We start from the raw sequence: 57,671 nt of genomic DNA on the forward strand, positions 1-57,671 counted from the left end.
TGTTGCTCCTGTTGCTCCTGTTGCTCCTGTTCCTGCCGGGCCTGTCGCTCCTGTTGCTCCTGTTGCTCCTGTTGCTCCTGTTGCTCCTGCTCCTCCTGCTCCTGTCGCTCCTGTTGGGCCTGTTGGGCCTGTTGCTCCGCCTCCTGGAGTAGCACCAATTAGTTGTGTTAATAAGTTTAATAGAAGTTGTAAACTCGCAGGATCAATAATTAAAGAGAAGAAGAATGGTGCAAGGGCACTGTAGAATTGTTGTAATAAAGAAAGTAATTCGCTTAAGTTTGGATTAGGGGATTGTAGTACATTGATAATACTTTGAATTAGTTGTTTTAAATAATTACCCTCTGGAGATGGTGCTAATCCATTTAGTAAATTTAATAGTTGAGTAAACAAATTGAGTAAATTTAATCTGTTTGCATCACTTGGATTTGCAAAAAACGCTGCAATAGCTGAAATTAAAGAATTTAGTAAAGTGATTAATTGTCCTAATTGAGTGCTAGTAATTGGAACTGTTTGTGGATTATTACAACATTCTGGAGTGAAAACTATCGGATTGCAGTTATTATGACCAAAACAATTGTTATGTGACATTTATTTCCTCCTGACTTGTCTTATAGTTGAGTGTTTTCCTATTATAAGAACCATAAAAGTGTACAAAGAGTTATGTTATATATTCACTTAAAATAGGAAACATGAATTATAATTAAACTTTAAAACGACATTTAATTATGTTCATGACTCACATATTAATTATATGTTTTTAATAATTGACTGCTTAGATTAAACACCTAAACTTAAGAGTTTATTTTATTTTTCCACGTTTATCTATTAGGTCCAAAAGCACATTTTCATTTAAAAATTAAAACATAAATAAATCATTAGCATATATTCCACAAGTAACAACATCATTCTTTCAAATAATTAAAAATGATACCTTTACTAATATTGTGTTCCTTCTATAATCATGAAGCCGTTTCTATTATAAAAAACTTTCATACAATATAGTGGACAAGTTTTTCTATACTTCGTTCAAAAAAATAATTAAAGGAGTGAAATTTAATTGCCAATCATTCAACCATTTATCGCTTCTAGGAGATTTACATCTACACTAGGAGCTGGAACAGGAACAGGTGCTGCTTTTGCAATTGCTGCAACAGCTTGTTTAAACGATGCCGGTACTACTGCAACTGCCTTTCCGACTTTTACGTATTACAACCTCTATGTAAACGGCATAATTCAACCTAGCGTGAACTCCAGTGTCACCACAGGTCCTACTGGTGCTATTACAATTCCTGGCGGAGATGCATTAGACGGTGGAATCCCAATAACAATTGAATTTATCGTCACTTAATTTTAACTAATGTAATTTAGAACAAAAAAGACAGATTCCTTTTTCCATTAAGAATCTGTCTTTTTTAATTTATAATAATAAATTGTAATATAATTGATGACCCTTGCGAAGGTGGTTGATTATCCAATAAAGTTAGTTTACCAGTACTAACTTCATAAAATGGTTGTGGTTGCAAAATTCCATTAATAAACAAATTTATATATGAAACCTCACTAGGTGATAATATATTCGTTGTCCCATATTGAGCTATCCCATCTGCGTCTGTATATATAAGTTTCTCTCCATCTGAAAAAGTATAATATAATAAATTGGTTGTTGTTATGGGGCCAATAACCCCAGGTTCTCCGGTTGGTCCTGTTAGGCCTGTTGGTCCCGTTAGACCTGTTGATCCCGTTGTACCGGTAGGACCTGATAAACCTGTTGATCCCGTTGTACCGGTTTGTCCTGTTAGACCTGTTGATCCCGTTGTACCGGTCGGCCCTGTTAAACCTGTTGATCCCGTTGTACCGGTTGGTCCTGTTAGACCTGTTAATCCTGTTGATCCTATTGTACCGGTTGGTCCTGTTAGACCTGTTGGTCCCGTTGTACCGGTCGGCCCTGTTAAACCTGTTGATCCCGTTAGACCTGTTGGTCCCGTTAGACCGGTCGGGCCTGTTACACCTGTTGGTCCCGTTAGACCGGTCGGGCCTGTTGGAATATAAATTGGGGGAAGAACTGGAAATGTAGGTCCAATATTTCCAGGTTCTATCATAGCTTTATTTATTGATAATTTATCATCTGGCTTCAATTTAATACCTCATTCCACATTTTTGTCTACTAATTTATATAATAATAACTCTATCATTTTAGAAAAATTCCATAACTAATCTTTTTTTCATTCTTAAATGATTTTTACATATATTAAACATTCACCTTTGCTATAACTACTATTGAACTCTTCCATTCCACTTCCTAGATCTATTTTTACTCCCGCAATATCAACTTCAAATTATAATAATAATTTAATTACCAATTTATTTGCTGGTAATACAATTTCACTTCAATTATTCGGCATATTATCCATCTTTAATTTAGTTGAAGGTGGTTCAACAGGTACCTTTCTAACAATTATACGAATCGATTAAAAAATGATTCATTCTTTTTTTAATAAACATTTTTAAATACTAAACAGTAACTATCACGACAGTGATTAAGCAACAAAAACACATTTCACTATATTCATAGTAGTAACTATCTTTACTAAATTTTCCGTATATATATTATCAATTTACACTGCGCCCATGCTGATGTTACATTAAATAAGAAGACAATTTCTCCTTTACGAACCATCTCAATACGTATTTGAGAAATATTCTCCAATCCTATACGCGAGAGCAATACTGTGTTGACACTCAAATGAGTGTCTTTTTTTGTAAATTGTAATAAATAAAACCATCTCTTATAGATGGTTTTATCAAAACATATCTCTTTATATTTTAAATAAAATAGCAAGTTTATGAAGCTGGATAATAAATGGTCATACTTAACCGAGTTAGCGTTCGTCCGGAATTATGATAAGAGTGCGGTCTATCCGCCTTAAAGCGAATTGAATCTCCGCTATTTAATGTATATTGACAATCATTTATTTCAATTGTCAATTCTCCCTCAAACACCGTTATAAATTCTTCGGTCCCTTCTTTATGGCCTTCCGAACTTAATTTTCCTTCCTTTTCAATTTCAACCGTATAGATTTCAAAGTTCCTATCATCTTGAAAAGGAAAAGAAGGATACACTTTATATCTCCCATTGTCTTCTGATAATACTTGAACATCGTTTCGTAAAACCACTTTCGTATCAGGCTGTGGATTATTAATTAAAGACGTAAAAGACACTTTTAAACCATTCGCAATTTTCCATATCGTTGTTAGTGTCGGGCTTGAATCTCCTCTTTCAATTTGTCCAATCATCGTTTTACTCACACCCGTTAATTGGGAAACCTTTTCTAAACTTAATTTTTCTTTCTCACGTATTGCCTTTATATTTTTCGCCAAAATAAGTTGAATTTCTTCCATAAAAAACACTCCTATACTATATACAACATAACGACCGTTATGTATAATAAAAAGCACACGTTATATTGTTCTTTTCGGTCATTATAACACACGAAAAATACTTAGGGGGTTTTGAAATGCCTTTATTTTCTTTTTTATTATTTGTTTTTATTAGTAGCTTCACACCCGGTCCTAACAATTTTTTAGCTATGACATACGCAAATCAACTTGGTTTGAAAAGGAGCATGCAATTTTGCTTTGGAGTAGCTTTCGGTTTTTTCCTCCTCACTTCTTTATGTAGTTTCTTTAATATCGTACTAATTAATATTTTACCCAAAATCGAATTACCTTTAAAAATTTTAGGAGTAGCATACATGCTATATCTAGCTATTAAAATACTCACTAGTAAAGGCAGTACAGATCCCGATGAAAAAGATAATAAAAACTTATTTACAGTGGGGATTTTTCTTCAGTTTGTTAACCCTAAAGGGATATTATTCGGACTGACTGTAGTTTCTACTTTTATTCTCCCTTACTACAATTCATATTCCAGTTTTCTACTTTTTTCATTATTTCTAGGTGTAATCGGTTTAATGAGTACATTTAGTTGGAGCCTGTTTGGTTCAATATTCCAAAAACTTTTATTACAACATACTCAATTATTTAACATCATTATGGCTGTTTTATTGGTTTTCAGCGCTATATCAATCGTTATAAACTAGCTCTATACTCATTCCGGTTACTTATAAACTACCTTTCTATATATTTTTAAAACTTAGATTGTTTTTAATAGTAATCTATTTCATAGTTCTAATTCATTCATGGGTTGAGGTGATACTCTATATACCATTTGTGACATATCGAAACGAACTAATTCCGATATGTCACAAATGCTTAAAGTTTTTACCTAGTCAGCTCAAATCTCCCACCTATTTATTGGACTCTGCTCTATTCACTCCTTAAGGCGGGAGTTTTCTGCAAAAAAATAGTAACGTATAGCTTTAATCGAAGCGGATTTTTGTTCATTTCCCACTAAATATAAGCTGAAACCAAACTGACTTGCCCCCCAACATAACAAAGCAACAAACACCGAATCAATCTTACTTCAAATTTACTCAACTTCATACCACCAGCCTTATGATCAAGCCAACCTCTTTTCACCTAGTCTGCAAAAGTACGCTGTTAAAACATTCAGTGAAAGACTATTCGGATAGCAATGTTTGCAAATATAAAAAATGAGGTTTCTCTTTTCTAGAGAAACCTCACCACATCAATATTTTTGTTAAATTTTAAACTGACTCGTATACAAATCAAAGTAGAATCCTTTCTCTTCCATAAGAGATTCGTGATTTCCTCTTTCAAAAATACTACCATCTTTAATTACAAGTATTTGATCTGCTTTTTCAATCGTTTTCAGCCGATGAGCGATTACAAAACTTGTTCGCCCTCTCATTAAATTATTTAATCCAGATTGAATTTGTAATTCTGTTCTCGTATCAATATTAGATGTTGCTTCGTCGAGAATTAATATATCTGCATCTGCTAAAATCGCTCGTGCAATCGCAAGGAGTTGTTTTTGTCCTTGACTTAAATTCGAACCTTCTGAAGCAATTTCCGTTTCATATTGATTTGGTAGATGTTTTATAAAAGAATGTGCTGATGCTGCTTTTGCTGCTGCAACTACTTCTTCATCACTTGCATCTAAACGTCCATATCGAATATTTTCCATAATCGTTCCTGCAAATAAATACGTATCCTGTAAAACAACCCCTATTTTACTCCGCAAAGAATTAATATCATAATCCTTTATATCTTTTTCATCAATGCTAATTTGCCCTTTTTGAATGTCATAAAAGCGAGTTAACAAATTAATAATTGTTGTTTTTCCTGATCCAGTTGGACCGACTAAAGCGATTGTCTCCCCAGGATTCGCCTTGAGACTCACATCTTTTAAAATCATGTTGTCCTGTGCGTATCCAAATGAAACTTTCTCAAGCCTAACATGTCCTTGTAAATTTTGTACAAGTACTGCATCTTTTTTATTTTGAATTTCTGGTACTTCATCCATAATTTCAAAGACACGTTCTCCTCCAGCAACTGCCGCTTGAATCGTATTCATTAAAGTTGCAAATTGACTAAGTGGCCTTGAAAATTGTCGAGAATAATTAATAAAAGCTGCAATGACACCTACTGTTGTCATTCCGTTTAATACCATTACCGATCCAGTTCCAATTACAAGCCCCATTCCTAAGTTATTAATAAAGTTCATACTTGGAAAAATAAATGCTGAAAACGTTTCAGCCTTCGTTGCTGAAATTCTTAGCTGTTCGTTAATTTTATTGAAGTTATGTACGGTTTCTTTTTCTTTTCCGTATAACGTAGTTACGTCTGCACCTGTAATGGCTTCCTCAATAAATCCATTTAATTCTCCTAAATCCTTTTGACGCTTCGCAAAGTTTTTCCCACTATAAGCAACTAGTTTTTTCGTAACGAAAAACATAATAGGTACTGTAATTAAAGTTACAATCGCTAAAATCCAATCTAATGAAAACATCGCAATTGTTACACCTATAAACGTTAACGCTGATGAAATGATTTGCACAACACTTTGTGTCAAAGCTTGATTTAAGTTATCAATATCATTTGTCACACGGCTCATTAAATCACCTTGAGAACGTACATCAAAGAATCGTAGAGAAAGTGTTTGGATTTTTTCAAAAATATCTTGTCGTATTTTTTGTATCGTCTTTAATGCAACATTAATCATTACAAATGTTTGTAACCATGTTAATAATACGGTTATCCCATATATCGCAATGAGTAGCATGCACATTCTCGCTGTCCCGCTTAAATCCTTCGGTACAATGTATTCATCAATGATGACCCCCATATAATATGGCCCAAGTAAACCTAGTAATGTCGTGATAAATACAAGAATAATAACGAACATAAGAGATGCTTTTTGATATCCCATATAGTTCCATACTCGCATTATAGTTCCTTTAGTATTCTTAGTTTTTCCCGTTTTCGGATTGTTACGTCCACCTTTATTTCCAAATTGTCCTTGAAAATTACGCATGCTCTTCCCCTCCTTCTTGCTGCAGGCTACCACCTTGGGAAAGATAAATTTCCTGATACACTTCACAAGTTGCCAATAAATCCTCATGCGTACCATTTCCAACTAATTCACCGTTATTCAAAACGAGGATTTTATCAGCATCTATAATAGAAGATATTTTTGATGCAATTAAAAATGTCGTTGTGCCACTATATCTTGTCCTTAACGCTTCCTGTATTACAGCTTCTGACTTCGCATCAACTGCCGATGTAGAATCGTCTAATACAAGAATAGATGGCTTTCTCACTAGGGCTCTTGCAATAGATATACGTTGTTTTTGACCACCAGATAGATTGGTTGCACCTTGTGTTAAGTTATATTCATAAGAGTCTTCCAGCTTATTGATAAACTCAGTCGCACAAGCAGATGAAGATGCTAATTCCAATTCATCATAAGTTGCATCTTCTTTGCCATAACGTAAATTCTCTTCTATACTGCCTGAAAAAAGAAGTGCCTTTTGTGGAACGAAGCCAATGGAAGCACGAAGTTTTTGCAAATCGTATGCTTTCACATTAACATCATCTATACATATTTCACCTTGATCAACATCGTAAAGTCGTGGCAATAGTTTCGCCAATGTAGATTTACCACTTCCGGTCGATCCAATAATCCCTATTTTTTCACCTTTACGTACAGTAAATGAAATATCTTTTAAAACATATTCATTATTTTTCGTATAACTATAGCTAACATTTTTAAACTCTACATTACCACCCACTTGTTTTGGTTCATATACGTCGCCTTCAGTTGTAATATCAACTTCAGTATGTAAGACTTGTTGTACACGATCAGCTGATGGAAAAGCACGGGCAATTTGAATAAATACCATACTAATAGACATAAGTGACATTAAAATGATATTTAAATAGTTAATAAAAGCTAAAATGGCCCCTACTTGGAGTGTACCGTTAAAAACTTTCTCGCCACCAATCCATAAAGTTGCTACAATTCCGCTATTTACAACTAGCATAATAATTGGCATCATCAATGAAATAATTTGTATTGCACGAATATTTATTTCAGTTAAACTTGTATTAACTTTCTCAAACTGTGCGATTTCATATTTTTGTCTTACATATGCTTTTATAACACGTACACCGGATAAATTTTCTTGTAGCTTTGTGTTTACTTTATCTAATGCTTCTTGTACTCGCTTAAATGAACCGCTCGATTGACCTGCAATCAATACAATTGCAACTAATAATACGGGTACCACAACAAGTAAAATTGGAAATAGGTCTCTCGCTGTTACAAAGACTATAATGATACTTCCAATAAATAATAACGGTCCACGGACAAGTACACGTAACGTCATCGTCATTGCCGATTGAATAGATGTAATATCATTTGTCACGATTGTTAATAATTTACCTGTTCCAAATGAATCACGATTTTTGCTAGAAAATGTTTCTATTTTCGCGAACACATCTTTTCGTATGTCTGTAGCGAAATTAACAGCAGCTTTTGTAGAATACATCATACAACCAAGTCCTCCAACTAAACCGATTGCTGCTGCTCCTATCATAAGAAGCCCCATTTTTATTACATAATTCAAATCCCGGTTTGCAATTCCAACATCAATAATATGTTGCATTATTGTCGGTTGAATTAAGTCCATCGCAACCTCAAGTACCATAAATAGCGGTCCAATAATAGCGAAGAACATGTATGGTTTTAAATACTGTAACAACTTGCGAAATGATTTCATACACAATCTCCTTTTTTCATGAAATTACCATCGAATAATTTATATTCCTCCTTATTTGAGCGATATAGTCTGTAATTTCTCCATTAGTCCTATTATATTAGGCAAATTAATATTTAACATTATTAAATGATAAGTTTTAAATCATTTTTAGTCAATAAAATGGAACTTTAATCTACCAGGCATTTTCACTGCCAGTTGATGTGAATACTCTTTAACTTAATAAAAACCGCATTCTCATTTAGTAAGAATGCGGTTTTCCCATCTATATTTGTTCAATTTTAAAATCGAAAACCTCGGTCTCGAATCCATTATTTTCAGAAGGACTACACGTATAAAAACCAATTTTAACAGGCTCATTACCTATGTCCTCCATCAAATGAGCGATTCTTATTTGTTCCCATCGCTGACTCGTTTTCACATATATTGTATAATCGCCAAGTTTTCGAATAATTCGAAAACGTAATTGTTGCTTAGCAAACTCATTTGGATAGTCTTGCGTTGACCAATCAGAATAGCCATTATTCGTTACGACAGCACCTAAATGTGATGGGCCCTCAGGAATATATTCTAAAGATGTTTTTAACCAACACTTCTCAGAAATCATAACAAATAAACCCGCTTGATCGTATGTCGCATTTGGATTCATGCGCAATTGAACCTCAGCCTGAAAATCTGTCATTATCTCATCATAAAATACATGGCCATTCATTACTTCAAAACCATAATGGGTTTTCAGCCAAAAATCTGTTTCTTCTTTCGAATGGACAATGAATGTATCATTGTCTTCAAGTTTGTAAAATTTAGGTGCGTTCATTACAGTAAGTTGCTCAATATGATTTGGTATATATGATGTTTTCATAATTCCTCCATAAAAAAGCATTTAAATTAATATTTAAAACTCAGTTAATACCGGGAATTTATAACCTTTAAAATCTAATTCTTTATTACTTCGAACCATTAAATACTTACTAGTCTGTAATTCTGTATATTGTACATCATCAATTCCTAATTGATCTGGGTAGAAATAAAATTCAATCTCCGTAAATTCCCCAGAGATTTCCTCACATAATTCATCTAAAATCGGAATTACCGGCGCAAATACTCCAAATAATTTTAGTTTTTGATTTTCTACTGTAAAAACAATCAGCGCATCTAATTTCTCTGAATAATAAAGGTTTTCATTCCATGTTGAATCATACATATTTAAATAAAACGAAGAGCGGTAATTTAACGTTGAAAATTTATTAGAAAGCCTTTGGCCATTTTCAATAATCTCATGTATTAATTGTCTATCCTCTTCATTATAAAAATCTAACTTTTTAAGTTGAGAATCTTTGTAACCTTTATTTTCGCATGATACTGTCATCAAATATTCTTGCACAATTTGAAAACCAAATGGTTTATATAGTTCCGGATTTTCAGTAAACAAGACCGCACACTCGCATTGCTCATCAATTTCCTCTATCATCTTACTAAACAATTGTTTCATTAATCCTCGTCTACGATAATTCGGATGTGTCATTACTGATTGAATACCCGTTGCATTTATTTTTTCACCATTAATTAAAAGCGGAAGTGAAAATGCCGCAACATTTGCAATCGCATTATCATCTTGTAAAAATGATAATGCTTTATATGTATAATCCCAATACCCTTTCTCTGAAAAATCCTGCAATGTTTGGCTCGTAATCCCAAACACTTCTTCAAATAAAGGAAATAACTGTTCTCTTCTCGGTTCTTCTAATAGAAAGTTTGCCATTTTTTTAACATTCCCCATGTTGTCCCTCCATACGTCGATTCCATTAATTTAGATATACTTATATGACCTACTCTCAAAAAATAGGCCTTTCAAATCAATATAGTATCATAAAACTTTTAAAAATGGTTTAATTTATTTTATGTTTTGATTATTAAAAAACAAGTCGAATAAACTAGTATTAAGATTTTTGAATAATATCATGTTTATTATATAGCAAATGGTGCTTCCTACTTATCTTTCCGATAATAGAAATACACCATTTTATGCAAATATAATTCACCTATTCTTTGGTTCCCTCAAGTCGCTCCTTCGTACTAATTTCTTCTCCCTTCACTCGCTTTTCAAACGTCTTTCTCCAACTAGTAGACAGTGCATTTACTTCTAAAATCCTTTTTAATCCTTCAGAGTTTTGTTTTTCTTTATGCATTATGCGATTCGCAAACAAAATTGACACACCTTTTGGATCAGGCTTCAACAATTTTAAAGTATCTACCGGTAATATCCACCCTTCTTTTAATACTCGAAAATAAAAACCTGTGTATCCTGTATCTTGAAAATATAATGGCAACTTTGGAATATTATATTTCTTCGCTAATTTAAAACAAGGTTGTCTTGGCTGCGTTACTTGTACAATCGCTTCTCCGAGTTGAAACGTGTCACCAATACAAACATCTTCTTCACGCATTCCGCTTACTGTTATATTTTCACCGAAAGCCCCATATACAAGTTCCTGATTCAACTCTTTTTCCCAGTAAGGATAGTGGTCACCAGTATAAACACAAACCGCTTTATCTACACCTCCATGATGAACTAAATCCGCCTGCCCATCTCCATTAAACTTTAAAAATGATAAAAAAACAGGTTCCTTTACTTGCTTTTTATTTATCCCTGTTTGAATTAACTTCCCACCATACATAACCTCTTTTGGCAATCCTAGATTTAAAGATAGGATTTCATATACTTTAGTCATTCAAATCCCTCCTCTTACTTGCGGCACAACTTTTCAAAAGACTCATTTATTATTTCAAATCCTCTATCTATTTCTTCGTTTGAGATAACTAGAGGTGGTAAAAAGCGTAGTACATTATCAAATATCCCCGCTCCAATACTTATAAGCCCATTCTTCCAAAAATCTTCAATTAGCTTTACTGTTAGTTCTTTTGCAGTTTCTTTCGTTATGCGATTCGTTACAAGTTCCATTGCAACCATCGCACCGATTCCACGAACATCACCAATCACTTCGTACTTTAATTGCATTTGATGTAGATGTAACATTATTCTATTTCCAATTTGCTGAGCCCTTTCAACTAGGTTTTCTTCTTCCATTATTTCAAATACAGCAAGACCAACTGCACAAGATAACGGACTACCTGCAAAAGTTCCACCAATTTGTCCTCTCCCAGGAATGTCCATCAACTCCGCACGACCGACAATAGCACTTAATGGTAAACCGCCAGCAATTGATTTTGACAAAGTCATTATGTCAGGCTCTATATGAAAATGTTCTGTTGCAAACCATTTCCCTGTTCGGCCAAATCCAGTTTGCACTTCATCCATTATCATTAAAATACCGTATTGATTACAAATTTCTCGTAATCGTTTTACAAATGTAATAGAAGGAACAATAAACCCACCTTCCCCTTGTACTGGTTCCATTACGATTGCTGCTACTTTTTCAGGTGATACTTCTTCTAAAAACTTTTCAAACTGATAGATGACTTGAGAATCCACTTCTTCAGTAGAAACTCCTTCTTCAGCTCTGTAATAGTACGGATACGGCAATATATGCATGTCTGAAACGAACGGACCAAATCCTGCTTTATATGGAGTTTCTTTGGTCGATAGAGACATTGTCATTAATGTTCTCCCATGAAATCCTCGTTCAAACGAAATTACTTTACTCCTCCCTGTTACTTTACGTGCGATCTTTACAGCATTTTCAATCGCTTCCGCACCACTATTGGCAAACATCGTTTTTTTCTTACTTGTACCTGGCACTTTCTCATTAATTTTCTCCGCTAAAGTAATATAATTTTCATATGGAGTTACATGAAAACAAGGATGTATAAATGATTCTGCTTGTTTTTGTACCGCTCTTACAACTTTCGGATGACAATGTCCAACATTTTGCATACCAATTCCACCAGCAAAATCAATAAACTGATTTCCATCTACATCTGTTATTATCGCTCCCCTTGCTTCTTTTACATATAAAGGCGTTAAATGATATATTCCTGTCGGTACAGCCTCCTCATACCTTTTTTGAAGTACTTGTGAATAACTGCCCGGTAATACACTAGATTTCAACAATTCTTCTTCACCTCATCTAATTTTTTAATCAATCCATTTCTGATAAAGTGATTATATATCCCACAAAACCATTGTTCAATTCAATTATTTATATAATAATGATAGGTATATCCTATGATTAAACTTGAGGTGATTTCAATCGAATTACGACAATTAGAATACTTTTTAGCTGTTTCGAAAGAATTACATTTCACAAGAGCAGCCGAGAAATTAAATATTTCACAACCTTCACTAAGCCAACAAATACGTGCATTAGAACATGAAGTAGGAATGCCACTTTTTGATCGAATTGGTAAAAAAATATCTTTAACTGAAGCAGGAAAAGTTTTATTATCGCACAGTAAAACAATCTTTCACGAAGTCGAACAAGCCCGCTCTGCCATTCAAGATTTAAACGGATTACAACATGGATCCTTAACAATCGGCTCATTGTTAACCGTCGTAAATTATCTACTACCACCAGCCATTTTAAATTTCAATAATTTATATCCGAATATTGAACTTTCTGTATTAGGTCTTCGTACAGGGAAAATTCGTGAAAAATTATTACAAAATGAATTAGATATTGGCATTACATTTCTTCCAGTGCAAGATAAAGAGATTGTTTCTATCCCACTATATAAAAGTGAACTTACATTAGTCGTGCCAACCGGTCATACTTTAACTGAACATGATCGTGTATCTATTGCAGAATTACAGAACTATCCTTTAATTCTTTTACCTAAAAATTTCTTTTTAACTGAATTAATTACATCTCTTTGTCAACACTTTAACTTTAAACCAAAGCCACTTTTAGAAATTAGTACGATGGAATCTTTAATCCAAATGGTCTCAAAAGGTATGGGAATTACAGTATTACCAAAACCGTATATAGATTTTTTGCAAAGTGAACACATTCAAGCTATTAAAATAGAAGATCCTACTCCGACAATAGATATAGGACTTATTTATAGGAAAGATAAATATATGTGCGCTGCTACCCGAGAATTTATTGAACAACTAAAGTTAACAGTACATTCTCTACAAAATTAAACATAAAAAGAGATTATCCTATGCAGCCGTTACACAACGACCTATTAGAATAATCTCTTTTAATAATGATATAATACATTACATTTTATGGTTTCTTTTCTAATAACCTATTATTCATTATAAGTGCTAAATTATTATCGTATTATTAAGCTACACATCAGCGATATTTTATGTCTATTTCGTATAGGTGTTAGCAAGTCCGTTTGCAAACTTGTTAGCACATTTTTATAAAAATTATATAATACTTCACAAAGTAGGAATCCGTTTCGATCAATCTTTTTTCAAAATGGATTCCTTTTTGTCTCTTATCAATATTCAAATGTTACAGTAGTACCATTAAAACCATCAAAACAATTAGAGCAATTAGAGCAATTAGAGCAACCACCACAACCAAAACAACTAAAGCAACCGAAGCAGCCAAAACAACGGAATCCACCACAACGACCACAACCGCCACAACCGCCACAACGACCACCGCCACCACAACGACCACAACCGCCACAGCGACGAGCATCATCTGTAATATAGTAATATGGATATTGGTTTTGCTGGTCCCAATACACAATATTTCCAGACTGATAATCATTAAGGCTTAACGCTTGTAGTTCTTGTTGAAACTTATTCATTTTCATGACCTCCGTTTATAAACTACAACCCAATCGATGCTTTCCTATATTTCTGTTCGTTAAATCTAAGTAGAGATAGCGCTATAAAGTGAAACTTTAATCAGTGGGGAGTGTTCATCCCCCACTGATTATTAGCCCGACTCCCACCTAACTTCTTTGCTCCAGTCGAATTTTGAGGTGGGAGTTTTACTGCCCACAAATAGCGGGTTAAACTAAGTTCAATACGTACACCTACAAAATATGACCTATCACTAGATGATGTACCTTGTTCATATGCCTATTTTTAGGTTGTTTTTACTATGGGCTCATTTTTACAAATGGAAATTATAAAATATGAATTTAAACAATAACATTTAGATTTATGTTATCATTTTCTAGTTCTATAGTCGTATATTCCATAATTTTGTTTGGTCATCTTCGTATTTCCAATATGCACTCCCATCTTTTTCTTCGCTTCAATAACTGCTATATCAGAGCTAATTTTATAAGTATTTATAATTAGTGCTTTCTGCTAAGAAAAGTCTATTTTTATGAATGGCAAATCAGCGATGTTTTATGTCTATTCCGCATACGTGTTAGCACTTTTTTATATTTCTTCTATTGCATACACCTTCATAATTTCAATATATTTCCCCTTACCACATGGACATGGTTGCTCTCTTCTATATGATTCTTCCCAGCTCATTTAAACACACCTCTTTAACTACTTAATTTATATTATTATATAAAAAAGCCCTGCCACAAGGCAGAGCGAGTAAGATGGATTACACGTATCATATAACAATTTATATCAGTAACACAAAAGATCATAATTTCATCTTCACTAAAATAAAACCACGTTCCTATAATCCCTAAAGCAGTAGCTATCAAACGGATAGCTATTTTTTTATTCTCATAAAAACTATCACGCCTCATAATCAATTCATTATAAACATAGGAATCTTTGACTTTCTCACTCCCAAAATACTTCAACTCAATTATCTGACGTTGATCATTATCAAGAGCATATTTCACTGTCCGTTCAATTTGTTTAAAACGTATCTCATGATTCTTATCGTCACCTTTCATTTTCCAACGATCGTACCCCACTTGCCAGCTACATTTACTCGCATACCCATGTAAGCAAAATGTAGATTTCGGTGGTTCTGCATTTTCTTGAAAGCTTTTCAGCGCTGTACATCTGCTTGATGTCAAAAACAACTTCGTTCTCGCACTTTACAAACTTCATGAATTCTGTCATTGACATTTGATATCTCTTTAACTTTAAGGGTATATTCTCATGTCTTACCCAATATGCAAGAAGATGCAGCGAAAACATTCGCGAAGAGTATATTTCGATATGTGTTTACAAAATGTTTGCAAACACATATCGAAATGCTCAAAAGCATTGATTTAAAGGCATCTATAGCACATTGAAATAAAACATTACATATAAACTCGTGTAATTTTAGTGCACCTTTTTTGAGATTGGAATATATTTTGTAAAATACGCCCCCACTAGCAACAATACGATTGAGACTAGCCAAGTAAAAATACCCCCAAAATGAAGCCAATATGCAAACAAATTTAAGATTGCAATTAAAAAGCAACAAATAGAAGTTAATGAACTTTTTAATCCTTTTATCCCCGCTTTTTTTCTTTTTTGATAAGTTATATACATCGAAGCGACTAAAAATAAGATAAGAACAAATGGTAACATGGCTTGTAGCAATATCAACCCCTCCTGTCTATTTTCACTCCCTTCATTTTACCATCTTATTCCTTTTTAATCTTTAGGAGTCATTTCATTTTTCTCTTCTCTCCAAAAGTCAGCATAAGTTTTATTTTTAAAGTTCACATTCACTTCGGAAAACGGAAGGCTTTCTCCGACTTTCAATGAGTACCACTCGTTTAAAAGTGGCGATCCGAAGCAAATATTCAATGTACGATCCTGTAAATCAATTAATACAGAATGCAAAGTCCCAAACCACTCTTCATAATTATGCACCGTCACCCCAATAGGATATTCTTCTTCTACCAATCCTTTTAAAGATTCCATGCTCACCTGTTCATTTCGATTTAAATGCTCATGTAAAATGTGATATCTTTTTGTAGATTGTTCTAATTTCCTATTATTTAATTTCTGAATAGGTGAACTGACTGCATGGTTTGTTGATACGGTAAAAGCTTGACTTTCCTCATTAATTGTTGTTATTGATTTATGCCCGTCAAATATTTCAATATGTGCTGCGTTTAAAGGATCCGCTACAATTATATTAATATTACTTGCTATAGGCATTTCTTTTATTAAAGATGTAGCTTCATGCGTATTTCTACATTTCTCCAATATTACTCGAATTACCGCAAAACATTGCAAACCATTTACCATCGGTTTTCTTAAACCTTCAATATTCCCTACAGGTTGACCACATGCTGAAAATGTAATAGATAACCCATGCTCATTAACTCCTTCTGTTCGGCCAAAATATTGAGTAGAAAAACCACTATGTGCATATGCACCTTCAACATGCGTCGAACAAAAACGCATATCATCTATTTTGGGTGATAAATCAAAATTTCTTAATACATATGTATGCTTTAAATCAGTTTTTTTAGGTAATACTGCACAATGACTACAACCTGCTTTTAATAGTGTCTGATAATAATACATCATATTCCTTGAAGGAATTTTCAATACTTCGCAAAAGCCTTCAATTTCTTCATTAATTCCTGGACAATATTGTTTTAGTACATTTCTAGATTCTGTCCAATGATTATCCCATATTAAATTTTCTTGCTGTATAAATTGTGGAATAAGATACGGATGTTTCTTTACGAATTCTCCTTGTTGCTTACCAATTTCATAATGATTTCCTTTTAGTGACGAAAAATACCCCTTTATTTGATACACATTAAATTCCCCCTCACATTGAATATATCCATATTATACTAAAATTTTCTTGTTCATTCTTGATGTTTTTCGCTCTTTTCCACATACATTAACGATCCTTTTTTCTTTTCAATCAGGTCAGTTAATAACTATTTGATACCTACTCAAAACATTGTTAAAATCACCACAAGAACAAGTGTTCGAGAGGTTATTAGGATAAGCACAGTATTTCGAAACCAGTTAAAATAATATCAAATGGAATAAACTCTACATTGAACCTGTTTATTGGCGTTCAACTAATTATGAAAACGCGAAAACTTGTATTTCAAAGGGATGCAAATGGCTATATTGTTCAGTTGAAGAAAGAATTTTTTTAATCATCCATTTATTATGATAAAGGGAGTAATTGTATATGAATAAAAGCAAACCAGTTGATGAATTGACTATTGAAGACTTGAAACAAAACCCGATATGGGAATGGGCAATAGATGAAGAGGAAAATGAAGAGTGCGATGAAACGTGGGTAAAACCAGTGGAAACTATAAATTTCACAGAAGAATTAAACGGTTCAATAGTACTGGGCGAATTAATAATACATAATGATGAGAAATTCCCTATGATGTGTAGTATTGATATTGAAAATAACGAGGTATTAATTAGTTCCATTGTTTTTTATAACGAAAAAGAAAATGAGTATATTGCTATAGAAGATGTAGTGAAAAAGGTTGAGATGCCAATCTCAATTAATATTTATCTCACAATTAATGGAGAGCCTAGATTTTTAAAATTCTCTGCAAATAAAATTGATATTTATAAAAACACTATAAAAACTAACTTAAATTAAATTCAAATTGAAGTTAGGAGAATACTCATTAAGTAAAAAATGGGAAACCATTATAATTAACGGTTTCCCATATATCCTCCTATTTTCAATGTTTATATAAATTTATACTAAATAATCCCCTTTTCCACCAATGTCTCTGCGATTTGAACTGAGTTCCAAGCCGCACCTTTTAATAAATTATCAGAAACAATCCAAAGATGGAATCCTTTTGGCGTATCCGGATCTTTGCGTATTCTACCTACAAATGTATCTCTTTTACCCTCTGCATATAATGGCGTTGGATAAATTTGTTCACTAGGATTATCTTGTAAAATAACACCTGGTGCATTCAGTAGTACTTCTTTAATTTCTGCAACGGTCGCTTCTTTTTCAAGTTCAATATAAACCGATTCAGAATGCCCCGATACAACTGGAACTCTGACGCAAGTAGCTGCCATTTTCAGATTTGGATCTTCTAAAATTTTCTTCGTCTCTTGAATCATCTTTACTTCTTCGAATGTGAAATCGTTGTCTGTAAATATATCCACTTGCGGCAATACATTAAATGCAATTGGATAATGTTTTTTATCTTTTTTCGCTGGTAATATAGTACTCTTCACTTCTTCACCTGTAAGCATTGACTTAGCCTGTTCTTTTAATTCATGAATCGCATGAATCCCTGATCCTGATACGGCTTGATACGTCGAAACAATAATTCGTTCTATACCAAATGATTTTCGAATTGGCTGAAGAGCTGTTACCATCTGTAGTGCTGAGCAATTCGGAACTGCAATGATCCCTTTATGTTCCCTTAAAGTATGTGCATTTACTTCTGGAACGACGAGTGGTACATCGTGTGCCATTCGGTATTCACTTGTGTTGTCAATTACGATTGCACCACTAGAAACTGCATGATTTACATATTGTCTAGAAACTTCTCCTCCAGCACTAAAAAATGCAATGTCTACACCTTCAAAACTAGTTGTTTTTGTCTCTTGTACAATTATCTCTCGTCCTTTAAATTGCACTACCTTACCAGCAGATCGTTTTGATGAAAGCAATATAACTTCAACTATATTAAATTTAGTTTCTTTCTCTAACAGTTCAATAATTTTCTGCCCAACTGCACCTGTAGCTCCAACAACAGCTACATGATAACCTTTTTTGATCATCTTTTCTCCTCCAATATCACTTGAATGAATATTTCTACAATTTCATTTTATAAAGAATTTAATCATTTGGAAAATTGAAATACATGATATAATCATTCACAAATCATGATAATAAAAGAGGGATTGCTTATGGAAATGAGACATGTTAAAACATTTTGTGCCATTGTTAAATATGGCAACTTTTCTAAAGCTGCTCATGCATTAGGTTATGCGCAATCTACAGTGACCGCCCATATTAAATCATTAGAGAGCGATTTAAACATTCCTCTATTCGATCGATTAGGAAAAAAAATACTTCTTACAAAAGCAGGTCATCAATTTCATCCTTATTCCCTAGAATTACTTGCTATTTATGAAAAAGCGCAAGAAATCCCTCAAAATAGTGATAATTTAGAGGGAACATTAACAATTACCTCTAACGAATCATTAGCAGTGTATCGTTTACCACAATTATTACGTACTTACAAACAGGAAAATCCGAAAGTAAATATCGTACTGGAAACAACTACAAACGAACAAGCAATGAATAAGCTGCGTGAAGGAGAAACAGATGTTATTTTCATAATTGGAGAAAGTATGGAACATAATGATTTTATTACACGTACTTTTTGTAATGAAACATTTGGATGGATTTTACCTACTCATTACTCAACACACTCTAATCCATTTTGTTTATTAAAGGATACCCAGTTTATCTTTACAGAACAAAGCTGTGGCTATAGACCGATGGTAGATCGTTTTTTACGTCAAAGCGGGACTATTCCAGCTAAAACATTTGAAACTTCCAATGTTGAAGTCATTAAACAATCCGTGATGTGTGAGTTAGGAATTTCAATTCTTCCTTACATCGTTGTACAAGAAAGTTGTCAAAAAGAACAACTCTGTTATCAGCCCATCGAAACTCCAGCAGTCATTCAAAGCCACGTAATCTATCATAAATCTAGATGGATATCACCAGTTTTACAATCGTTTCTTACATTGTTAGAGAGAATAGAATAGAAAAGTAAGCGAGTAATTACAAAAATGAGTAACTGCTCTAAAAAGCAATTACTCATTTTTATTAAAACATTTGTGTTCATAACAATACAGGTGTTTCAAAATCAATATGTACCTTATTTATTAGTTTGTCCCCCACCTGCAATTAATTTACTACCTGAATATGTACCTTTTTGTATAAAAACTTGATTAATTAATTCTTTTTGCTCCTTTTCTGACATTACTCCTTTCCCTTCTCCTAAATTCCCACTTTGTAATTTCCAAATCTTGTTGTGGTCCACATCAACCTTTTCATATTTTCCTTGTTTCCATCGTTCTAAAATATCCACATATGTACTTTTTTGTGCAACATCATTACTATTTATAATTTCAAGTAAACTTTCAATACGTTCTTGTGTAATAAAGATATATCCCCATTTTTGATCTGCTTTCGCTTTTTGATGTGCCATTTCATGTAATGCTGTCTGTATGTTCTCATCTGTCCATTTGAAATTTTTATTAAAACCACTATTCGGCAATGAATAATTCCCATTTTCTAACATCTTTGCATCTTCGGCTTTTACATTACTATCAGCTAGCACTTCTACTGCCGGAGCTGCTGGTGATTCCTTTTTCGCAGCTGGTTTACTATTATTCAGATAATACAGCATACCATACGTTACACCTACCCCGATTACCGCCATACCAGCTATAATTCCTATGATTTTAAATAATGTTTTCATCTTGCTTGTTTCCTCCCAAATATCTCTGTTCTTACTACCTCATTATTTCTTATATAAAGCAGTTCCTTCATTCAAAATAGTTCATCCCACCCCCTATCATATTATTTATATATATTTCCTTATATTGTATTTCTTTTTTTGTGAAATTGAAAGATTATTCTGTTAAAAAATAAAGATATTCTACAAAATTTCCCTTTATATTTATATGGAAACAAAAAAACAACGAGCGCCTTCTAAAACACTCGTTGTTTTTACTTTATGCTCGATTCTCTTTTAACCACTCCGTAATAGCATCTAACCTCGAAACATCAAAACGTCTTTCTTCACACACGTTTAAGCTGTTTAAACTTTTCACAATTTCTAATTCATTCGACTTTATACTTTTTGCTTCAATCAATTTACAGTACCCGTCTGTGACGTTATTTAAATTTTCATAATAACGCTGAAATGCTTTAGATATATGTAAATGTTTTTCAAAGTTTCTTCTTTTTTTCGTCCCATCAGACTCTTTCCGTTTTCTAAGCTCTTCATCACTTGTATATAAATAAAAATATTGATCTGGAAAACCAATTTCTTCGTTAATTATCTTTTCTTTATAAAAGTTTTCTATTAAAGATAACGGCTGATTAAATATATCAAAATGGAAACACCAATTATAACTAAGTGGCTGATAAATATCACCATCGAGTATTACTAACTCATATTGCTGCGACTTCTGCATTGCTATATTCCAGCGCTCTACTTGTTTTTCAAAATACCATGTTCTATGTTCATTTTTTGGTCTTTCAAATAATAGATTAACTTCAGGTATAATAAATGCACCGTAATTTTTTTCTAACTCACGACACGTACTGCTCTTACCAACAGCACTTGCTCCCTCAAACGCTATAATCCCCATAGTTTCTCCCACTTTCATTAACTTAAATCTCTTTGCTTCGCATTTTTCCCCCATAACTGTCTCCATAAAACAATTGAAGCGATAGAAAGCATTATTGTTGTAATGATACTACCTTCAATCCCAAATGAGCCTCCATGAAGGACTTCATTGCCATTTGTTACAGGTTTAAAAAGTGGTGTAGAATACATTGACATTCCACTTACTGCAAAACCGTAGATGTTATATTGCGCCCAATTCCAAATAGAATGCCACGCGCATATCCCCCAAAGACTACTGTCTTTTAATACGTAAAAAGCTGCAAATATACCAACTAATATTATATTCGATATTGAAAGAATTGTAATACCTGGATTAAGCAAATGAAGAAAACCAAATAAAAAGGACGTCACAACAATCCCAATCCATATACGGCTTCTAACAGAGAGAACTGGGAATAACCAACCTCGTACAACAATTTCTTCAGTTGCACCTTGTATTAAAAATGCAACTAAAGATCCTATAATACCGAATATAGCGGTTACCGTAATTTCTTGCATTTGTAGTTTTACATTGCCTGTTAATAAGAGTAAAATTACTGGTATTGAAATGAAAACAAACCCTATTAATGCACCTCTCAAATACTTTCTTATCCATTGATTCCCCCAAAAACCAATTGATGAAAATGATCTTTTCTCTACAAATCTAATCCATAAAAAAACAAAAAATATAGCCCCGCCAAACGTTAATACCATCTCAATATTGCTATAAATCGCCTTCATAAAGGTTGTTTCTGCTTTCGGTAAAAACAGCATAAATAATATGAAAAATTCACCTAAAGTTAAAAATACAATTGCAAGTATAACAGCGAAAACAGGATGAACTTTTCTTCTCCCTTCTTTTGCTGCTTCGATTATTTTAAATTGAGTATTTTGCAATATTTTATCCTCCTCCTAATTATTGTACTCATCAGTATTCTTAAAATATATATAGCCTTTCCTTTAAACTTACTTTTTAATATTAATGATCTTGGTTTGGAATAAATCCAGATTTGGAATAATATATACATAAAAGAGATGTCTTTGTACCTTTTACCAATTTCTCCTCATATTACTTATTGGCATTACCAGCACTTGCTATTTTCCGCCATTTGTTGTAAGATGGTAATTAAGGTCAATTTAACACTATATTTTCTTTGCATATTATCAAGTATCAATCAGGAACATTTTGTACTCCTTATGGATTTTTGATAATATGTGAACTTTTATTTTCAATCGAATAAGGCCGATCATATTGTAATCTTTTTAAATTTTAGGAGGCATTACCATGACATTAACAGGTAAAGTAAAATGGTTTAACAGCGAAAAAGGTTTCGGTTTCATCGAAGTTGCAGACGGTAGCGACGTATTCGTTCACTTCTCAGCTATCACTGGCGACGGCTTCAAGTCTCTTGACGAAGGTCAAGAAGTTAGCTTCGAAGTTGAAGACGGTAACCGTGGACCTCAAGCTAAAAACGTTGTAAAGCTATAATTCAATCAATAAAAAGGTTGTTACCAGCTCGGTTAACAACCTTTTTAATATATAACTAAAAATTTTTACATAAAAGGAGTGGTTACATGTATCGCAATCGAAAGAACGATGTAGCAGAAGTACCACCAGAACAAACCCCTGTTTGGGAATGTGAATCAGAGGATTGTTTAGGATGGATGAGAAAGAACTTTTCATTTGAAGAAGAGCCTAAATGCCCTTTATGTAAAAGTAGTATGAAAAGCGGAGAACGTTTATTACCTAAAATAGGTTGATTTTTACAAGCCCCTCTTATTTAAAATAAGAGGGGCTTTTTTATTAATAATGAATATCCTCTACATCTGTTCGTACAATAGAATACATTAATGCATCGTGTTGTTTATTTCCTTGATGAATGTATCCACGTAACAGCCCTTCTTGTTGAAAACCTAGTTTAGATAACATATTACACGAAGTTATATTTTCAGGATATGTAATAGCTCCAATTCTAAATAAACCTAAATCTCGAAATCCATAAGTAATAATTTCTCGAGCAGCTTCAGAAGCATAACCATTCCCCCAATAACGAGGATGCAAATCATATCCAATCTCTGAGCGTTTACTCCAAAGTTGTAAATTATTTAATCCAATTGTTCCTACTAAATTATTTGTGTCTTTTAATACAATCCCCCAACGCATTGCCTTTTTCTCAAAGTAATTTTTCGAAAAAGATTCAATCATACGTGAAGCTTGTCCAAACTCAGTAAAAGAATTCATACCGTAATAACACGTTACCTCATCTAATGAGAATATTTCATATATTTTTTGACAATAAGATTGTTCTATTTCAACTAAGCGCAAGCGTTCTGTTTCTAACATAGGAAATACCATAGGATCACTCCTTTCTCTCTACTCATTTATTATAGCAGAAAAAGTATTTATAATTAGGAAAGTCCTTAATGTCCCACAAATCAAATATTTCTAGCGATGTTTATCCTATTAATAATATATAACTTCGTTGTATTTATTAATTCCCCTCTAAAAACCACCCCTAATTTATACCCTCTCATGTTAAAATATAGAAAAAGAGTAAATACTTCTTACGGAGGTGCTTAAACTTTATGTATATTTTCATTGGCTTATCCCTCTTGCTCATTTTACTCATTTTTTTATTCGCAAAAAAATTCACACCAAACTCATTTATGATGACAAGTTTTAAAGGAAATAGCTTTAAGACATTTTCAGTTGGTATATTAATCGCTGCCACACTCTCTCTTTCATACGGAATGTATCACGCAGCAACATATCAACCTAGATATTTAGATATTAAATTGCAAAATCAAAATTTCACTGTTTTTGGTAATGTTGGTGAGTTTGGTTATTTCTCAGAAGAATTACTAAAAAAAAATGCAGAAGTTGAACTGTATTTTGTCTCTTGGGAAACAATACAATTAAATAATCCAGAAATAATAGTAGACTACCCTTCAGGCAAACAGGAAACATGGAAGCCTAATATAACATTAATTCCTACAAATAAATTAAAAGAAAAACATAGTATTAAAGAACTTTATCGGCTCTCACCGTATTCCTTTGAAGAATCTGGGAAAATAACATTAACTATTAAAGAGAATAAAGCCAATCATAAAAAGATTGCAATTAATGTGAAATAATTACAAATAAAATGTCCCTCCATTATGTTGGAGGGACATTTTATTTACATATGTATTCAATATTATTATTTTGACTGTTCATTCAATGTCGTAATTATTTCATTGGCAGTATTCTTTCCGTTTCCAATACAAGCACCAATTCCTACACCGTAATATGAAGCACCAGCTAAGTATACATTAGGATAAAGCACGGCCAATTTTTCTTGTAATGATTGAACAGCTTGATTATGTTCTAAATGATATTTCGGCATTAAATCTTTCCAATTTGTAACTTCAATTACTTCCGGTTCACCTTTAATTCCGAGGCTCTTTTCAATATCATATAAAGCAACTCGTACTAATTCTTCTTCACTATAACTTTTGATCGTTTCATATACTGGATTAGTGCTCTTATAAAACATTCTTACTAATAGCTTTTGTTTACCAGATGTATGTTTCCACTTCCTGCTTGTCCATGTGCAAGCATCACAATGTAAATCACTGTTTTCCGTTACGATAAAACCTGTGCCGTCAGCCGGTAGTTGTTCATCTAGTATGTCAAAACCTAAGTAAATACTTATAAGCGATGAATTTTTAAATTTATTAAAATGCTCATTTAACTCATTAGACTGTAATAACGTTTGTGCGATATCATGTGGAGCTGCTAAAACGACATAATCAGCTTGTATTGTCTCATGATTTGCAAAAGAAACCTCATACCGATCCCCTTTTTTACTTATCACTGTTGTTACAGCACCTTTATTAATGACAGTCTCCGTCAGCACTTCTTCTAAGCGATTAATAATTGTAGATAGTCCACTTTTAAATGATACAAACTTTTTATTTCCTGCTGACTGAAATTGTTTTTTATTCTCTTCAAAACCTTTAATAATACTTCCGTATTTATTTTTATACTCAAGTAAATATGGTAACGTAGATGCCATTGTAAGCTCATTCAATTTACCGGAATATACACCTGAAAGCACAGGTGCAATTTGTCTTTCCACTAACTCTTTCCCTAAAAAGCTTTCTAAAAATACAGCAAGTGATGTATCCTTTGTAAACTCCTTATTTTTCGTAATAAAATCTTTTAAAGCAACGATTTTCCCTTTTTTTGAGACTAGTGTACTGCTAAATAACGATTCAACACTCATAGGAATCCCAAATATAGTGTCAGCAGGAATTGGATGTAATATGTTATCAGAGTATATGTAAGAAATACCTGTTTCGTTATATACCATTTCATTTTCTAAATTTAAATCTTTTACAAGCGGCAAAACATGTTCATTACGAGCTACGATAGAATCTGCTCCAGATTCCATAATAAAATCATTTTCTTCCACACTGTGGATTTTACCACCTAAATACTCTTCTTTCTCAATAAGGATTAAATTTAAATCTATATTATAATCCTTCTTTAATTTTTCTAAATAAAACATAGTAGAAAGTCCAGTAATACCTCCACCGATGACAACGACTGTTTTCATATTTGCTGCGCCCCTAACCGATACAATTAATAATTCCTTTATTATTATAACCAAAAATTATCATAGTCGACTAGCGACTTGCGCATTCTGTAAGAAATTAGACAATATATATGAATAAAAAAGAACTATAACATATTCAACTCACGTCATAGTTCTTTCTATTTTAAAAACATAAACCAGTTTATTAATTTGTCAATTTCTTGGCTGAGTGCTATTACTTTTTCATGTTGAAGTCCATAATTTGAGACTAGGTTCAATAATTCTTCTTTTTTCAATTCAATTATTTTTTCTAACTTCACTAATTCCATGTCGTCTTTATTCGCTCCAATTTCAAAATATATGTATTTTAGTATAGCCTACTTACATAATAAGTAAAAGTCTCATGCTAATGTAAAATCTTACATATTTGAAAAAATAATATACTACTAACAAAAAAAGAGACTTAAACTAAGCCTATTATTACAGGTCATTATAATTTTCTACCATTTTTTATAAATATATTAGTTTATGAATGTGTACCATTTACTATTAATTTAAAGTTAGACACTTTTACTCATTAATAATACAACAGAATTTCTCAAATGTTTTATCTTTATATTCTGGAACCCTTGTTAAGTGATCAAAATAACTATATGAAAATTTAAATATGTGTCCAAAATCCCAATTAAATTCACTGTAGTCTTTAAGCCAGAATGCATTATCTAGCGGAAGTGTATCAACTTGTTTTGCTTTTGTGAGCGGTAAACGATCTACAGGAGAATTCAATATTATTTGGGCATTCAGCATTAAATTGCGACTTTTTCTAAGTACATAAACTAGCTTTAATAGTGGTTTTATTCCTCGTTGAAATAATTCTACATGCCCTAAGTCATATAATATATTAATCGCATGTGAGAAGGTAAGCATATGACCAATTAAATCGTGATGTGATTCTGCCTTATATATAACATTAAATTTAGATAACTCATTTAAAATAAATTCAGATAATTGCTTCGGGTTTTTAATTTCGCTTTGAATCTCATCATTATTTATAATTAGTTGCTTTACTTCTTTAGTTGTAAAACCAATCCAAGATCTACCGGGAATTGTTTTTTGAAACGATAATATAAGGTTTGCTATATTATTAATATCTTGCTCACTCCCCCAATGACTTAACTCCTTAATGGCTAGTAAACTTAAAGAAGCGTAAATTACATTATGACCAACCCAATGGAGTTCATCAATCGTTTGTTCCAAAGATTTGATTATCGTTTCTTCAGCACTTTGATAATCGACACCTTGTTTATTATCAATTGTTTCGCCTAACCTTTGCTTATGGAGCATCATTTTCGCTTGAGAATAAATGTTACAGGCAGTTTTTTCATCAATGTTATTGTTTTTCGTAAAAAAATAACTAGCAATGGCAGCTGCTCCGAAATGTGCATGCCAAATATCATTTGTTTCTTTTTTACATTGAGATATAATTGAGAGCCCATCTTTTAATACATTTATATTTTCCATTATTATCCGCTCTTACCCCCTAATAAAAATGACTTTTCAGCATCTACAAAGTCGGCAAAAAGCCAGGTGAAAACTCTTGAAAAGTTTCCTCCTTTACAGCTATAAATTTAAATTGCCCCTGTCGCTCAACAAGAATTAAATTTGCTTCTAATAATATTTTGAGATGATACTTATTCATCCCTAATGCAGTCTCAATCTTCCACAATTGTGTTTGTTTTGATTATGAAATAAATAACGAACAATCTCTCGTTTTACTCCTGCCAAAGCCTTAAAAATTTTCACTCTTTGTTTATCTGAATTATTTGGTTTGATAATCATGGAACTATCTTAATTTTTTGTCAAGTCTCTCATCTTCTTAAACATACAAAGTGAAAATCAAATGTGTATGTATTTATAGATAGTTGTTTTATTATACACGCGAATCTTTATGTAATTGATACTTTCTATTATGTTACCACTTAGTATGTATCCTTAAGCTACTTCCTTAGCTTAACGAAGGTGTTAATACAAATAAGATGTGATTCATTTCATCACTCTTATTCAAAAATCTATGTTTCACGTTCGGTGGAATACGCACAACATCTCCTTCTTCTAAAAAATATTCATTCCCTTCCAATTCCACATACACTTCCCCTTTCATTACAACTGCAATTTCTTCCTTATCTTCGTGGGAATAGTGACTTTCTGTTGTATTTGCATATCCGTTTAAATCCATCATTAACATTTCAATGCGAGCTTTCATAAAATCTGGTGTTAACACATCATAAACAATATGATCATTATTTTCTCGATATACTTTTTTCCGATCTTTCTTCTTAGAAATAAGTGAGTCTGTATCAATATCATTAATAAAAAGAGTAAACAGCGGTACATTTAATGCTTTCGCTATTAATTCCAATACATTTAAAGAAGGATTGGCATGTCCTCTTTCAATTTGACTAATAAGTGAAGTACTGATTCCTGCATAATCAGCAAATTCACGAATTGTCATATTATTTTTCTTACGATAACTTAAAACAGTTTGACCTAGTCGATAATGAATCATTGTTACAACTTCCTTTCGTCCATCATAATACATCTTTCGTTCCTTTTGTGCTGACATACTAAACAGTGGCAATTAATGCTTCCTTATTTCATCTTAGGCTTATATACTAACTTTTGTACATTATATTATATACAGTTCATTATAATAAACAATCAAACGGAGGGACAAACTTTGAAATCACCTATTCTTTCATATTTCATCTTATTTTTCGGCGTGTTCGCCTTATCTACTTCAGCAATCTTCGTAAAAATAGCAGATGCCCCTGCAGCAATCACTGCTTTTTATCGATTATTGTTTGCTACGGTAATTCTTTTACCGTTTCTAATATTTAATACAAACAATCGAAGCGAACTTTGCTCATTATCAAAAAAGCACTGGGGATTTGGACTCTTATCTGGATTATTTCTAGCAGCTCATTATGTACTATGGTTTGAATCATTACAGTATACTTCTGTAGCAAGTTCTACAGTTATTGTAACGTTGCAACCTTTATTTTCAATGGTCGGTGGTTATTTTTTATTTAAGGAACGGTTTACGAAAGGTGCAATTATAGGCTGCCTTATTGCAATTTCAGGAAGTATCGTGATTGGGTGGCAAGATTTTCAAATTAGTGGTGAGGCTTTATACGGCGATATTTTAGCTTTTATTGCTGCTGGCGTCATAACAGCTTACTTTTTCATTAGTCAACATGTTCGTAAAGACCTATCCCTAATACCGTACTCGGTAATTAGTTATGGCAGTAGTTCACTTTTTCTCGGTATATTTGCTTACACACAGCAGTCATCTTTCTTCAATTACACTACACAAACATGGTGGTCCTTTATAGGTCTTGCATTCATTGCAACGATTTTAGGACAAACAATTTTCAATTGGTTATTAAAATGGATGAGCGCTACTGTTATCTCGATGAGTATTTTAGGAGAGACAATTGGAACTTGTATTTTAGCCTATTTCATTTTAGATGAAACAATTTCTTTACAGCAAGGACTAGGAATTCTACTTATTTTCATTGGATTAGCAATATTTTTATTACAACCGAAACAATTGAATCACAATTTATAAAGTGAAACTTTAATCAGTGGGAGTTTTACTGCCCACAAATAGCGGGATAAACAAGAAAAGCATGACATTAGTTTGCCATGCTTTTCTTGTTTATTTATTATTGCGGAGATTGTTCCACTTGCTTTTGCTTTAGCCTTTGCTCCAATACATGAATCATAAAGAGGAAATGCTCTGCCTCTCTTGTAACATGATCAGCAAGCAATGGATTTATGACATTTCGGATTTGACATGTTTGAATTAACTCTAATCCTGCTTTTTTGAAATCCCTTAACTCAACAGTGGCATTTTCACTATCTTTATTCATTTTTCCTATAATCGGGTATGTCGGTTCTTTTTGATATAACATCGATTCAACATCTCTAGCTTGGTTAAGCAAAATTTCGAAATCATCACCGAATTTCAACGCTGTATGAACAAGATTTCTTTCCGATTGATCCAGTAATGATCCAATAAAACGTGAGTGTTCCATCATAATACGCAGCCAGAAAACATTCTCACTAATAATCGCATCTTGAATAGGATCCATTTTCCCTTCGTTAAACTTTTGAAGTGTCCGCATAAAATATTCTGCTTCTCGTGCAACATGATCCACTAAAAGTGGGAAATTAAACCCTTTCACTTTACAATTGATGATTAAAATTAGTAAGTTTCTTTTATAATTACGAAAAGCATACACTAACTGAATGCTCTCTTCATTTAATTGCCTTACCGCTTGAACAGTTTGTGGAATAGTAAATGCTTTTTGCAGCTGCCTATCAAACTGATTATAAAACTGTTCTACTTGCTGAATTAAATTTTTATCGTTACGATTAAACCCCTCACCAAGAAACAAAGCATGCTCTTTCATAATACGTAACCAAAATCTATTTTCAGTTATAGATCGTTCAATAAATAATTGTTCTGTTAATGATTCAGATGGAGCTGCTTTCAATTCCGGTGGCAACAGCATAGCTCGCTGTGGGTCCATAATAAAATGTCCAGGAATAGGTTGGTCTGTCGACATTACAATCACTCCTTGTTCCTTGAATGCTCAATTATACTGTGTATGAAAATAAATAAAATTCAAATATACTTATGCAATCGTTTTTTCAAGGTTTTTGAAATTTCCACATATGCATTCCCCTTGCACATAGAAATAGATTCTATTAAGTCATATGCTTTCCGGATTGAGATGATTCCTAATGCTTCATCCTTTAAAACATCCTTTAAATAAAAGTTGCTCTTTATTTTTAATAAACTAAAAAAAGTATGGCGTCCTTTTGCCATACTTTTTTCAAAACAAATCGATATTTCTGTTCAATTTACACCCCTATTTATTATGTACAATCAAACCATTTGGTCTAAAACGACTCATCATGATTTCGTTAACAAAATTTCCATGAGCCTTCAAATTCCCAACCTTTACACCCTCTTCGATAAATCCAAATTTTTCATATAATACTTTGGCTCTAGGATTCGTTTCTAATACACCAAGTTCCACTCGTTCTAACATTAGCCAATTATCAGCTAAATCAAGCATTTTTGTAAGAAGTACTTTTCCAATTCCTTTATTGTGATACTCACTATCTACTCCAATGAATAAATCACCCGAGTGAGATCTTCGCCCTGGACTTTGGGTTAAACCGACAAATCCAACAACTTCTCCATCATATTCTGCTACAAATTCAAATTGATTCCGTGCTAAATTTCGAATTCTATTCTCCATTGCATCTACACGCATACTAGGTAGGAAAACCATATATGGTAAAACATCATCTTGAATGCATATACGATGAATTGCTCTAGCATCTTGTGTTTCTACTGCTCTAACGTTAATCTCCATCTTTTTCCCCTCCATTCAAATATAATATTCTAATATCCCATATTAAAATCCTGCCACCCCTTATTTCTTTGTGTTATTTCCATATAATTATTTCAATATAATATTCGCTTTTTGAACATCATCTCTTATATTCCCTCTCGTTCAAAATGAAAAAATCACTTAGAATATGCTAAGTGATTTTTTATTTAATTATTTACCCTATTATACAACTCAAGCAGTTCTTCTACTGAAATACCATTTATTTTCATACCAGTAATATCACAATTTTCTATTTCAATATTTTTCAGATTACTACTACGTATTGTAGTACTTTCCAAATCACATCTATCAAATGAAATAGGATCTTTATCCTCTCCAAGGCTTGTATCTCTAAATTGAACTCCACCTAAAGTCACAAAATTAAATTTACTGCCAGAAATATTTAAATCTGCATATGAGGAATTTCTAAAATTAATATTCCTAAAGGTTGATTGACTCACATTACAATTACTCATATTTATATTCATTACATTACTACTAACATATGAACTATTTTTTAAATTCACTTGATAATACTCTGTATTTGCCAAATTACAGTTTTCCTATTGACCATTTTTCATATCTTTATTTTGAACTAAGTTTTCTTCGCTTAAAGCTATCTTTATTTTTTTCACATAACAATACTCATCTTCCGTTTCAAAAATTGTCTCATAGCCCATTTTTTTATAAAAATGATGATTATTAATCTGTCTACTAGACGTCTCAAGATCCCAAATTCTTACGCTTGGAAACTCTTCTTCTATAAAATCAATAACCTGTGCTCCAATTCCTATTCCTTGATGTTTAGGATCTACAAATATACGATCAATTCTACCGTAAGACTTACCAGAAATCGTAACTATAATTCCCCCGATAATTTCTTTATTCATTATCACTTTGAAAGATTCCAGTTCTTCAATCGAATATTTCATCATTTCAACTGATGGATATCCTGGTGGTTGAATATTATAATCAATTACACCATCTTGATCACACAACCATTGTTTTGCTTCTTCATCGAATGTTCTTTTCATTATTTCTGTCAACTTTTCAGCATCTAAAATTGTAGCTTTTTCAATAGATATTATCGTCATTTTGTTTTCCCCTTAAATGTTACAAACCAATAACTTATATGTACAACAAAGTTATTAATTCACTTTTGTTTTTAATACTTTTCCCATTATTACATAAGGAACATCCTCTTTACTTGGATGAAATGGTTCCAATACATTTACCCAATCTAATTTTCCATTCATTACTCCTATTTTTAGCGATTATATTTACTAGCATTTATAAAAAATTATAAAATAAAGAATATTAAAACGGAATATTTATCTTCTCATTCATTTGCTAAATACAATAAACCTGCACAATAAAAAGCTCTGGAGCATTTTTATAAAAAATTCATGCTTCAGAGCTTAAGAAAAATTTTAATACACTTAAAACTTCATCATACATTTCGTCTATATTTTTCATTGTATATTCCAAATGACCATTCTATATCAGACCAACAAAAAAGAAGGTGGCCTAAAAATCAGTTTTACTGACTTTTTCGGCCACCTTCTTTTTATAAAGTATCTTCTTTTCTTAATTGCTTTTCTTCTTTCCAAAGCTTTCCTGGCCAAAAAGCAAAACGTCCTAATACAACTGTAATTGCTGGTACTAATAATGGTCTTACAATAAACGTATCTAGTAATACACCGATTGCTGTTACTATACCGAATTGAACGAGAACTTGAATTGGTAACGTACCTAACACTGCAAAAGTTCCTGCTAAAATTAAACCAGCTGATGTAATTACACTTCCTGTTTGTATAACACCATTTTTTACTGCATCTACATGATTTTGTTTCTTTCTATTTTTCCATATTTCTGAAACCATGAAGATATTATAATCTTCCCCTAAGGCAACTAAAAATACGAATGCATATAACGGTATCGCACCTTGTATCGCGGGAGCTCCCATACCGAAATGCAGTAAAATCCAGCCTGCTCCTAATGCAGAGAAGAAAGATAAAACGACAGTTACAATTAAGTAAATCATCGCAACGATTGAACGTAAATACACGAGTAAAAGTACAGCGATGATACTAATCATAACCGGAATAATAACCGCTTCATCCCGTTCAGTAATTTGCTTTGTATCATATAAGGAAGCTGTTTCTCCGCCAATCCATAAATGATTCTCAGCTTTACTAATTCCTTCATCTTTTAATACCTTTTCTACACTATTTTTCAATTTAGGGATTTGATCTAACGCTTCAATGGAGTAAGGGTTTTCTGCTAAAGAAACTTCATACATTTGCAATTGATTATTTTCTTTTCCCTTCATTGGCTCTTTCACTTTATTAACAAAAGATAATTTCTCTATTTCTTGTTTAATAGGTAAATCTTTTCCCTTTGAATCAACTACAATCTTTACCGGTGCTAATTCTCCAGCTGAAAAATGATCAGTAATTAGTGTAAATCCTTCACGTGATGGCATATCTTTCGGGAATGATTCTAATAAATCGTACGTGTATTGAATACGTGGTACAAATGAAGCCAAGCCTCCTAATAAAAATACGGTTAGCATAATAATTGTCCACGGTTTACGTACAACAATATCACCAAGTTTTTTACTAAAGAACCCTTTAGTATTTTTTACTTTTACTACTTTCTTTTTCTTTCTTGCAAACTCTTCATTCATTGCAGCTGTTCTCGGTATGAACGGGAAAAATGCAACTCTACCGAAAATTAATAATAATGCTGGCAGAATCGTTAAAGCAGCGATTCCCATAATGAAAACAGCCACACTAAATGGAACTGCGAATCGATGAAAAGCTCCATAATGAGCAAGTAATAACGTTCCTAACCCTAGTACTACAGTAAGTGCACTCATTATAATTGCTCCACCTGATGCTTTTATCGCAAGTTGCAATGCTTTATACTTACTTTCTTCTTCTAGCAAGTACTCTTTATATCTTGAAATAAGAAATAAACAATAGTCCGTTCCTGCTCCAAACAGTAAGACAGTCATAATCGATATAGCCTGTGCATCTACTTTAATCCATCCATTGTCTGCTAAAAAGCCCAGTGTCGGACTAATAATTCCATATGCAAAGCCAACAACAAGTAAAGGTAAAATTGCTAAAATTGGTGAACGGTACAATAAAATTAATAAAACCAATACTAGTAGTACAGTAGCAACTAATAATTTCACATCAGCTTGACTAAATAAACTTACCGCATCCGTTTGAATACCTACAGGTCCAGATAATCGAACATGTAAACCAGAGTCGGTAATTTTTTGTTTGAATGGATCTTCATCCACTTTACTATTCACTATTTTTCGTAACTCTTCTAAATTACCTTTTAATATATCCGTTCCAGCAGATTTATTAAAAAATATTGGTGTGACAAATGATGTACCATCTTTTGATGCACTTTTTGATAATACTTGCTCTGGAATTGTATCAAATGGTGGTAACAATGATTGTTCTTTTAAAGGGTCCGTTTTTAACTCTTTATAAACGTCCTGTATTAATTTGTAGTCTTTTGACTCTAATCCACCATCCCGATGCCATACAACTAACAACGGATTTCCTGCATTATTAGGAAATTCTTTTTTCATAAGTGCTTCAGCTTGCTGTGACATAGCTGTTTCAGGTAAATTTTTCGGATTCGGTTCTTTCGTACTGTTTACTTGTGGTAACGTAAATGAAAGTACTAATGTAATAAGAATCCATACCGATAAAGTTATCCATTGCGTATTCTTCCCTGCTACAAGCCTCCCTAACATATGTAACGGGTGCTTTTTCATAAAACCCCACCTTCCTTTTTTCCTCCAATATTAATTATATATACTGGTCGGTTAATTAATCAAGAATGATTAAAAAATTATGTTATAATTATCTCAATAATAAATGTCAGGAGCGAATGTATTTGGATCAAAAACAACGTCCTCTCGGAAGGCCTCGTCAAAATAAAAATACAAAGTCTACAAAAGAAATCATTTTAGAAGTTGCAACTAGGTTATTTCTCACTCAAAATTATCAAGTTGTTTCGATGGATGAGGTCGCGAAAGAATGTGGTGTTACAAAAGCAACCGTCTACTATTACTATTCAACAAAAGCGGATTTATTTACCGCTACTATGATTCAAATGATGGTACGAATAAGAGAAAATATGGATCAAATCCTCTCTACAAATAAGACTTTGGAAGAAAGATTATTGGACTTTGCTACAGTATACTTACACGCAACGATGGATATTGATATGAATAATTTTATGAAAGATGCAAAACTCTCTTTATCTGAAGAGCAATTAAAGGAATTAAAAAATGCCGAGGATAACATGTATGAAGTGTTGGAAAAAGCGCTAGATAACGCAATTCTCCTTGGAGAAATTCCTAAAGGAAATCCTAAATTTGCTGCCCATGCTTTCGTCGCTTTATTATCAATCGGGAATTTTAAAGATGAGAATCACAATCCTACTCTTGCAAATATAGATGAATTAGCAAAAGAAATCGTTTCGTTTTATTGGAATGGGTTAAGTCATCAAAATTAAATTGATTATATTTAATAAAGAGCACATTTGAAATTCCTTCAAACATGCTCTTTATTAATTTAAGGGTTTTATTTATATACTAGCAATTAGATTATACTTTAGCACCGATTAACAAAAAATTCTTATCTACAGCTTTTGAATTTGTGCATTTATATTCCCCTTACTTAACCCACCATGGTAACAAACTACAGAATCAATTTCTAGATTTAAATACTTCTTCAAAGAATTTTGCGCTTCTTTTATATCCAAAGTAGTTGGGGCATGAATTCCCCCTAAAATTCCGTTTACGCTATACATTGAATCCCCAGCGATAAGAGTTTTACTTTGTCTCAAATATAAACTAATATGACCAGGAGTGTGCCCGGGGGTATGAATAATAAGAATACCACCGCAATATGGAAGTTCTTGGCCGTCAACCAAAGTATCATCCACTTTTCCTTTTGGTGGATTCTCTACATTTCCATCTTTCAATAAAGGTAAATCCCCTTCAATATATGGCTTATCTAGCTCGTGAGCATAGACTTTTATATTACTTCCACAGTTTTGTAATAGTTCAGGAAGACTACCTATATGATCTATATCTTGATGCGTCAAAATGACAACTTTTAGTTTATCAAACGATACTCCAACCTTACCCATTTCTACTCGTATATCTTCAATTTGTCCAGGAAATCCAGTATCTATTAAAACTGCCATTTCATCATCCCATAAAAGAATTGGGTGAATAATAAATTCTTGAAATTCAAGGTGTAGCATTTCTACTCCTTTAGCAATCTCCATAACATTATTCTCCTTTATAACGAAATTTTTGAAATCTAAAAATTGGCCTGATAAACAAGTAATTCTAAATTACAAAGCCCCGCTATCGTTTAATATGTTTCGTCATACCAATCGAAAATCCCTCAAATCCAATTGATTCATAGTAAGATTTTAAATCTTCAACACACATAAGTTGTGGAATAACTCGTTTTTGTTCACAGTGCCGGATTAATCGTTCCACTATTTCCTTTCCAACGCCCATGGACTGATATTCTGGCAATACACATACACCGCAAATAATACCCGTTATTACACCATCTGATATTACTCGTCCCATCCCAATTAATTGTTGCTCCTTAAAAGCATATATCACATACCAACTTTATTTACACATTTGCTCTAACTCGTTAACCGATAATTTAAGAGAATTCCATCCTAAAGATTCATACATAGTTAATAATTCATTGAAATCTTTAGGGGGTTCAATCGTGTAATTTAAAATAGTTTTCATGTAAATACTCCCTATCATCCTTTTTGTTTTATTCCAAAAAAATTTTGACCGTCGTTAAACTGACTAGAACAATACTTCAATAAGAAAAAATGAAACTCCTTCTCTTTAAAAACATAAGGAACTTAATAAGATTGGTACCATATATTTCTCTATTTAATATTTGTTTAATATATCAACTAATGGTGAGTATAAAATATATACATTTCAACCATCACCAAATACTGAATCTAAATTACAATTATAAGAAAAAGAAGGTATCTCATCTTTGTGAGATACCTTCTTTTATATCAATCTATCATTATATTATCAACCGAAAATCATACAGCTACATACGATAAGAACAAACAAAACTAATAAACTATTTGAGAAATAACCCATAGAATACTACCCCTTTATTTCATTATGTAAAAGATTTTACCATAAAATTATTTACAGCATAATATCTGAAAAAGACATTAGCTTCATTAGTTTTTTATATATAAAGTAATATTTTATAATATTTCTATTCTCCGCTCATAAAAAAACTTTAACTTTTCCTCTACTGTATCTCTCACGATTTAAATAACATTGATATTAGTAAAAATAGTAATAAAATAATTACTAAATTGATAAAGGACACGAAAAATAATGACTAATAAAGAATTAACAAACGAATACATGAATTTATTATTAAATATGTCAGGTACTTTTAAATTATTATCAGAGAAATCCACTGAATTTACACATTTAGAGCAACACATAGTTGAGTATATTGCCCAGCAAAAAGTCGCTGTAAATTTAAAAATGATTGCTAGTTATTTAAACATACCTAAACAACAATTAAGTGTAACCGTTCGTAATTTAGAGCAAAACGGATACATTGTAAAAAAACAAGATACAGTAGATAAACGAGCTGTTTTAATTTCCTTAACAGATAAAGCTGAAAAAGTACATTATGAAAGATGGAAACAAATTTATAATAATTTCACTAGTAATATTGAAAAACTCTGTGAAGAAGATCAACGTGATTTAACTTACGGACTGTATAAAACAAATAAAATGCTATCAAAAATGCTAAATAACGACTAATCATATATATAATATTTTTTATTATTAAACGGGGGACGTTTCATGGTTAAAGAAATAGATTTACAATCAGTTCAAGGTACTATGCTTATTCCACTATGGGGACGAGCATATGGTAGTGAGAAAAACAAGGATATTTTAGATGATACGGAAGCTATTCGGATTATTAAAGAATGCGACTTTGATTTCTCTAAAATAGCAGATACATTTGGCGAATACGGATGTATCACTTACATTACCCGTGCACGAAAAATTGATGATACTATACAATTTATTACAAAGAATCCGAATGCTACTATAGTAAATATCGGTTCTGGTCTAGACACTACTTTTTCAAGAGTTGATAACGGTACAATACAGTGGTATAACCTTGATTTGCCTGATGCAATCGCTTTCCGCAAAACATTAATTGAAGATACACCACGAAATATAAGCATTGCCAAATCATTCTTTGACACTTCTTGGTTCAACGATATAAACTATGATCCGAAGGACGGGATTCTTTTTATATCAGCAGGTGTGTTTTATTACTTTAAAGAAGAGGAACTGAAGGAGATAATTGTCGCTATGGCAAAACGTTTTCCTGGAGGAGAGTTATATTTTGATGCTGAATCAAAGTTCGCACTGACGCTTTCGAATACTACTGTAAAAAAATCTGGTAATAACGGTGCTATGATGTATTTTTATGTAAACAATCCAAAATCAATAGAAAGATGGTCTTCTAACATAAAAATATTAAGCTGTTTGTTCCCCTTTCTTTAAACATATACCTACAAATAAAGATTGGGATGGAAGTACACGAATCATGATGCGGATTGTAAATTTAATAAAGATGTTGAAGTTCGTTCATATACGGTTTGAAAAATGATTAATCTATAGCTTATATATTATATCGTATACAAAAAAGACCTCGATTTTATTAAATTCATATAATAATAGGATAGTTAGTCCATTATGAGGGCTAATTATCCTTTTTTATTTACATAATGAATGAAATAAGTAAACAATAAATATCTAGTTTAATCAGTATAATAAAGATATATAACTTGAAACGTTCGATTGTTTTTGGGAGGAGGACAAAGCCTCGGTGCGAAGGCAGCACTCCGCTTTCGAGGACATGCTTCAGTTATAGTTTGTCACTATTTGGATTATAAATCAGTTCTTTTATCTTTATCTGGATTCTCGCCCAAACTAATGACCTCTTCTCCTTTTCAATAGTTTCGAGTTAGGTCCGGGATTTCTAAAGGTCGCGTACGTTCCAAACAATCTCACCGCGCTCGTCCCACGTACTGTGATGCCTCTCAAATCCTATCTTTTCTAACACCCGGAAGGACGCAACATTCCATGCGCCTACAGTCGACCAAAGTCTGTGGCGCCCGGTAGCAATCGCAGCGTCCAGCACAACAGATGCTGCCTCAGTCGCATAGCCTTTGCCATGAGCACTGCGGAACAACTCGTATGCGATCTCCGGCTCTTCCAGTGTGGAACGACCGATAATCAAGCCACAGTATCCGATGAAATCACCTTCGTCTCGTCGGCGGATAGTGAGAAGGGAAATACCATTTTCGACTGCCCTCTTACGCATCTCGATAAGCTTGCTACGAACGGCGTCAAGGGTTGGCATATCCACACCACGTTCGCCAATTAATTTTCTCATCCAGACTGAATCGGATTCCTCCCACATACTCAGATCAAGTCGTTCAGTTTTCAGCTGGAACTCCATAGCTTTAAATAAAGCTGTCATAGTGGAAACCTCCTAGTTATGTCACTGCACTCATAATATAATGTACACCATCTTCCAACATGTACTGAATCACTTATTTTCTCTCCTTATCGCTCATTTACTACCACCTAAATGTATATGTTCTAATTATTAACACCTTTTTCCTTTAAATTCTTTAGGCCCTATCCTCATTTATAGTAATAGCTTTCTTATTCGAAAAAAGATTTTTAAAAATTCCTACCCCTACAATTAATAGACCTATACCAATTAATTTATTTATTTGTATAGGCACTCTCTCCATTCCAAACAATCCAAATGTATCAACACATAATGCAACAACTAATTGAGTAATAAGGCTAATGAGCACCGTATAAGCTGGACCTAAACTCTTTATTGCACCCATTATACAAATAATTAATCCGATACCAAACAATCCACTTATATAAAATAAATAATTTGCAGTATAAAAGTTAACGCTTATACTTTTCTCTGTAATGATATGAAATAAAACAGAACTTATGAGACCTATTCCAAGAACACATGCAGTTGTTAACCACTGTCCTACAATTTCATTCACTTTCGTATTAAAAACAGATTGTAAGCTAATTAATATTCCAGCTAATATAGCTAAACTAAATCCAATCATAACCCTTCTCTCCCTTTCATTACTCATATATATTATCTTTAGCAACTTCCTTCATTCTAGAAAAATCTTTAATCACAATAACTCCATTATTCTTTTCAATTAATTTTTCACTATAAAATTTTTGTAAAACTCGAATTACATGCCTATAACTTACACCTATAAAATCTGCAATACTTGATACAGAAGTTGAATTTAAATCCTCTTTATACATATTCCCATTACTATCCGTTGAAATCGAAAGTAAATAACTAGCTACACGTACTTCTACCGGATAAAGTAAATTTAGAGCTGTAAAACGAGTCGATATTTTTAACGTGTTCGCAATGTTTTCAAGCAAGAACTTCATAAATATAGGATCATGTAATAACTTATTTCTAATAACTGTATTAGAAATGGAGATTGCTACAACATCTGAACAAGCTTCAACAACATTATGTGCTTTGCTATTTTGTATTAATTCAATATCACCAACAATTGCTAATGGATTGATAAAGCGAAGGATTAGTTTCTTTCCTTCTGGTGTAATCGTGTAAACTTTTACTTTTCCTTTAATAACAAAATATAAACGATGAATTTCATCATCTTTATCGCAAATAAGTTTGCCTTTTTCAAAATGATTTACTTGAAAATTGTCAGTACTTATTCCTGAAAAAATTTCAAGTATATTATAAGCTTTCAAATATTGAATAATTAAGTCTGATTTATTATCCACTTACAGTCCCTTCTTTCCTTACATATTAAACACAAAAATACCTAAAATCATTACTATTGTTCCCACAATATGGTATCTCTCCATTTGTATCTTTTTTATATGAAATAATCCTTTCATTTCAATAACAGTAGCTGTTAATAATTGAGCAACCATAAGTGTTCCAGCTGTTAATGTAACTCCCATTGAATATATCGCCATTGTTTCCGCACAAATAATCAACCCACCAAGTGCGCCAGCTGCTAAATATACTTTTTTTACACCCTTTAAATCCGTTACTTTCTCTTCTTTCTTTAACAAAAACATAGTTGTTGCAATAAGAAACCCAATTAAATGCGTCATAATACTCGTCGACCATATACCGATATCTGAACTAAGTTTCGCATTAAACGTACCTTGAAGTGTAATGAATACTCCTCCAAAAACTGAAAGTAAAATACCTTTCAAAAAAATCATCTCCTAATCTTCTATCTATGATTTAATTAAAAGCTACAATACTACAACGACAAAAGGACAAATGTCACATCAATATGAAAATAATTAGTAATGTACACGAAAAAACACATCTCAAAATATGTGAGATGTGTTTAAAACATTTCATCCGTATATAATATTTTAGTAATTAAAACTACGCTACATTAACAGCTTTATTCTTCAAAACAAACTTTCCAAATAAGAAACGTACAAGAGGTCCCATTATTATTAATTGAAGTGGGTACGCCATAATAAAATTTTTAATAAAGACCGAGAAATAAATTGAAATGAATGAGTCACCATGTAACCCATTATGTAAATACATCATAGCCATTCCGTAAAATGACATAAAGAATACCATTCCGATTACCATTGTTGTTGCCATCGCAATAATCATGTTTACTTTTTTTGATTTATCAAATGGTAATGCAAATACAATCTTTTTCGCACACGGTCCAACGATACATATTTCAATTAATAACGCAATAATAAATCCAATTATTAGTTCTAATGCGATCTCCTTAATATGAATTGGCCCTCCTGCTCCATTCATTAATAAATTGTAAAACGTCATAACGATAACCATCCCGAGGCACATCATCATACCAAATTGGAGGTTTTCCTTTCTTGTTGTTGGCAATTTTCATCATCCCTTCTCTTTGAGTCTTTGTCATTATATCGATATTGGAAACTCCTTCGTAAGTGAACATTTTTAAAGCGTTTACGTGCATTTCTTTCACTTTCCACTCGAATCCTATCCCACTCTATAACTTTATGATTATAAAGGTTTTATATATTTCAATGTTGAATTACTAAATTTAACATTGAATTACATTACTACTAGGAGGATAACCATGAATGACACAAAATTTTACGTATACCACATCGTTACAAGGAAAAAAATGAATATTGGACAAATCATTCATTTCGATAAAAATCAAACTAATACCCTCTATCACTTCTTTTTTGAAAGAGAACAATTAAACTCTAACGGTAAAGATGGCATAAAAATTTTAAACAATCATTATAAAAGTGACGGATTACATATAAATAATGAAAATGCTAAAGTAGTTATGAATTATATAGATCAAACAATTAGAGCTGTTAGAGAAACGATTGTAGAAATGGTTAGACTGCAAGAATTCCCTGAATATCCCTCAAGGTTGTCTTGCTTATATGCTTCCAAAAGCTATGAGGATGCTTTGAAATGGAAAGCTTTATTTGATTCTTATAATCGAGATGTTTTACAGATTGTTAAACTACGGGTGATCGGTAGTTCTTTTGAAGGTGACGGAAATCTTTTACCGAAAGAAGATGGTATCCCTTTCGCTCAAAAAATGGAACAAGCTAGAGAGTATTGGAAAGGAAACGTTAGAAATGAACTTCCTGAGTTACTGATTAATGGGAGAATTGAAGTAGTGGAAATTATTGATGATTTTTCATCAATTAAAATTTAATTTCTGGTTAAATATTAAAGAATGGAGATTAAAATGATGAAAAAAGTGTACTTCAATCATGATGGTGGTGTAGATGATTTAATATCACTATTTTTACTACTCCAGATGGAAAATATAGAACTTACAGGTGTTTCAGTTATTCCTGCAGATTGTTATTTAGAACCAGCAATGTCTGCCAGTCGTAAAATTATAGATCGCTTCGGCAAAAATAATATTGAGGTAGCAGCGTCCAACTCTCGTGGGAAAAATCCATTTCCAAAAGAATGGCGGATGCATGCATTTTATGTAGATGCTTTACCAATTTTAAATGAGTTTGGGAAAGTTGTTACACCTGCATCAAAAAAAACTGCACATCATCATATAATAGAGACTCTTCTACAAACTGATGGAAAAACAACTTTATTATTTACAGGGCCCCTGACTGACCTTGCTCGTGCACTATATGAATCTCCAATAATCGAAGATAAAATTGAACGTCTCGTTTGGATGGGCGGTACATTTCGTACTGCAGGCAATGTACATGAGCCAGAACATGACGGAACAGCCGAGTGGAATTCATTTTGGGATCCCGAAGCAGTAGCTCGTGTTTGGAATGCTAATATAATCATTGATTTAGTAACTCTAGAAAGTACAAACCAGGTTCCGCTAACTATAGACATACGTGAACAGTGGGCAAAAGAGCGTAAGTATATTGGTGTTGATTTCCTTGGTCAATGTTATGCGATGGTCCCCCCTCTCGTTCACTTTTCAACTAACTCTACCTACTATTTGTGGGATGTATTAACTGCTGCGTTTGTTGGGAAAGCTGATCTTGCAAAAACAAAAACGATTACTAGTATCGTTCATACATATGGACCCAGCCAAGGACGTACAGTGGAAACTGCTAACGGAAGACCAGTAAATGTCATTTATGATGTAAAACGTGATGCATTCTTTGAATATATTACCGAATTAGCTAAAAAAGCTGCTACTTGAAACCTCAATTTCACGAAAAATAACTTTTAAGATTACAATACATATATTCTGAGAAATCACTCCTAAAAGTTAGAAACCCAAACGAAAAGTATATTAAGAATGATATACTTTAATTAATATAACATGGGGTGATATGATGGATTACGAGTTACTAAAAGAAAGAATAGAAATAATAACTTCTAGAATTAAAGAAATAGGCGGTGAAGTTCAAGAAGTTTGTATAGATGAACCATCTTCTCTTGAAAAGATAATCCAAGTGGAAAAAAAACTTGGTGTTAAATTACCAAATAGTTTCAAAAAAGTACTTTTAGAGTTCTCAGGAAATTTTAACTTACGCTGGTTTTTACCTGACGATATGGAGCTACCAAATGAATTTCGTGAAATTTTTTGCGGAACACCCCACTGGAGTTTAGAAAGTCTTTCTGCGTTTGAAAAAGAACGAAAAGACTGGATTGACACGGTTTTTCCAAATCCTGAAGATGAATATGATATAGTGTGGCATAATAAATTAGCATTTTGTGAAGTGGGCAATGGGGATTATTTAGCATTTGATATGCAAGATAATATAGATGCTCCGATAATTTACCTAAGTCACGAGGATGGAGAAGGACATGGATATAAGATTGCGAATAATTTCATTGAATTCATTGATAATTGGTCAAGAATAGCTTTTGTAGGATGCGAGGATTGATAGTGGTTACCGTTCACAACCAGTCTTGAAAGTGGTGTAAACCCAGATGATGAGCCAGCAAAAAGATTTAGAAATTGGTTGGGACTGGATATTTAATTATTAAAAAGAGTATTGAATTATTTATTATCAAGACCTAAATTAAAAAAAGATAAATAAATTAAAGGAGATTACATATTTTATATGACTAATATGTAATCTCCTTTCTTATTCCGCAATCGCGCCCTTTAATGGAATAACTAAAATAGGATCTCTATCCTAAAATCACTTCTCTTTCAACTATAGCACCCGTTTTAAGAAAAGCCGCCGAAATGGCAGCCAGATTTTCCACAAAAGCTACCCGTTACTTTAAGTACAACATTTCACAATCTTATACATTGATGTTAATCACATTTCTTTCAGAAAGGGGAATTATAGGTTAATTTGCACCCCTGTTAGATAATGGGGGCTATTCATGTAGTCGTAGCTTGGCCACTCCTGCAAAGACGTTTCGTTTATGTAAACGGCTATTCAACAAACTGGAATTTGACGAACACGGATTATGCTTATACTATTCGCCTGTTCTTTTTGTTGTATATCACAACGGTTACAATTGAAACAAGAACAATCACAGCATTTGCGGCAATGGTTCCCGCCCAAGTCATAGTCATGGTGCCGAAGATGGGGGATGCCGCATTGAACATGGTGTGGAATAATACGCACATAAACACACGGCCTTTCCCTGATATTTTGTAGATTGCCCCGTTGAAAAACCGAAACGCAATGAGTTGAACTGCAAACATCCAAAAGTTAATGAGTCCCTCTCCGTGATTCGTCCCCGGAATGAAGAAGAGAGGGATATGCCATAAAATCCAAATGATTCCAACAAAAACAGAAGACAAAACAAAACCGTATTTTTTGTCAAGCTCAGGCTGCAATATGTACATCCAGCCAGCTTCCTCCAAGCCACCGATAAAAAGATTACCAAGCAGAGAAAGGAAGAACGTATAAAATGGAAGCACCATTTCCGTGCGGCCTGAAACTGCAATATGTATCAAAAAATACAGTGCAAGTCCTGCAACAACGAACAAATAGAGAGATATGCTATTTTTGACATAAAAAACAGTTCTCAACCATTCCTTGAAACCTGCTATTTTGTTATTTTTCTTTAGAACGATATATGAAGCAATAGCGGGCGACAAAATATAGATTGCAAAAGGGATATTCATCCCGAATTGCTGTAACGAGTGAACCCAATTGTGAACCGAATATCCGAATTGCCCAAGAGCAATCAAAGCACCTGACACAAGATAGGCTATGCAAAATGTCAGCATCGTAAATTGTACTGTGATTTTTTTGTCTGTCACAATTTCTTCACCTCACATTTTAAAGTATACATTAAATTTTAACGGATTGACGCTTTGACTTTTATCACCTAATGTTTGCTTTCTGCCATCAAAGTTGCGCTCCGCACAAAATATAAATAATCTCCATTACAAATTCTAATTTATCGACTTGTTTCTAAGCCCAATTATCGCACTATTTCGTGGTACAGTTATTTTTTCGGTACTTCATTACTTCCCAACTTATTAAACTAAACGACTGTTCGTTAAGTACATCTCTTCTCAATCTTCACGAAACAAATAAAAATGTTATTCCACAATCTGGCCCGATTGTTGAAGAAGGAGAACAACGTTCTCCTATTGACTATAACTTCTTATATACGTCTGCGTAAGCTACTTTCAGTTGCTCTCTTAATTGCTTATTTTCATCTTCCAATTTCTTATTTTTCCTTTTTAGGGAAGCGATCAGGGCATCCTTGTTACTTTTAATCTATTTTTCGCTACGAATTTACATTTAAATTATATTACAATTTGTATAAATGAGATACATTTTACAATATCGAAGGAGTGTTGAACCTGGAATGCAAAGGAACCAATCATGCCCTATTTCGGTAATGTGTTAACAGGTAAAAAGTTGATCAATGAATTTAATAAAGAGGGCTACCATGTTATAAGCTGAATAAAAAGCAGCAACTATACAGTTGCTGCTTCTAACATTTCTTTTTGTATTTCAACACGCTTGATTTGGTGAGGGTCTTTAGAAAGAATTTTAAATACATATCCTTCGCTATTTACTGTTTGCCCTTCCTGGATATCATAATTCTGCATCAGAATCCAACCACCAATCGTGTCAACATCACTATCATTCATATGTAATCCTAGTAAATCATTTAATTCGCTAATTAATACTTTACCTTCTACGACAACATGTCCTTCATTCATTTGCTGAATGGGCGGACGCTCATCTTCATCATATTCATCACGGATTTCTCCTACAATCTCTTCCAGAATATCCTCAATGGTTACAATACCAGCCGTACCGCCGTATTCATCATATAAGACAGCCAACGGAATACGTTTCTTTTGCATTTGTAGTAAAAGATTATGTATTGGTATGGTCTCAATTACTTCAATTACTGGACGCGTATACGATTGAATAGAATTAAATTCTTTTGTTTCCTTATTCATATAACGAATAAAGAAGTCTTTCACATTCACCATGCCAATGATTTCATCTTTATCTTCCCCAAATACTGGGTAACGTGTATACTTTTCATCACGGATTATTTTCATATGGTCTGCTAAAGAATTATCTACATGTAGCCCTATAATTTCTGTACGAGGGACCATGATTTCTTTCGCAATACGATTATCAAATTCAAAAATATTATTTACATATTTGTATTCAGCTTGATTAATTTCTCCACGTTCATAACTTTCAGAAAGAATCAATCGTAATTCTTCTTCTGTATGTGCTACATCATGCTCTGATGCATGTTTTAAGCCGAACATTCCTGTTATCATCCTTGCAGAGCCATTTAACAAGCGAATAAACGGATACATGATTTTGTAGAACCAGATAAGCGGAGCCGAAAGTAATAAAGTAACCTTCTCAGCCTTTTGAATCGCGAATGTTTTTGGTGCTAATTCACCAACTACAACATGTAAGTACGTCATAATAGTAAAAGCAATTCCTAAAGATAATACACCTGCAATGGAAGGATTGATGTTCCACTTATCAAATAAAGGATGTAAAAGTCTCTCAATCGTTGGTTCACCTAGTGCCCCGAGTCCCATTGCTGTAACTGTAATCCCTAATTGACAAGCTGACAAATACTCATCCAAGTTTGATGTCACTTTCTTCGCTGCCAGCGCACCCTTCTTTCCTTCTAATACAAATTGATCAATCTTTGATCCTCTTACTTTTACAATAGCAAACTCAATTGCTACGAAAAATGCAGTACATGCGATTAAAACCACTACCATGATTAAATTAAATATGTCCAACTAATTCCCTTAGCTTCCTTGAAACTAAAGGATTCACCTCCTGATATATTTTCTCTTTCCAGACCTACTTCATACACATTGACATGAGATTGTATAAAATCTACATTCTCAAAATGATGAGGGGTACTCTGAGAAAATCGAGGTCATTTAGCCACCTATCCGAGTCAACATCTGAGTCCAATACATTTCCACCGCCTTGATTAAATTATCTATATGTTAGCATGAGAAATAAATCCCAGTCAACGTTAACATTTTGTATACCCTGAAATTCAAACAAAAAGCTTCTCTTTCCTGTTACATAAAACCTCTTAATGTGTGCATCAAACACTATAACATTTCCTTCGCTTCCACTAACTATATTATTTTTTTGTTCATTATTTACATTCCTTCTCACATTAAAAATAAAGCGAAGAAACATTTATCAATCTTTTTTTAAAATATTTTGACACACATATTAGTAATAACTAATACGATTGTTCAACTCAAATGATTTAGATGTGAAAGCGAAATTCATACATGACTTTGCCGATAAAAATAATGTTACAAATGCTTCAATGTATCATAGGTGGGGAAAAACAGTTTCTTATTTAAATGTCATCCTCTTCTTGTTTTTCAAAATCACTCCATGTCCAATTGGTCCAATCATTATTTACTTTCCCTACAGTTATCAAATTCACATTATTTAATTCAATCGCTTTAGCTAAACTTTGAAAGAATATGCTCTCACTCAGCTTTTGATCATCACTTATATCAGGATGTTCCCATTCTTCTGTTTGATAAAATAGATTTGGTTTAAATTCTGCATTGGTTTCATCTAATATGTCCGAGGGATTTACCCAGAATTTCTCCTTATATTTAGAAGTTAAAAAACGAATAAGTTTGGTAGGATGAAATGAATCTGTTTCAATTCCTAAACGCTTATACTCTTCTACAGTTGGTGTTAAAGTGATACGTTCTCCTTTCAAAAGTAACTCCATATGAAAAGGATCTACAAGGAAATGATCTTCATCATCGTACCAATATTCTTCATTTACAAGCGTTAAGATTTCATCGAAACATGAAAAGAATCCTTGCTGTCTCATGCTATTACTATACACATAGAAGTTATTCGATATCTCAAGGTTTGCATCAACGCCCACAACCTCAAATACAATGAGCCACTTGTCTTCCTCTCGAAAAACAGATATTCTGGATTGTGCTAAGTCAAAATTATAGTTATCAAGTACTGGAAAATCAAACTCCTCCGCGTACCTATCTAGTGTTTCAAGTATTTTTTCTGCTTTCATAACATTACTCTCCATAAAGTTAGTATAGTAAATTTTTATTACATTCGTTTTTCTTTATTTAACTCATAAACATTATCTAAATACCAGGACATTTTTTTATGCCCCTCTAAACTGGCAACCATCCAGTTTTGTTTATTTGTATATTATATAAAACTCTAATGGCTCAGTAAACAACATTTGATTATGACCTTATCCTTCATTTTCTTTATAATTGTATTTTCACAATCCCCACCATAGCACTCCACTGCAGCTCCTCTTATTCTTCCTTACAATTAAAACAAAGACACATAGTCTATTGTTAATGTGAAATACAGTTTGCTCATTTTTTCTAATAACTTACTATATAAGAAAAGACGCGTTTCTATATAAACGCGCCTGATTGTTATATTCTTAGGAACACTTCTTTATGTCACTTATCAACTAATAATCAGCATCCCTATCTTTTCTTCCGGCAAACTACCACCATAGAATAACAATCCTCCTGCAACTCATTCCCATCCCAATCATTATATATATGTAACAATTCAAACCCATTCGCTACTAGTAATCTTTCTAATTCTTGTGGATACGTATACCGAAGATCTATTGTTGTTTTCAGTTCCTCTACTAGCGCATTATCCTCATAAAACCTTCTTGTTGTTATGTAGTACTGTATTTGCTGAATTGAATCATAATTCATCTCAGTATATAAATCACATCTTCTTCCCTGTTCATCTGTAATAGTTGTCCAATATTCTTCTGTAGATGGTTGTATTAATTCTTCTTTTGAAGGAAAACGTGTATCGAATATGAATATACCATTCTCAGCTAATGCATTATGAATAGATGTTAACAACTGGTTTTGATGTATATTCGTTAGAAAATGCTGGAATCCATGGCCAACCATATATGCTAACGGAATTGTTTCTTCAATATTCAATTGTAAGCAGTCTTGCTGTAACCATTTAACTGTCTTAAAATTTGTAGATTTTTTCTTTGCTTCAGCAAGCATTCCTTCATGTATATCTACACCAATCATTTGATATCCGTTTTCTATGAATGGAATTGTAACTCTCCCTGTTCCACAGGCTATATCTAGAATACATTCATTTTGTATATTTAGTTTTTGCGCCCATGATAGTAAAAACGGAAAATCTGACAAACTTTTATTTTCTACATCATACCGTTCTGGATTCTTATATTCGGATAAACTCCATTTTGTTTGCAATCTTATTCCCCATTTCGCATCTTCTGTTAAATTCGATATATAGATTATAACGAATTGATAGATTTTTCTCCATAATCAAACACTATCATTTGGACTAATCTGCCTCGCCTGTTAGTAAGCTAAAAACAAGGGTATAGAATCGGAGTGTGATAATATGGAACGTTTATGGATTCCTATAATCGTTACGTTTTTTTCGTTCGGTGGATTACTATTAGGAGGTGCTGTTGGAGTAGCAACACGCCAACTAATTGAAGAAAAGATGCATCGCTTATATGCATTATGTGGTGGGATTTTGCTTGGGCTTTTATCACTTGAAATTATTCCTGAAACATTTTCAAGCTATGAAATAATTGGGCCTATGCTCGGTATAGCTATCGGTATTTTAGTTATGAGCTTATTAGATAACTATTGTCATCATCCGATTATACATAAGAAAGATCAACAAGCATGGCAAACCTTCCTTTTTCTTTCTTTCGCTATATTCATTCATAATATGCCGAGTGGATTTGCGTTAGGAACAGCGTTTATAAATCATAATGACTCTGCCATTCCTTTCTTACTTGCGATTGTCATTCACCATATTCCAGAAGGGTTAGCTTTAATTATTCCATTTCTTTTTACAAAACATAAATACATTTCATTTTTATTAACAACTTTATTACTTTCTCTCATCCTAGGGACCGGTACTGTTTTTGGCATTATGATGGACGGGAAAGCTCTCCATTTACAAGGACTTATTATGGGAAGCGCAATTGGTTCTCTTGGCTATGTCACAATTCACGAAATGCTTTGGAAAGCAAAAAAACAGCTACCTTTCCTTCCGTTTCTATCGTGGTCTATTAGTGGATTTTTACTAATAATAGCCTTCACTCTTTTCACTGGACATCATTAAAACAAATAAGTTATATCATTTGTATATTTTCCCTTTTTCTCCAAAACATAATAGTATCTACCTATTATAAGGAGGAACGATTATGTTTGGAAAAACAGCCGGTGAAGCATTAGTGGATCTTTTAATTGACTGGGGTGTAGAACACATATATGGTATGCCTGGAGATTCCATTAATTCTATTATTGAAGCTTTAAGAAAAAAACAAGATAAAATTAAATTTATTCAAGTTCGCCATGAAGAAGCTGGTGCGTTAGCAGCGGCAGCCTATGCGAAATTAACAGGAAAACTTGGTGTTTGTATGGCTATTGCAGGACCTGGAGCTATTCATTTATTAAATGGTTTATATGATGCGAAACTCGATCAAGCTCCCGTATTAGCAATTTCAGGACAAGTCGAAAGTGATTTACTCGGAACGGATTTTTTCCAAGAAGTAAACTTAGAAAGAATGTTTGATGATGTCGCGGTTTATAACCAACGAATAATGTCAGCTGAACAGTTACCTGCTGTAGTTAATCAAGCGATTCGAATGGCATATACAAAAAAAGGTGTCTCTGTTCTTACAATTCCAGATGATGTTCCAAAATTTGAAGTGAAAAATGGTGCGCGCATTACAAACTCTTCCTTTACATTACCAGAAATATTTCCGCAAGAAGAAGATTTAGCTGTAGCGAAACTCGCACTTAATGAAGCAAAAAAACCTGTTATTTTAGCCGGAAAAGGAGCTAAACATGCGAGAGATTCTTTACTTGCATTTGCAGAACATATCGGTGCTCCAATCGTACTTACATTACCAGCTAAAGGGATTGTTCCTGATGAACACCCTCTTTGTATCGGTGGATTAGGATTAATCGGGACGAAACCTTCTTATGAAGCAATGAAGCATGCGGATACTTTAATTATGGTTGGTACTTCTTATCCGTTCACTGGTTTCTTACCCGAAAAAGCAAAAACACTTCATATTGATACAGACCCTGCCCAAATCGGGAAACGTTATGCGACAGATATCGGCTTAGCTGGTGATGCTGATAAAACATTAAAATGGTTAATTGAAAATGTAGAAAAACACGAGGACCATTCCTTCTTAGAGCATCATCAAGAAATGATGAAAAAGTGGGAAGAAAAATTACACACTCAAGAAGAAGATTCTTCTACTCCAATTAAACCACAACGAGTTATGCATGCATTGCAGAAAGTAGCAGAAGATGACGCAATTCTTTCAGTCGATGTCGGAAATGTAACAGTATGGACTGCAAGGCACTTCCGTATGACAAACCAGAAATTTATCATTTCTAGTTGGCTTGCAACACTTGGCTGCGGTTTACCTGGTGCACTTGCTGGACAAATTGCTTTCCCAGATAAACAAGTATTTGCAGTTTGTGGTGACGGCGGGTTTGGAATGACAATGAACGACTTCGTAACAGCTGTTAAATATAAACTACCCATTGTTGTCGTTGTATTAAACAATAATAAAATTGCTATGATTAAATTCGAACAAGAAGTTATGGGGAATATTGAATTTGGTACAGACTTAACGAATCCTGATTTCGCAAAATACGCAGAGGCGTGCGGTGGTATTGGATACCGTGTAGAACATTTAGATGACTTACTTCCTGCCTTTGAAAATGCGGTAAAACAAAGTAAACCATGCATTATTGATGTAGTTGTAGATGTAAATGAAGCACCAATGCCAGCAAAAATCACATTTGGTCAAGCAGCTGGTTATACGAAACATATGATAAAAGAATTATTTGAAGAAGGTAAGATTGATTTACCACCACTTTAAACTATAAAAGAAAGGTAGCTGAAAACTTTTTGTCTTCAGCTACCTTTTCCTATTTTGATACCTCTCTATGAAATGAAAAATCATTCACGGTAGGCTGTGTTCGCTTTTCTACTTTCACTTCTTTATTTTCTCTCTTCGGCCTTCTTACGTTTCCTAGTTTAATCGCATCTTGCATACTATTACTAATTAAATTTCCTGACAAGATTGTCATACTATAGAAAGCGATTGGTATAAGTACAATCCATGTATGTGTAGTTAAGTGACGAAAATTTTGGCCAATTAAGCCTGTCCATTCTTTTGTTACACTATCTGCCTCTATACCAAAAATTATTGTTCCGCCAAAAAATAATTCTAACAAACCAAGATGCAAGAGGAGTAATAAAGTACTTACAAATTGCTGGGCTACTAATAAAAGAAATGATGGTAGCATATGCGGCCATACATGGCGTTTCAACCTCTGCCACTTACTCCCGCCGAGCACAGTGGCCGCCAACATAAATTCTTCTTTCTTAATACGCTTGACTTCTTGCGCTACATACAACATAACTGTCGGTACTGCAAGACATGCAAGAACTATAATTTGAAACGCAACTCGCAAATGAAACGGAGCAGCTGCCTCTCCACTGTCGAACATTAAAACTCCCCTTAATATAAAATAGGAAATCATAACCATTGGTACAATGCTGAATGGGTCAAAAAAGGACGAAATAATTGGAAAAGAACGCCGACTATACATACCGAGAAGTAAGCCTATGCCCCCTCCAATAATTACTCGTAAAATCGCTATAATTAAACTCGCACCAACCGTCCATTTCGCTCCCTCTATTATTAGTTGAAAAAGATCGCGGCCTTTCGCATCACTTCCGAACCAAAATTTACTCGATGGTGAAAACGGAGCAACCTCTAATTCTCCTTTTGCGTTATACATCATCGTTAGTTCACGAATATTCCCATCGAAAAACAACGTATTCCCAATACTAACAATCATAAGGACACTTAAAAAGGTTACACCAAACCAAAACCTTACATCTTTTTTAACAACTTGCCACATATTACGCACGCTCCTTTATAACATTTTGCAAAAGCGTATGTAATAAACGAAACAAGATAAAAATCGGTACATATAATATAATTAAACTTACTGTGAAAATTTCTATGTTCGAATGTTCTTTTACAAATACAAACATTCCATATGTGTTAAAAATCCATTCAATAATATATAAATTGGATAGCATAAATAAAATATTTGTTTTCGCATAATAAACTGTCGTCAATAAAACATTTCTTGAAATATGATGTGTCAAAATATGCCGTAAGCTTAACCCTTTACTCTTGGCAAACATACTATAATCTTTCTCTAATTCTTCTCTGAACCTTAATAACAAAAGTTTAATAAACAATAACGTTGTTGGTATTGTAAGACATATAATCGGTAACAAACGTACTCTTTCTTCTCCTAATCCAGCCAGTTTGATTGGCATAAACCCTGTTTTTTGAAAAATAATTACGAGAAGAAGTTGCGATAATAAAATAAGTAAAATATCTGGTATGCTCTCAAGGGTAAGAAAAATCCCATTCCATATTCTTTGTTTCATATGAGTTCGCTGCAGTACAAAAACAACAAGTACATACGCTATACATAAAGAAAGTAAAAATGCTGAAAGAAATACTATCATCGTTTCAATATAATGGATCCAAATTTGCGGAAATAATTTTCTCGGCGCTTGAAAACCATATGTAATTTCAGTTGGGTGAAGTACTTTCTCACCAACATATATAATTGCATTCCAAAAACCGATTAAATCAATTTGTAATCCCTTAAATAACCGAGGGAGCGCACCTAGACAGATTATACATAAGATTGCAGCAAATAATTGTAAACAAGTAACCCCACACCACTTACCAATTCGAATGAACATAACTATTACCCCTTCTATTTAAATGAATATTCAGAAACTAAAACTATGTATAGTACCTATATCTTTTAATAAAATAACTCCTCTCTCGACAAAACATATCGATTCTCGTCATTTCTCTGAAGTTGTATTATATCTTTCGACTATTATCCAACATTTTCCTTCTTGATCGATTATATACTATAAAAAAGCACTTATTTTAAAAATAAGTGCTTTTTTATTTAATTTCATTTTACGAATGTATCACACAACCACTCATAAAACTTTTCCTTCTCTTCAAATTGAGGGTAATGTGCTGAGTTTTCAAAAGCTATAAATTCTTTTTGATTCGCTTCAATCCTATCAAAATACTGTTTAGCTGCATGAAATGAAGTATTATAGTCATATTTACCCATAAGAAAATAAAGCGGTAACTTCAGTTTAGTTACTTTAGTAGGTAATGGATTCTTTAAGTCTTTTTCTAATAAGACAGTTTGAGAGTGTGATAATCCAACGTTATAACGAATTACATCTAACAAGTTATATTCATTACTGAATAACATCCCCATGTTATCACCATCTGGATTTTCAATGATTCTTGATGTTCCACCATATTTCGCAACATAATTTCGCGGGGTATATGTATCACCATTTTTAATTTTTTCAGTTAACCCTTTTAAATGTGAAACCTCATCCGCATTCCCAGCATTTTGTGCCTGTTCAATAACGTAGTTTAAACTATCCATCTCACTTTCTACTGTATCGCTCATCTGTCCAATGCCAATATATGCTTCATATTTTTCAGGAGCTTTGTTGGCAGCCTGTATTCCAATATATGTACCATAAGAATGGCCTATTAAAATTACTTTTTCTTTGCCTAGACGTTTTGAAACGTAATCCGTCATAGCTAATAAATCCTCCACGAGTAGATCTGATGAAAGGTTAGAATAGTCTTCAAAGAAATGATACGATTTTCCACTTGCTCTTTGATCGTAATTGACAACCGTGAATTTCTCTTCCAATAAGTCTTGGTATTTTTGAGCATATGGTATTTCCGAAGAACCTGGTCCACCATGTACAAAGATAATAACTGGATTACTCTTATCTTTGCCGCGTATCATAATTTCATGACCAGTTCCATTTATCTCTACTTGTTCTAATGTACTTATACTGTTTTTGACCCTTATTTGTGAGGTCCATGTAGGAAATACCAACGCTATGATTAGTAATAGTATAGTGATGACTCCGATAAGTTTTATTAATTTTTTTATCTTCCTCATACAACGTTTCCTTTCCTTTAAATTTATAAAAATATCAATTCCATCTAAATTTGTTTGTACATTATTAGTCTCCCATACACTTCTTAACTTTCCACTACATAAACCCTTAACATTTCCTTAATTTTCTATATATTCATTACAGAAAGACTTGAAAACATCTCGCATACACGTATTTATGTATCACAAACACAGAAAAAGCCCTTGTTTTCATAACAAGGACTCAATTGTTTTCCTATTTCGCTATCTTTTCTTTCGGCATTACCATACCTTTATAAAGTTGGACAGTAATCCAATAATAAATGAAATAAATTACTATGAAGATTCCTATTGGCATCCACACTTTTACAAATGGGTCAACTAATATGAAGCTGAATAAGTTAAGCCCTACTAACACGTGGGAAATTCCAATAATTGCTGGGAAGATAAATAAATATGAGATTTCTTTATATATACTTTTTGTTAACATACTACGTCTCACACCGATTTTCCGTAACATTTCATAACGGCGTACATCACGAGAAGCTCCTGTTAATATTTTGAACATAAGAGAACTCGCCATCATTGCTAAAAACGCAATTCCAAGGAAAAATCCCATAAACATTGTTCCGCTCATGAAACTGTTCATAAATTGATAAATTGTCATTTTCGTAAATAAGTCTACTTTTGTACCTGTTGTTTTTTCAATTTGTTCTTTTTGCCTCTTATCAATTTCTGTCAATAACGGTTTATATTTTTTCATATCATCTACTTTTGCTAATGTTACAGTATGTTCTGTTCCTTGAATTCCTTTGTAATGCTCTTCATCTGCAATTCTTACCGGTTTTCCGTTAAACTGATTATGTGTAATTTGTATCTCTCTTACAACCGCATCTTCCCAATCTTTTGGCATACGAGGAAGCTTATTCGCTACTTCAGGAGCTTCCAAAGCAGAATAGACAGGTTCAGTTAAAGGTGCAGCCACACGTTTA

At 33.0% G+C, this 57,671-nt stretch carries 55 protein-coding genes and 8 pseudogenes (1 of these 63 running past the window's edge); 20 read left to right on the top strand and 43 right to left on the bottom strand.

Annotated features, from left to right (window positions below; all coding sequences use genetic code 11):
* A partial coding sequence (locus MR155_RS25855) for a collagen-like repeat preface domain-containing protein (RefSeq protein WP_242311475.1) occupies positions 1–588 on the bottom strand: 588 nt, incomplete at its 3' end.
* 469 nt (positions 589–1,057) lie between these two features.
* Between MR155_RS25855 and MR155_RS25860 the strand changes: the two genes are divergently transcribed.
* Positions 1,058–1,348 carry a DUF4183 domain-containing protein gene (locus MR155_RS25860; protein WP_002136293.1) on the top strand — a complete coding sequence of 97 codons (291 nt, stop codon included), beginning with the start codon at positions 1,058–1,060 and terminating at the stop codon, positions 1,346–1,348.
* A gap of 64 nt (positions 1,349–1,412) precedes the next feature.
* Here the strand turns inward: MR155_RS25860 and MR155_RS25865 are convergent, their stop codons facing one another.
* A complete protein-coding gene (locus MR155_RS25865) occupies positions 1,413–2,135 on the bottom strand; it encodes a DUF4183 domain-containing protein (protein ID WP_242311476.1) in 723 nt (240 codons plus the stop codon).
* Positions 2,136–2,271: 136 nt separating this feature from the next.
* Between MR155_RS25865 and MR155_RS25870 the strand changes: the two are divergent.
* Positions 2,272–2,472, top strand: a pseudogene (locus MR155_RS25870) (BclA C-terminal domain-containing protein); the annotation flags it as partial.
* A gap of 369 nt (positions 2,473–2,841) precedes the next feature.
* Here the strand turns inward: MR155_RS25870 and MR155_RS25875 are convergent.
* Positions 2,842–3,456: a helix-turn-helix domain-containing protein gene (locus MR155_RS25875; protein ID WP_242311477.1), complete on the bottom strand. Its 615-nt coding sequence runs from the start codon at positions 3,454–3,456 to the stop codon at positions 2,842–2,844.
* A 59-nt stretch (positions 3,457–3,515) separates the two neighbouring features.
* On the opposite strand from MR155_RS25875, the gene MR155_RS25880 reads away from it, so the two are divergent.
* Positions 3,516–4,100, top strand: a complete 585-nt coding sequence (locus MR155_RS25880; protein ID WP_219302254.1) for a LysE family translocator — start codon at positions 3,516–3,518, stop codon at positions 4,098–4,100.
* 560 nt (positions 4,101–4,660) lie between these two features.
* Here MR155_RS25880 and MR155_RS25885 read toward each other — a convergent pair.
* From MR155_RS25885 to gabT, 6 genes are all read right to left on the bottom strand, one after another.
* A complete protein-coding gene (locus MR155_RS25885; protein ID WP_113936521.1) occupies positions 4,661–6,457 on the bottom strand; it encodes an ABC transporter ATP-binding protein in 1,797 nt (598 codons plus the stop codon).
* Complete coding sequence (locus MR155_RS25890; RefSeq protein WP_113936522.1) at positions 6,450–8,204, bottom strand: ABC transporter ATP-binding protein; 1,755 nt, start codon at positions 8,202–8,204, stop codon at positions 6,450–6,452. The genes MR155_RS25885 and MR155_RS25890 overlap by 8 nt, the downstream gene beginning before the upstream one ends.
* A gap of 262 nt (positions 8,205–8,466) precedes the next feature.
* On the bottom strand, positions 8,467–9,063 hold the full coding sequence (locus MR155_RS25895; protein ID WP_002127357.1) for a DUF1349 domain-containing protein: 597 nt from the start codon (positions 9,061–9,063) through the stop codon (positions 8,467–8,469).
* Positions 9,064–9,096: 33 nt separating this feature from the next.
* On the bottom strand, positions 9,097–9,981 hold the full coding sequence (locus MR155_RS25900) for a GNAT family N-acetyltransferase (RefSeq protein WP_002085624.1): 885 nt from the start codon (positions 9,979–9,981) through the stop codon (positions 9,097–9,099).
* 262 nt (positions 9,982–10,243) lie between these two features.
* Positions 10,244–10,933, bottom strand: a complete 690-nt coding sequence (locus tag MR155_RS25905) for an MOSC domain-containing protein (RefSeq protein WP_002085626.1) — start codon at positions 10,931–10,933, stop codon at positions 10,244–10,246.
* Between the two features lie 14 nt (positions 10,934–10,947).
* The gene (gene gabT / locus MR155_RS25910) at positions 10,948–12,273 is read right to left on the bottom strand and encodes a 4-aminobutyrate--2-oxoglutarate transaminase (protein WP_219302252.1); all 1,326 of its coding nucleotides are present in this window, start codon (positions 12,271–12,273) and stop codon (positions 10,948–10,950) included.
* A 129-nt stretch (positions 12,274–12,402) separates the two neighbouring features.
* Between gabT and MR155_RS25915 the strand changes: the two genes are divergently transcribed.
* Positions 12,403–13,305 carry a LysR family transcriptional regulator gene (locus MR155_RS25915; protein WP_242311507.1) on the top strand — a complete coding sequence of 301 codons (903 nt, stop codon included), beginning with the start codon at positions 12,403–12,405 and terminating at the stop codon, positions 13,303–13,305.
* 308 nt (positions 13,306–13,613) lie between these two features.
* Here MR155_RS25915 and MR155_RS25920 read toward each other — a convergent pair whose 3' ends face one another.
* A complete protein-coding gene (locus tag MR155_RS25920) occupies positions 13,614–13,931 on the bottom strand; it encodes a heterocycloanthracin/sonorensin family bacteriocin (RefSeq protein WP_242311478.1) in 318 nt (105 codons plus the stop codon).
* A 720-nt stretch (positions 13,932–14,651) separates the two neighbouring features.
* Complete coding sequence (locus MR155_RS25925) at positions 14,652–15,020, bottom strand: ArpU family phage packaging/lysis transcriptional regulator (RefSeq protein ID WP_242311479.1); 369 nt, start codon at positions 15,018–15,020, stop codon at positions 14,652–14,654.
* Between the two features lie 159 nt (positions 15,021–15,179).
* Here MR155_RS25925 and MR155_RS25930 point away from each other — a divergent pair.
* Positions 15,180–15,266: pseudogene (locus MR155_RS25930) on the top strand (tyrosine-type recombinase/integrase); the annotation flags it as partial.
* 112 nt (positions 15,267–15,378) lie between these two features.
* Here the strand turns inward: MR155_RS25930 and MR155_RS25935 are convergent.
* Together MR155_RS25935 and MR155_RS25940 are read right to left on the bottom strand one after the other, a co-directional pair.
* Complete coding sequence (locus MR155_RS25935; RefSeq protein WP_215574979.1) at positions 15,379–15,642, bottom strand: hypothetical protein; 264 nt, start codon at positions 15,640–15,642, stop codon at positions 15,379–15,381.
* 54 nt (positions 15,643–15,696) lie between these two features.
* Positions 15,697–16,821: a C45 family autoproteolytic acyltransferase/hydrolase gene (locus MR155_RS25940; protein WP_088032974.1), complete on the bottom strand. Its 1,125-nt coding sequence runs from the start codon at positions 16,819–16,821 to the stop codon at positions 15,697–15,699.
* Between the two features lie 391 nt (positions 16,822–17,212).
* Here MR155_RS25940 and MR155_RS25945 point away from each other — a divergent pair, with 391 nt between their 5' ends.
* Positions 17,213–17,644 carry a hypothetical protein gene (locus MR155_RS25945; protein ID WP_219302250.1) on the top strand — a complete coding sequence of 144 codons (432 nt, stop codon included), beginning with the start codon at positions 17,213–17,215 and terminating at the stop codon, positions 17,642–17,644.
* Between the two features lie 107 nt (positions 17,645–17,751).
* Here MR155_RS25945 and MR155_RS25950 read toward each other — a convergent pair whose 3' ends face one another.
* Positions 17,752–18,795: an aspartate-semialdehyde dehydrogenase gene (locus MR155_RS25950; protein WP_242311480.1), complete on the bottom strand. Its 1,044-nt coding sequence runs from the start codon at positions 18,793–18,795 to the stop codon at positions 17,752–17,754.
* A 105-nt stretch (positions 18,796–18,900) separates the two neighbouring features.
* Between MR155_RS25950 and MR155_RS25955 the strand changes: the two genes are divergently transcribed.
* The gene (locus MR155_RS25955) at positions 18,901–19,794 is read left to right on the top strand and encodes a LysR family transcriptional regulator (protein ID WP_242311481.1); all 894 of its coding nucleotides are present in this window, start codon (positions 18,901–18,903) and stop codon (positions 19,792–19,794) included.
* Positions 19,795–19,907: 113 nt separating this feature from the next.
* On the opposite strand, the gene MR155_RS25960 is transcribed toward MR155_RS25955, so the two are convergent.
* The 3 genes from MR155_RS25960 to MR155_RS25970 all read right to left on the bottom strand — a co-directional run bounded on the left by MR155_RS25960 (position 19,908) and on the right by MR155_RS25970 (position 22,325).
* Positions 19,908–20,513 (bottom strand): PRK06770 family protein, encoded by a 606-nt coding sequence (locus MR155_RS25960; RefSeq protein ID WP_219302247.1) that lies wholly within the window; start codon positions 20,511–20,513, stop codon positions 19,908–19,910.
* Positions 20,514–20,769: 256 nt separating this feature from the next.
* Positions 20,770–21,411 carry a nucleoside/nucleotide kinase family protein gene (locus MR155_RS25965; RefSeq protein ID WP_219303717.1) on the bottom strand — a complete coding sequence of 214 codons (642 nt, stop codon included), beginning with the start codon at positions 21,409–21,411 and terminating at the stop codon, positions 20,770–20,772.
* 17 nt (positions 21,412–21,428) lie between these two features.
* Positions 21,429–22,325, bottom strand: coding sequence for a CPBP family intramembrane glutamic endopeptidase (locus tag MR155_RS25970; protein ID WP_242311482.1), 897 nt, complete (start codon positions 22,323–22,325; stop codon positions 21,429–21,431).
* 388 nt (positions 22,326–22,713) lie between these two features.
* On the opposite strand from MR155_RS25970, the gene cspD reads away from it, so the two are divergent.
* Both cspD and MR155_RS25980 read left to right on the top strand, forming a co-directional pair.
* A complete protein-coding gene (gene cspD, locus MR155_RS25975; RefSeq protein WP_002012849.1) occupies positions 22,714–22,917 on the top strand; it encodes a cold-shock protein CspD in 204 nt (67 codons plus the stop codon).
* Between the two features lie 86 nt (positions 22,918–23,003).
* Positions 23,004–23,189, top strand: coding sequence for a cold-shock protein (locus MR155_RS25980; RefSeq protein ID WP_000286202.1), 186 nt, complete (start codon positions 23,004–23,006; stop codon positions 23,187–23,189).
* Between the two features lie 43 nt (positions 23,190–23,232).
* Here MR155_RS25980 and MR155_RS25985 read toward each other — a convergent pair whose 3' ends face one another.
* Positions 23,233–23,784, bottom strand: a complete 552-nt coding sequence (locus tag MR155_RS25985; protein ID WP_002031946.1) for a GNAT family N-acetyltransferase — start codon at positions 23,782–23,784, stop codon at positions 23,233–23,235.
* Between the two features lie 230 nt (positions 23,785–24,014).
* Here MR155_RS25985 and MR155_RS25990 point away from each other — a divergent pair, with 230 nt between their 5' ends.
* Entirely contained in the window at positions 24,015–24,563 is a 549-nt protein-coding gene (locus MR155_RS25990) for a hypothetical protein (RefSeq protein ID WP_219302245.1), read from the top strand.
* A 65-nt stretch (positions 24,564–24,628) separates the two neighbouring features.
* Here MR155_RS25990 and MR155_RS25995 read toward each other — a convergent pair whose 3' ends face one another.
* The 4 genes from MR155_RS25995 to MR155_RS26010 all read right to left on the bottom strand — a co-directional run bounded on the left by MR155_RS25995 (position 24,629) and on the right by MR155_RS26010 (position 28,631).
* Positions 24,629–26,029 carry a protoporphyrinogen oxidase gene (locus MR155_RS25995; RefSeq protein WP_002031950.1) on the bottom strand — a complete coding sequence of 467 codons (1,401 nt, stop codon included), beginning with the start codon at positions 26,027–26,029 and terminating at the stop codon, positions 24,629–24,631.
* A 158-nt stretch (positions 26,030–26,187) separates the two neighbouring features.
* On the bottom strand, positions 26,188–26,337 hold the full coding sequence (locus MR155_RS26000) for an aspartyl-phosphate phosphatase Spo0E family protein (RefSeq protein ID WP_002012842.1): 150 nt from the start codon (positions 26,335–26,337) through the stop codon (positions 26,188–26,190).
* A 241-nt stretch (positions 26,338–26,578) separates the two neighbouring features.
* Positions 26,579–27,529 carry a hypothetical protein gene (locus MR155_RS26005; protein WP_219302243.1) on the bottom strand — a complete coding sequence of 317 codons (951 nt, stop codon included), beginning with the start codon at positions 27,527–27,529 and terminating at the stop codon, positions 26,579–26,581.
* Positions 27,530–28,013: 484 nt separating this feature from the next.
* Positions 28,014–28,631: an XRE family transcriptional regulator gene (locus MR155_RS26010; protein ID WP_219303716.1), complete on the bottom strand. Its 618-nt coding sequence runs from the start codon at positions 28,629–28,631 to the stop codon at positions 28,014–28,016.
* Positions 28,632–28,745: 114 nt separating this feature from the next.
* On the opposite strand from MR155_RS26010, the gene MR155_RS26015 reads away from it, so the two are divergent.
* Complete coding sequence (locus tag MR155_RS26015) at positions 28,746–29,636, top strand: DMT family transporter (protein ID WP_113936534.1); 891 nt, start codon at positions 28,746–28,748, stop codon at positions 29,634–29,636.
* A gap of 97 nt (positions 29,637–29,733) precedes the next feature.
* Here the strand turns inward: MR155_RS26015 and MR155_RS26020 are convergent, their stop codons facing one another.
* The 5 genes and pseudogenes from MR155_RS26020 to MR155_RS26040 form a co-directional block, all read right to left on the bottom strand.
* Positions 29,734–30,639 carry a DUF2935 domain-containing protein gene (locus MR155_RS26020; protein ID WP_002141730.1) on the bottom strand — a complete coding sequence of 302 codons (906 nt, stop codon included), beginning with the start codon at positions 30,637–30,639 and terminating at the stop codon, positions 29,734–29,736.
* Between the two features lie 306 nt (positions 30,640–30,945).
* On the bottom strand, positions 30,946–31,458 hold the full coding sequence (locus MR155_RS26025; RefSeq protein ID WP_242311483.1) for a GNAT family N-acetyltransferase: 513 nt from the start codon (positions 31,456–31,458) through the stop codon (positions 30,946–30,948).
* A gap of 185 nt (positions 31,459–31,643) precedes the next feature.
* Positions 31,644–32,570 (bottom strand): annotated as a pseudogene (locus MR155_RS26030) (GNAT family N-acetyltransferase).
* Positions 32,571–32,624: 54 nt separating this feature from the next.
* Positions 32,625–32,723: pseudogene (locus MR155_RS26035) on the bottom strand (GNAT family N-acetyltransferase); the annotation flags it as partial.
* A 320-nt stretch (positions 32,724–33,043) separates the two neighbouring features.
* Positions 33,044–35,278 carry an MMPL family transporter gene (locus tag MR155_RS26040; protein ID WP_242311484.1) on the bottom strand — a complete coding sequence of 745 codons (2,235 nt, stop codon included), beginning with the start codon at positions 35,276–35,278 and terminating at the stop codon, positions 33,044–33,046.
* A 122-nt stretch (positions 35,279–35,400) separates the two neighbouring features.
* On the opposite strand from MR155_RS26040, the gene MR155_RS26045 reads away from it, so the two are divergent.
* Positions 35,401–36,024, top strand: coding sequence for a TetR/AcrR family transcriptional regulator (locus MR155_RS26045; RefSeq protein ID WP_219302239.1), 624 nt, complete (start codon positions 35,401–35,403; stop codon positions 36,022–36,024).
* Positions 36,025–36,150: 126 nt separating this feature from the next.
* Here the strand turns inward: MR155_RS26045 and MR155_RS26050 are convergent, their stop codons facing one another.
* The gene (locus MR155_RS26050) at positions 36,151–36,804 is read right to left on the bottom strand and encodes an MBL fold metallo-hydrolase (protein ID WP_242311486.1); all 654 of its coding nucleotides are present in this window, start codon (positions 36,802–36,804) and stop codon (positions 36,151–36,153) included.
* Positions 36,805–36,886: 82 nt separating this feature from the next.
* Positions 36,887–37,294: pseudogene (locus MR155_RS26055) on the bottom strand (GNAT family N-acetyltransferase).
* Positions 37,295–37,921: 627 nt separating this feature from the next.
* Between MR155_RS26055 and MR155_RS26060 the strand changes: the two are divergent.
* Both MR155_RS26060 and MR155_RS26065 read left to right on the top strand, forming a co-directional pair.
* Entirely contained in the window at positions 37,922–38,362 is a 441-nt protein-coding gene (locus tag MR155_RS26060) for a MarR family winged helix-turn-helix transcriptional regulator (protein ID WP_242311488.1), read from the top strand.
* 42 nt (positions 38,363–38,404) lie between these two features.
* Positions 38,405–39,227, top strand: a pseudogene (locus MR155_RS26065) (class I SAM-dependent methyltransferase).
* Positions 39,228–39,599: 372 nt separating this feature from the next.
* On the opposite strand, the gene MR155_RS26070 reads toward MR155_RS26065, so the two are convergent.
* The 5 genes from MR155_RS26070 to MR155_RS26090 all read right to left on the bottom strand — a co-directional run bounded on the left by MR155_RS26070 (position 39,600) and on the right by MR155_RS26090 (position 42,551).
* Positions 39,600–40,103, bottom strand: coding sequence for a GNAT family N-acetyltransferase (locus MR155_RS26070; protein ID WP_002085671.1), 504 nt, complete (start codon positions 40,101–40,103; stop codon positions 39,600–39,602).
* 154 nt (positions 40,104–40,257) lie between these two features.
* The gene (locus tag MR155_RS26075; protein ID WP_085311005.1) at positions 40,258–40,728 is read right to left on the bottom strand and encodes a DMT family transporter; all 471 of its coding nucleotides are present in this window, start codon (positions 40,726–40,728) and stop codon (positions 40,258–40,260) included.
* 19 nt (positions 40,729–40,747) lie between these two features.
* Positions 40,748–41,440: a Crp/Fnr family transcriptional regulator gene (locus tag MR155_RS26080; protein ID WP_242311490.1), complete on the bottom strand. Its 693-nt coding sequence runs from the start codon at positions 41,438–41,440 to the stop codon at positions 40,748–40,750.
* Positions 41,441–41,458: 18 nt separating this feature from the next.
* On the bottom strand, positions 41,459–41,884 hold the full coding sequence (locus MR155_RS26085; protein ID WP_242311492.1) for a DMT family transporter: 426 nt from the start codon (positions 41,882–41,884) through the stop codon (positions 41,459–41,461).
* 181 nt (positions 41,885–42,065) lie between these two features.
* A complete protein-coding gene (locus MR155_RS26090; RefSeq protein WP_219302235.1) occupies positions 42,066–42,551 on the bottom strand; it encodes a DUF2798 domain-containing protein in 486 nt (161 codons plus the stop codon).
* 214 nt (positions 42,552–42,765) lie between these two features.
* Between MR155_RS26090 and MR155_RS26095 the strand changes: the two genes are divergently transcribed.
* The 3 genes and pseudogenes from MR155_RS26095 (at position 42,766) to MR155_RS26105 (ending at position 45,130) form a co-directional block, all read left to right on the top strand.
* Positions 42,766–43,368: a DUF2441 domain-containing protein gene (locus MR155_RS26095; protein WP_242311494.1), complete on the top strand. Its 603-nt coding sequence runs from the start codon at positions 42,766–42,768 to the stop codon at positions 43,366–43,368.
* A 33-nt stretch (positions 43,369–43,401) separates the two neighbouring features.
* Positions 43,402–44,343: a nucleoside hydrolase gene (locus tag MR155_RS26100; protein ID WP_242311496.1), complete on the top strand. Its 942-nt coding sequence runs from the start codon at positions 43,402–43,404 to the stop codon at positions 44,341–44,343.
* Positions 44,344–44,479: 136 nt separating this feature from the next.
* A pseudogene (locus MR155_RS26105) lies at positions 44,480–45,130 on the top strand (SMI1/KNR4 family protein).
* Positions 45,131–45,576: 446 nt separating this feature from the next.
* On the opposite strand, the gene MR155_RS26110 reads toward MR155_RS26105, so the two are convergent.
* Positions 45,577–46,377, bottom strand: a complete 801-nt coding sequence (locus MR155_RS26110) for a CPBP family intramembrane glutamic endopeptidase (protein ID WP_016095252.1) — start codon at positions 46,375–46,377, stop codon at positions 45,577–45,579.
* A 179-nt stretch (positions 46,378–46,556) separates the two neighbouring features.
* On the opposite strand from MR155_RS26110, the gene MR155_RS26115 reads away from it, so the two are divergent.
* On the top strand, positions 46,557–46,745 hold the full coding sequence (locus MR155_RS26115) for a hypothetical protein (protein WP_242311498.1): 189 nt from the start codon (positions 46,557–46,559) through the stop codon (positions 46,743–46,745).
* On the opposite strand, the pseudogene MR155_RS26120 reads toward MR155_RS26115, so the two are convergent.
* From MR155_RS26120 to MR155_RS26135, 4 genes and pseudogenes are all read right to left on the bottom strand, one after another.
* A pseudogene (locus MR155_RS26120) lies at positions 46,718–46,840 on the bottom strand (DUF6262 family protein); the annotation flags it as partial. The gene MR155_RS26115 and the pseudogene MR155_RS26120 sit on opposite strands and share 28 nt — an antisense overlap.
* Positions 46,841–47,046: 206 nt before the next feature.
* Positions 47,047–48,360, bottom strand: a complete 1,314-nt coding sequence (locus tag MR155_RS26125; RefSeq protein ID WP_242311499.1) for a hemolysin family protein — start codon at positions 48,358–48,360, stop codon at positions 47,047–47,049.
* A gap of 587 nt (positions 48,361–48,947) precedes the next feature.
* Positions 48,948–49,646 (bottom strand): DUF7003 family protein, encoded by a 699-nt coding sequence (locus MR155_RS26130; protein WP_242311500.1) that lies wholly within the window; start codon positions 49,644–49,646, stop codon positions 48,948–48,950.
* Positions 49,647–50,082: 436 nt separating this feature from the next.
* Complete coding sequence (locus MR155_RS26135; protein WP_193657021.1) at positions 50,083–50,853, bottom strand: class I SAM-dependent DNA methyltransferase; 771 nt, start codon at positions 50,851–50,853, stop codon at positions 50,083–50,085.
* Positions 50,854–51,007: 154 nt separating this feature from the next.
* Here MR155_RS26135 and MR155_RS26140 point away from each other — a divergent pair, with 154 nt between their 5' ends.
* Together MR155_RS26140 and MR155_RS26145 are read left to right on the top strand one after the other, a co-directional pair.
* The gene (locus tag MR155_RS26140) at positions 51,008–51,745 is read left to right on the top strand and encodes a ZIP family metal transporter (RefSeq protein ID WP_219302231.1); all 738 of its coding nucleotides are present in this window, start codon (positions 51,008–51,010) and stop codon (positions 51,743–51,745) included.
* Between the two features lie 82 nt (positions 51,746–51,827).
* Positions 51,828–53,528: a pyruvate oxidase gene (locus MR155_RS26145; RefSeq protein ID WP_242311501.1), complete on the top strand. Its 1,701-nt coding sequence runs from the start codon at positions 51,828–51,830 to the stop codon at positions 53,526–53,528.
* A gap of 49 nt (positions 53,529–53,577) precedes the next feature.
* On the opposite strand, the gene MR155_RS26150 is transcribed toward MR155_RS26145, so the two are convergent.
* From MR155_RS26150 to MR155_RS26165, 4 genes are all read right to left on the bottom strand, one after another.
* Positions 53,578–54,579 carry an ABC transporter permease subunit gene (locus MR155_RS26150; protein WP_242311502.1) on the bottom strand — a complete coding sequence of 334 codons (1,002 nt, stop codon included), beginning with the start codon at positions 54,577–54,579 and terminating at the stop codon, positions 53,578–53,580.
* Position 54,580: 1 nt separating this feature from the next.
* A complete protein-coding gene (locus tag MR155_RS26155; RefSeq protein ID WP_242311503.1) occupies positions 54,581–55,447 on the bottom strand; it encodes an ABC transporter permease subunit in 867 nt (288 codons plus the stop codon).
* A 224-nt stretch (positions 55,448–55,671) separates the two neighbouring features.
* Positions 55,672–56,703, bottom strand: coding sequence for an alpha/beta fold hydrolase (locus tag MR155_RS26160; RefSeq protein WP_242311504.1), 1,032 nt, complete (start codon positions 56,701–56,703; stop codon positions 55,672–55,674).
* Between the two features lie 232 nt (positions 56,704–56,935).
* Positions 56,936–57,671, bottom strand: partial view of an ABC transporter permease gene (locus tag MR155_RS26165; protein WP_242311505.1) — the 3' portion only. The gene runs 1,148 nt beyond the window's last position; the window shows 736 of its 1,884 coding nt (coding positions 1,149–1,884); its start codon lies beyond the right edge, outside the window — the gene reads right to left on this strand; it ends in the stop codon at positions 56,936–56,938.

The organism is Bacillus cereus group sp. BfR-BA-01331, from assembly GCF_022663915.1.
Classification (GTDB): domain Bacteria; phylum Bacillota; class Bacilli; order Bacillales; family Bacillaceae_G; genus Bacillus_A; species Bacillus_A mycoides.

Coding starts and splice junctions, on each gene's coding strand:
- MR155_RS25905 (WP_002085626.1), bottom strand. CDS start 10,933: ATGACTAAAGTATATGAAATCCTATCTTTAAATCTAGGATTGCCAAAA.
- cspD (WP_002012849.1), top strand. CDS start 22,714: ATGACATTAACAGGTAAAGTAAAATGGTTTAACAGCGAAAAAGGTTTC.
- MR155_RS25920 (WP_242311478.1), bottom strand. CDS start 13,931: ATGAATAAGTTTCAACAAGAACTACAAGCGTTAAGCCTTAATGATTAT.
- MR155_RS26075 (WP_085311005.1), bottom strand. CDS start 40,728: ATGATTGGATTTAGTTTAGCTATATTAGCTGGAATATTAATTAGCTTA.
- MR155_RS25990 (WP_219302245.1), top strand. CDS start 24,015: ATGTATATTTTCATTGGCTTATCCCTCTTGCTCATTTTACTCATTTTT.
- MR155_RS26010 (WP_219303716.1), bottom strand. CDS start 28,631: ATGTCAGCACAAAAGGAACGAAAGATGTATTATGATGGACGAAAGGAA.
- MR155_RS26005 (WP_219302243.1), bottom strand. CDS start 27,529: ATGGAAAATATAAATGTATTAAAAGATGGGCTCTCAATTATATCTCAA.
- MR155_RS26150 (WP_242311502.1), bottom strand. CDS start 54,579: ATGTGGCAAGTTGTTAAAAAAGATGTAAGGTTTTGGTTTGGTGTAACC.
- MR155_RS26145 (WP_242311501.1), top strand. CDS start 51,828: ATGTTTGGAAAAACAGCCGGTGAAGCATTAGTGGATCTTTTAATTGAC.
- MR155_RS26040 (WP_242311484.1), bottom strand. CDS start 35,278: ATGAAAAAGCACCCGTTACATATGTTAGGGAGGCTTGTAGCAGGGAAG.
- MR155_RS25950 (WP_242311480.1), bottom strand. CDS start 18,795: ATGATCAAAAAAGGTTATCATGTAGCTGTTGTTGGAGCTACAGGTGCA.
- MR155_RS25985 (WP_002031946.1), bottom strand. CDS start 23,784: ATGGTATTTCCTATGTTAGAAACAGAACGCTTGCGCTTAGTTGAAATA.
- MR155_RS26050 (WP_242311486.1), bottom strand. CDS start 36,804: ATGGAGATTGCTAAAGGAGTAGAAATGCTACACCTTGAATTTCAAGAA.
- MR155_RS25960 (WP_219302247.1), bottom strand. CDS start 20,513: ATGAAAACATTATTTAAAATCATAGGAATTATAGCTGGTATGGCGGTA.
- MR155_RS25880 (WP_219302254.1), top strand. CDS start 3,516: ATGCCTTTATTTTCTTTTTTATTATTTGTTTTTATTAGTAGCTTCACA.
- MR155_RS26095 (WP_242311494.1), top strand. CDS start 42,766: ATGAATGACACAAAATTTTACGTATACCACATCGTTACAAGGAAAAAA.
- MR155_RS25965 (WP_219303717.1), bottom strand. CDS start 21,411: ATGGGGATTATAGCGTTTGAGGGAGCAAGTGCTGTTGGTAAGAGCAGT.
- MR155_RS25945 (WP_219302250.1), top strand. CDS start 17,213: ATGAATAAAAGCAAACCAGTTGATGAATTGACTATTGAAGACTTGAAA.
- MR155_RS25885 (WP_113936521.1), bottom strand. CDS start 6,457: ATGCGTAATTTTCAAGGACAATTTGGAAATAAAGGTGGACGTAACAAT.
- MR155_RS26025 (WP_242311483.1), bottom strand. CDS start 31,458: ATGGAGATTAACGTTAGAGCAGTAGAAACACAAGATGCTAGAGCAATT.
- MR155_RS25890 (WP_113936522.1), bottom strand. CDS start 8,204: ATGAAATCATTTCGCAAGTTGTTACAGTATTTAAAACCATACATGTTC.
- MR155_RS25980 (WP_000286202.1), top strand. CDS start 23,004: ATGTATCGCAATCGAAAGAACGATGTAGCAGAAGTACCACCAGAACAA.
- MR155_RS26130 (WP_242311500.1), bottom strand. CDS start 49,646: ATGAAAGCAGAAAAAATACTTGAAACACTAGATAGGTACGCGGAGGAG.
- MR155_RS26140 (WP_219302231.1), top strand. CDS start 51,008: ATGGAACGTTTATGGATTCCTATAATCGTTACGTTTTTTTCGTTCGGT.
- MR155_RS26100 (WP_242311496.1), top strand. CDS start 43,402: ATGATGAAAAAAGTGTACTTCAATCATGATGGTGGTGTAGATGATTTA.
- MR155_RS26070 (WP_002085671.1), bottom strand. CDS start 40,103: ATGACAGCTTTATTTAAAGCTATGGAGTTCCAGCTGAAAACTGAACGA.
- MR155_RS25955 (WP_242311481.1), top strand. CDS start 18,901: ATGATAATAAAAGAGGGATTGCTTATGGAAATGAGACATGTTAAAACA.
- MR155_RS26000 (WP_002012842.1), bottom strand. CDS start 26,337: ATGGAATTAGTGAAGTTAGAAAAAATAATTGAATTGAAAAAAGAAGAA.
- MR155_RS25900 (WP_002085624.1), bottom strand. CDS start 9,981: ATGGGGAATGTTAAAAAAATGGCAAACTTTCTATTAGAAGAACCGAGA.
- MR155_RS26155 (WP_242311503.1), bottom strand. CDS start 55,447: ATGTTCATTCGAATTGGTAAGTGGTGTGGGGTTACTTGTTTACAATTA.
- MR155_RS26160 (WP_242311504.1), bottom strand. CDS start 56,703: ATGAGGAAGATAAAAAAATTAATAAAACTTATCGGAGTCATCACTATA.
- MR155_RS26060 (WP_242311488.1), top strand. CDS start 37,922: ATGACTAATAAAGAATTAACAAACGAATACATGAATTTATTATTAAAT.
- MR155_RS26020 (WP_002141730.1), bottom strand. CDS start 30,639: ATGTCGACAGACCAACCTATTCCTGGACATTTTATTATGGACCCACAG.
- MR155_RS25995 (WP_002031950.1), bottom strand. CDS start 26,029: ATGAAAACAGTCGTTGTCATCGGTGGAGGTATTACTGGACTTTCTACT.
- MR155_RS25895 (WP_002127357.1), bottom strand. CDS start 9,063: ATGAAAACATCATATATACCAAATCATATTGAGCAACTTACTGTAATG.